Genomic DNA, 54,598 nt, shown 5'->3' on the forward strand with positions numbered 1-54,598 from the left:
CTGAAAGGTGTTCTTGGCCAAATCAAGGCCGATTGTGGTAACTTGCATTGGGTGGCTCCTCTCATAAGCGGTTAACGACAACTGCACTATGGCGCATTGCGACGCCCGTTGAAGCAGGGGCCATCCACCCCATCCCGCATCCGAAACAACAGAACCTGACCAATCGCCATCTCACCCTCAGCGCGTCGCATGTGACGCGAGGCCGCTGCCAACAGTCTTTCATCACCCTGCGGCTCAGACCAGTCGGCGGTGTAGGCCGGCACCTTCTCCGGCTCTTCGCCGAAAACCTCGCGCCACACCCCTCTGATCAGCCCCAGGCAATCGCAACCAACGCCCTTCATCGACGCCTGATGCAGATAGGGCGTACCAATCCATGATCTGGCTAATTGAACGAAGACTTCGCTCATCTGGTCAGGCTTCCGCCAGAATTGCCACCGTCAGAGCGAGGGACATTGACCAGCCAGTCATCGCCCGGAGTGTCAGGGAAACCCTGAAAGTTGATCAGGTTGGAAAACTTCTCTCGACACGTTTCGGCACGCTTGTCACACCCGGCTATCAAGCGCACCTGATCACCGACGCCAACGCTGGCCTGGATAGGCTGCCAAAGCGTGATGGCCCGCATGTCTTGGCCGGCCTGATCCAGCTTGATGACGCCATTCAGACCCTTGGCGGCACCAGACAGGACCTCCAGCATGCCGCCCTCGAACCAGCGATCATTGAACAACCCGAGATCGGCAAACTGAAACACCTGCGCTTCTGCGACCGCATCAACGGCAATCTCAACAGAAAACGCAGGATCGGTCAGATCAAAGCGGCAGCGCGCATCACCCAACACTGCACTACACCCGGTCAGATACGAGCGGCCTTGCGGCTGGTTCAACGCATCTGTCAAACCCCGAAGCTCGGCCTGAAAGCCGCCAGAATTGCGTGTGATCTCACCCAGTGTGCCGGCAAACCGGACCTGTCGCGCATCGGGATTGTCCCACTGAACAAGCCATGTCGTGACCTGCGCCCCATCATACCGGCCCGCTTCAATATCCGCCTCTGTGATCGCATCAGACTGCAGCACACCCAATGCCTCGGTATTGTTAACCGAAAGGCCGGTTGTGCTTGCCAGCGCGCGGGCAGAAAGACCACGTTCCGGCATGAATTCCATGCCCTCAAACCGAATGGGCCGGTCATGATCGGTAAATCCAAATGTTACGCCGTCACGCCGCACCAAAGCCCAGCAATGGCAGACATGCGTGGCGCCAGTGGCCAGATGAGCCTGCAGATCACCAGCACTCATACCCTGATCTCCACTACTGGTACATTCGGTGCTTCACCGGCCTGAAAGTTCGATAGCGACGTCAGGATGACATCGCTATCGAAACGCACCGGCACATCGAACTCAAAACCGGCTCGCACTTCAGCCGCCAGATCAGGCGGATGATCGAACGAAATGGCCCCGGTCTCATGATCGACGGTGTAATCCACATCCTCCTGCAAAGGATCGCCACCAACCGAGACGCGCACTGAACCGACAACAGGTTTCGATATGGGGCGATCATACGTTGTCTCACCGGACCGATAGGTCTTGATCAGCTGAAAGCGATCCGTCACTTCATCGCCAAAAGCAATCAGCTGATCTAACGCGCCGACGTCCTGCGAGGGCGGGCAGGATTTGTAGTCACTCCAATCCTTCCAGCGAAAGCCGATCAACTGGCCCTGACGCGCCTCGAAGAACGCGATCAGCGCTTCGACATCATCCGGTGACCGCAAGCCAAACCCGGCATCGTACCGTCTGCGCGAGTGCGCCCAGGGTGTGTTCCGCTCCTCAAACCCGTTCGCCAAAGTTACAATATCCGTGCGCCGCTCCGGTCCCCCGACCGAGCCGAAGCTCAGTGAAGCAGGAAATCTTACCTCGTGAAATGCCATCTGCCGCTCCCTTACCGATTACGCTGACTGCGGCCCAAGGCGCGCGCCATCTGTGTGGCTATCTGCCCCTGACTGCGCTGAAATCCCTGAGCATCCGGGGTTGATATATTCATGTTGACCGTGACCGATCCGCTGCCTTGGGTGCGTACACCCAGACGCCCGTCAGCCCCGCGCGACAACGGCATGATCGCCTCGGGTCCCGCCTCGCCCATCAGCCCCGTGCCGCCTTGCATCGGAAATGTCATCGGACCGCTGACAACACCGCCCTTGGCAAAGGGCATGACACGCCCTTGCGAAAATGGGGCACCATCAGCAAAGGGCATCATGCTCGACACAGCAGCATTCAAACCATCGGCCAGCACACCGCCAAAATGATCCATAACGGGTCGGGTTGCGGCAGAGTAGGCAGTGTCGATCATGGATGTGGCCAGACCGCTCAACACGTCCGACAGGTTCTTGCCATCAAGCAGCAGACCATCGAAGGCGCGACGCAGGCCGTTCGAAAATCCACGTTCCAGATTACCCAGATCGCGCGTTGTTTCACTCAGCGCGCCCTGCATCCCGCGCAACTGGTCGTCGAAGGCAGCCGTCATGGCCGCCGTATCTCCCAGCGTCCGCTCCAACGCGCTGACATCGCTTTCCAGCGCATCAAGCTTGTCCAAATCATCCATTCTTCACATCCTTTGGTGTGTCAGGGAATCGCGCCTGCAATTCATCAAGACGGCTACGGCCCATGGCGACTTGCGCCTTGCTCAGGCCCAGCATCAGTTGCAGTTCAGCAGGGGTCAGCGCCCAGAACTCGGCGGGGGTCAGACGCAGGCCATACAACCCGGCCCGCATCAGACCCGGCCAATCCAAACCGATCATGATGGCGGGGCAAACGCACGGGCCAGCAAGGTCGCAGCAGCCTTGGCCGCGCCCACAGGCCCGCCTTCGATCTCGGCTGCAATCAAATCTGACGCTGTCCCAATCCAGCCACCACCTCGCAAACCGGCGACAATGACCGCCATTACATCGCGCCCCGAAAATGCACCCCCCTCAAAACGACGGATCAGATCGACAAGGGAGCCTTCGCCGAGGCTGCCTTCCAACTCGGCAAGCGCACCCAACGTCAGCTTGCAGACGCATGGCTTGCCATCAATCTGCACCGTCACCTCGCCCGTCCAGGGGTTCGCCATCAGATCAACGCCGTGAACGTCAACGCACCCGCCGACGCCAACGCCAGCTCATACGTGGCCTCGCCATTATGCGAACCCGCATATTCAATCGATGTGATCTGGAAAGGTCCCTCAACAGTCCCGAAATCCGGTATGATGACCTGAAAGTCCGGCACTTCGCCGTCGAAGAATATCTGGCGCGCCCGCTCATCAGTGGATTCGTCCTTGAACACACCAGAGCCCGAGATTGAGGCCGTCTTGACACCGGCACCACCCAGCAATTCACGCCAGCCGCCAGAGCTTTCCAGACTGGTCACATCCACGCTTTCCGCATTGAAACTGATGCGGGTTGCACGTAGCCCTGCCGCCGTTTCAAATAGTCCGTCACCTGTCATATCAATTTTGATCAGCAGGTCTTTTCCGTTCTGGGCCACCATCGGCGTTACTCCTTCAAAGGTCTCGGTTACGTGTCATCCGCCACGCGGGCACGAAAAATCAGGTTGATCTGGCGGACATCACCCGTGCCAACGCGGGCGGCCTTCGCCTTGTAGAAATTCAGGGACACCAGCGCGCCGCGCGACAACACCAGGTCGGCGTTGACAAGCGCGTCCGACACCGCCGCAGCAGCCACCTTGGCCGAGGCGAAACCGGCACTCTCCGTCACAATTGTGACGGTGAACTCGTGCAAGGCACCACCGCCGGTTTTGTCTGATGCATCTCGCGCATCCTCGGACCCCAATACAATGTAAAGGGGCGGCAAGGTGCCGGATGGCAGGGCGTCAAAGATCGACGTGCCCACCAAGGCGGCCAAGCCAGGATCAGTGGACAGCGTTTGATAAATCGCGGTCTGCAATGCCGCCGCAACGCCATAGCTCATGACGCCACCTCCTCTTCAGCAAAGCAGATCAGATAGCGGGCATGCGCGTCCTTCTCCGCCACAGCATTGATATGATACAGGCGGTCGCCCTCGCGAAACCGCTGCCCGGCTACCGGACGTGACGGGGTGCCATAGGGTGCGGCCCTCACGATGATCTTCAGTGGCACGCGGGAAACCGTCGCGGCAAAGGCGGCTGCCTCCTTGCCCGATCCCGGCTTGACCTGCGCCCACAACACACCAAGCGGCTGCCAATCGCGTGTAAAGCCGCCAGCGCCGTCTGATAGGCGCATCGGCGCCTCCAAAACCAGCGATCTGTTCAGATGCGGGCTGCTCATACCCGGCCACCCATGAACAACCGCACCGTACGGTAGCGCTCGATCAGCGACGAAACACCAAAGGGCATAGCGGGGGTGCCATGCGATACATCATGGCGATACTCATAATAGTGGGCGGCCAGCATCATCACAGCCTGGCCAAGATCTGCAGGCAGATCACCCCATTCAGGGCCAAACCCCGCCAGCATCCCGATACGGACCGAGCCGTTCACCGGCACTGCTGGCAAACAGGCTGACGTGGCCTTGAAAGCGGGGCGCTGACTGTCCGGCTCCAAATACCACGCATCACCATCCGCAAAGGTCTCGTCACCATTCATGTCGATCAGCATCACCGCTGTAATCGCATTCACCGGCGCGACCGGCAGCGGCTGACGGCGATCATCGCGCCAGGCGGTCAATGTCCAGCTGAACTCACGTTCGATCAGGATCTTTCCGGTCCGCGCCTCGATCGCCGCCATGCTCGCGCGCAGATAGCTTTCCAGAACCGGATCTTGCACTCCATCATCGGCGAAGCCCGAACCAAGGCGCATATGGTCTTTGAATTGTGCGACCGGCAGCGCCAATTGCGGCACGGTGGTCTCTTCGACTAACATCATGGAATTACTCCGAAAATCACTGTTCGTCCTTGGGTTCCCCGGGCGCAAAACGCCCCCCGCATTGCTCGGACGGAAGGGAGCAGCTAGACAATGCGGGGATTGCCTGACATGCGCCCGGGGTCGGACCACCGGTCAAGGTGGTCCCATCACGGTCAGGGTTAGCTGACCGCGAATTTCAACAGCTTGATCGCAGCAAAGTCACTCACCGCACCGCCGACACGTTTGGTGGCATAGAACAGCACATGCGGCTTGGCCGAGAACGGATCGCGCAGGACACGCAGATCAGGGCGTTCGGCAACGGTGTAGCCGGCGGTAAAATCACCAAAGGCAATGCCCATCGTATCGGTGTCGATATCCGGCATGTCTTCGGAAATCAGAACGCGATAGCCCATCAGACGGGCCGGTTCACCAACGGCCAGGCCATCGACCCAGACAAAGCGACCGTCATTGTCCTTCAGCTTGCGGACATGACCGGCGGTCTTGGAATTCATCACAAATGTGGCGTTGGCGCGGTATTCAGCACCCAGCGCATAGACCAGATCAACAATCGCATCAGCGCGCGTGATACCGCCCGCGGTCCCCGACGGCACATACCCAAGACTGCCCCAGGCCCAGCTTTCGTCATCCACCGTGGGGTAAGTCAGAATACCGGTCGGCTTATCAACGCCATCACCATTGATGAACGCATTGGCCTCAGAGCGCGCGAACTTGTCCGCGATCCGGCCAGCCAACCAACCCTCGATGTCAAAGGCGCTGTCATCCAGCAGCCGCTGCGACGCTTTGGGCAAGGCCGACAGCTCATGCAGCGGGATCGAAATCCGCTCGATCTGCGGGGTATCTGTTTCAGCAACAGCACTCGCCTCGGTGGCCCAACCAGCACCCAGCTCGGAATGATCAACCAACACGTCAAAGGATGTCGCATCAACATTTACCACATTGGCAATCGCACGGATCGACGCGGTCGAACTCAGCGTGCTCTGGATGCGGTCCGCTGTCTGCGGATCCACCAGATAACCGCCATCCGCGGCAACAGCCGTGCTCAGCGCCTTGCCTTCCAGATCAAGGCCACGCAGCGCATCGTCATCGCCTGACCGCAGATAGGCAGCAAAGGCCTTCTGATGTGGCGCGTCCTCAGCGGCGGCAGCGGCCAGCGCAGGGCGGGCATTCATCATCGTCTTTCGATCCAGCTTATTCATCCGGTCATCCTGTTTTTGAAGTTTGGCATTCACGCCGTGGGAAAAGTCTTTGAATTCACTCATGAACCCGGCTATCGCAGCGCTCAGTTCCTGGGCAGGAGACACATCTTCCCCGGCCCGAGACTTGGTCTCAGTCTTGGTCATCAATCGATCCTTTGATTGTGGTCTGGCGGGGTTAGTCCCGTGCCATCATCAGGCGTGCATTCTCGAATGCAGCGGCCAAGTCGCGCATCGTGGTCTCCGCCGGGTCATCCCCCTTGGCTCCCACACGCGCATCAGGAAGCATCGGAAACGTCACCAGCGACACTTCCCAAAGCTCCAGTTCCGACAAAAGGCGTCCGCCCTTGTCGTCCTTGCGGGCCTTCACCGTGCGGTAACCAATGGACAAGCCATCAATCGCCCCTGCCCCGATCAGCGATGCCGCCTCGCGGCCCTTGGCGACATCGGTCAGCAACCGGCCCTTGACCCACAGGCCCTTGGCATCCTCACGCACCTCATCCCAAACACCAATCGGCTGGGCCGGATCATGCTGCCAAAGCATTTTGACCTGACGGCCCTTGGCCAGCGACGCTTCATAGGCACCGGGCTCCACGATATCACCGCCTTGGTCTGACTTGCCGAACAGTGATGCATAACCACTGATGATCGTGCCATCCGTCACCGTGACATCCGCACCGAGCTGGCAAAACTTGTGTTCCAAATTCATAGGGGTCTCCCGCTTAGCGCTTTGACAATCTCGAAAACCAACAGGCCGGCGCAGCCACAAACGATGAGCCAAATCTGCCATTCCAACCGCGACACCATGAACTCGATCCGTCCCAATCGCACATCCACCTGGGCAAACCAGAAATCAGACACCGGGGGTTGCGTCGGTTGACGCGGCTGGCCCTTCAAATCAACAACCTTGTTATCCATCGCCAACCTCCAGCGCGGGCAGGCCCAGCAAACTGCGCTTCTCAGCATCAGTCAGGAACGACGCCTCACTCACGCGCCGCCATTGGGCATCACGTTCAGCCGACAGTGCAGGGATCTGATCCAGATCAGGCCGCAACTCAATGCGTTCACCGCTGAAATCCGACAGCCAGTCGGCCAATGCACTCATCACCCGTGTGGCCAGTGGCAAAACAGTCAGGCGATAAAAGGCACGGTTTGCCTCTTGATAATTCGCGTAGGTGGCATCACCCGGAATACCCAGCAGCATCGGCGGGACACCAAAAGCAATGGCAATCTCACGCGCCGCCGCCTCTTTGGTCTTCTGAAACTCCATGTCAGAGGGTGAAAAGCCCATCGGCTTCCAATCCAATCCCCCTTCCAGCAACATCGGGCGGCCTGCATTCCGGGCGCCTTGGTGCTGGGTCTCCATCTCGCCCAGCAGCCGGTCATACTGATCGGCACTCAGCGAAGCCTGGCCATCCACCCCGCGATAGACAATCGCACCAGACGGACGGGCGGCGTTATCCAGCAACGCCTTTGACCACCGCGATGCGGCATTGTGGACGTCAATTGCACTTGCTGCCGCCTGCAACGCCGAAAACCCGTAATGATCGTCCTGCGGATGAAAACTCTTGATATGGCAAATCGGGCTCAACCCATCCGCCACGGCAAACCGATGTTTGCGGCCATTGACATGATACTCGTAACCCACAGGCCAACCATCAGGACCGGGCACAACCTGCATCCGATCTGACCGCAAAACATGCATTTCAACCGGCAGCGCATCATCGGCAACAGCCTCAACATAGCCATTGCCGGTCAGCAGAACCTGACCGAACAGGGCTTCCAGCAGTTCCGCCCGGCCCTGTCCTCCGTTCGGGCGTGCCAACAATGCCTGCACCGGATGGGTGTCATAGCGCCGCTCGGCATCCTGCAAAACAACCGGCAACGCGGCGGCCGCTTCGGCAATCAACTTGACGGCGCGAAATCCAATCGGATTGCCGATGAATCCGGCCCGGGTCAGCGACACCACATCACGCGGGGACCAGGCCACACGACCGGCACCGGACATCGCCAGCACGCGACCCGTGGCCGAGGCTTTCACCTCGGTCGGCGCCTCGTCCGGCTTCGCACGGCTCAAAAATTCAAACATCCAAAACTCCTCGGTGCCAGTCGCTTGGGCCAGTCGGTCATGACCGTCTGCGATCCATGAAAAACAATTTGCATCCGAATGATTACGAAGCCGGAACAGCACCGCACGGTGCCCTCCGCAACACCGTCAAAGCCCGCGTATACTGGGGTTGCGCCATTTCACAGCCGGTTCAATCATCAGATCATGCAACGCCCAGACCAATGCATCGACGCGGTCTGGTGAACCTTTTCCATCGAATCCTCGGGTGGTCATCTGGCACATCTGGTCCTCCAGCGCGCCCAATCCACGCGCGTGGAAAACGCGACCTTGCTCATAAAGGGCTGCAATGGGTTCAGCCCGCGCCGACTTCCCCTTTGAGGCATGAACAGATCGATAGGACACCAGCGGATCAATCTGCCTGACGACAGCCTCCACCATATCGCCACCCTGGTTCACCTCCGCGACCAATCGGTCGGCATCATAATGGTCCATGGCATCAATGGCAGCTTGCGCCCAGTCGGTCGGGCTGGCTGCGCTGCGTGTCAGATCTGCCAGAACATAGGCGCGCCAGTCCTGAACAGGACCCGCCATTGTAACACCCGCCACAACGATACCGCAATCATCGGAACCCGCATGAGATGTCCCGGGTGGATCAATGGCGACAACCACGCGATCAAGGGTCGGAAAGCCCGCCAACTGACAATCCGCCAATTGTCGCGCCCGCCACAACGCACCTTCGACATCCTCAATCAAAGCACCCTCAATCTCCTGACGACCAAGCGAGGTACCGCCGTAACGTGCCTCGATCTCTGTCAGAAAGCTTTCTGCCAAATTGGCACGATTGGCCTGGGTCGGGGCATGGGTCACCACCGTAGATGGCCGCGCCAACACATCACGCAAGGCCCCATTGCGGCGGGGTGTTGTGGTCACGCAAGCGCGCGGGTCATCCCCCAGGCGCAGTCCAAACTGCAGCATATCCCATGTCTCTGCCCCCCGACGCCACTTGGCCAACTCATCAACCCAGGCAGCGTCAAATTGCGGACCACGCAGGCTTTCCGGCTCATGCGCCGAAAACAACTGCGCGGTCGCACCATTGGGCCAGATCAACATCCGGCGGCCCGGCACCCATTCAGGCTGCCGATCCGGCGGCGACACGGCCATGATGCCACTTTCGCCAAACACCATGACTTCGCGGGCCTGCTCAATCGTCTCGGCGATCAGCGCGACACGGTGCGCCGCACCGGGGACCGCCGGACGTGGTCCCTCAACCATGGTCCGCACCCACTCTGCCCCGGCACGGGTCTTACCAGCACCACGCCCACCCAGGATCACCCATGTACGCCAGTCGCCCTCAGGTGGCACCTGATGCGGCATCGCCCAGAAATCAAACAAATATGGCAGCGCGGCAAGCTGCTCAGAGGTCAGCGTCGCCAGAAAGCTTTTCTGCCTCGATGGCTGCGCGGAGGCGATCAAGCTGGCCCCCGATCTCAGCGCGAACTGCTTCGAAATCAGTGTCATCGACGCCGACAGGTTTTCCTTGGTAAGCATGAATTGTCTCCTCAATCGCCACCACCCTGCGATGCGCAGCCTCTAATTCATTCAATTTGGCAATAACGGCCTGCGAATTCTCGCCGCCCGAAGCTTCAAAAGTCGCAATCGTCTGATCAAGGGCACCGTGAATACTGGCAAACAACCGGGAAATCTCAGTCAAACGCTCAAGCGTCTCATCTGGGCCTTCAACAGCCCGTACGTTCAATTCATTCATGATTTAGTGGCCTGTAAGGATGCTTCCGTTACAGTCGAGAGCCGTAGCCGCAAAAGCCTGCAAAACCACGTCTTCTAGCCGGGCGAAACTACGACTTCGCCACATATAAAGTCAATCAATCTGGGGTTGTGAGCGCGACGGTGACTTCAGAAACTGTTAACTTTTACAGAAACTTAACCATCGCTTGCGCGTTCAGCCTCGATCTCGCGCCAGCGGGCAACATTGCGATTGTGATCGTCAAGATTGGTCGCAAACGCATGGCCACCGGTCCCGTCGGCAACAAAGAAAATGTAATCCGTTGTGTCGGGATTCAGGGCCGCCTCAATGCTGGCCCGGCCCGGGTTGGCAATCGGCGTTGGCGGCAAGCCTTCGATCACATAGGTATTCCAAGGTGTCGCAGCGCGCAGCTCACTCTGGCGCAATCCGCGCCCCAGAACACCTTCGCCTTGGGTAATGCCATAGATCACCGTTGGGTCCGTCTGCAGCCGCATCCCGCGGTTCAGGCGGTTTACAAAGACACTTGCCACCTGACGGCGCTCCTCGGCGACACCGGTCTCCTTTTCAACAATACTGGCAAGGATCAGCGCCTCTTCCGGTGTCGAAATTGGTAGATTATCGGCGCGCGATGCCCATGTTTCCGCCAGAATCTCTTCCTGCGCGGACTGCATCTGATCAAGGATTGACGAAACCGCCTCACCTTCACGCAAGTCATAACTGCCAGGGGCCAGGAAACCTTCCGGCGGGGTCTCGGTGACATCGGTGCGCAGAACATCCAACTCGCCCAAGGCATAGGCCACCTGCCAACTCGTCACGCCTTCCGCCACAGTCACACGATAGGTCGTATCGGCAGATTGGCGTATCTCTGCATATTCCGCAGGCACTTCCAGATCTTCCGCGTTAAAGCTCACAATCTCGACAAAGCGGTTTGTGGCAGGATCCAACTCGCGGACATCCACCAGCGTCCGGTTCACACCAACCCGGTAAATTACTTCCGTCCCGCAGGTATTGCGCCCACCCTTGGTGACGATATCGACAATATCTTCCATAGAGGCATTTTCAGGAACTCGAAAACTCCCAGCCTTCAACAAACGGGATTTGTCGGAGTAATCCGCACCCATCCGAAATATCACGGGCGAGGTAACTGCGCCCTTCTCCTCCAACTGCGCGGCAAGCGACCGCATATTCGACCCGGATGGCACCTGCAGGCACATCGCCTGCTCCAACGGCCCGGCGCTACGATATTGGCTTGTGCCCCAACTGACGGCCCCGACCAACAGAAACAGGGCGACAATCAGAAAGGTCAACGCGTTGGCCGCGATATGGCGCCACATCAGTCAACTTTCCCAAAGACGACGCTGGCATTCGTGCCACCAAAGCCAAAGGAATTTGACAAGGCGACATCAATCCGGCGCTCACGCTTGGCATTGGCGCATAGATCAACCTCGGTCTCGACATCAGGATTATCCAGATTGATTGTTGGCGGGGCAACTTGATCGCGAATAGCGAGGATCGAAAATATTGCCTCAATCGCGCCCGCAGCGCCCAACAGATGACCCGTGGCCGATTTCGTCGAAGACATTGTCAGTTTTGCGGCGGCCTCGGGTCCGACCAGCCGTTCAACAGCGCCCAACTCAATGGTGTCAGCCATGGTCGATGTACCATGGGCATTTACGTAATCAATCTGGCTCGGCTCGATACCGGCGTTGCGGCAGGCGGCACGCATAGCGCGCTCAGCGCCTTCATGATCAGGGGGCGGTGCGGTGATGTGATATGCGTCACCGCTCAGCCCGTAACCCAGCACCTCGGCATAAATCCGGGCACCGCGCGCCTTGGCGTGTTCATATTCCTCCAGCACAACAATGCCAGCCCCCTCACCCATGACAAACCCGTCACGGTCCTTGTCCCAGGGGCGGCTGGCCTTGGTCGGATCATCGTTATGTTCCGTGCTCAGCGCCTTGCAGGCGTTGAACCCGGCAATCCCGATCTCGCAAATGGCAGCTTCCGCACCCCCGGCGATCATCACATCTGCATCGCCATGCTGGATCAACCGGGACGCATCGCCAATCGCATGGGCACCGGTCGAACAGGCGGTGACAACAGCGTGGTTGGGGCCACGAAACCCGTACTTGATCGACACCTGACCGGAAATCAGGTTGATCAGCGCGCCCGGCACAAAGAACGGGGAAACACGGCGCGGGCCCTTCTCTGCCATCATCACGGCGGTATTGGCGATAGAATTCAAACCACCGATACCCGACCCGATCATGACCCCCGTCCGCTCAAGGCTCTCACGGTCCTCAGGGGCCCAACCCGCATCAGTAATCGCCTGCTCTGCAGCGGCCATGCCGAACAGGATAAAGGTATCAACCTTACGCTGCTCCTTGGGCTCCAGATACTTATCAGCATTAAAGGTGCCGTTGGTTCCGTCGCCCAAAGGCACCTCGCAGGCATATTCTGTTGTCAGACGGCTGGGATCGAATCCCGTGATACGCCCTGCCCCGGACTGCCCGTCCAGTATCCGCTCCCAACTCGCGTCCACCCCATCCGCAAGGGGTGTCACCAGTCCAAGGCCTGTTACTACTACGCGACGCATATTCTGCCCTCACCTCTTGGCGTATTTGGCACCACTGATACCCCAGCCTGCGGCTCAGGGGCAAGGGCGGGCGGATCATTCCAGCCAGTCACCGCCTGCAGCGTTTCACCGGCCATTAACGCTTGGCGTTTAACTCGGAAACCAATACCGGCCCGGAGACGACGATGCGATCACTAACCGCCGTTCTGACTGTTGTGATATGCCTGTGCAGCATGGCGAACATGGCACGGGCGAACTGCGCCGTCATTGATGCGGTCGATAATCTACACGCAGTCCAAACCAGGCTTGCACGCGATACACTCTCTCCAATGTACGTGTCTGACATACGCTTCTTGCGCGCCCAACTCGGTGTGATTGCCGACCAGCAGGTGCAAACCGCAATAGGGGCAGGTCCGCTGACTGGCAAGGGAGCGACATTCGCCCGATTCATGCGAAACACAAGGGAACTGGTGCAGCGCGCGAGCATTGATGACCCATTGCAGGCCCGAGTCTTCTTCAGCAACCCGGAGGTGCAGGCGGACTTGCAGGCGGTCGGAAGATTCCTTGGCGATATGCGCTGCACTGAAAGCCAGATCGCAGCCGATGCCGCAACGGCACGGCCAGACAGCGATGATAGTGCGGCAGAGGTTCTGCGCAACGCCGCGAAAGAGGTTCTGGACCCAACCAATATCCTTATAGTCTCGACCATCATCATAGCTGGCATCGCCGGGACCAAGGTGATTTCGGCATGGATTGCGCTGCGACGCCGCCGGACCAAGCGGCATCCAGCGAAATTCGAAACGAAGTATTTGATCAACGATCAAACAAAATACGGCGTGCTCCACGACATCAGCGGATATGGGGCCAAGCTTGCACAAGACACCGCGACACCGCTTACAGAAAAAAGCGCGATCAGCATTCTGATATTTGATGAATGGATTGCAGGAACCGTACAGTGGAGCAATTCACACTATTCCGGCATCAATTTCAAAACCACATTGCGGCAAGGCGTCGTGCGCAAGGTCTCAAAGAATGTCACCGCGCGCGAAACCGGCAAGACACAAAAAAACGGCGCCCGCAGGGGACGCCGCTCTGAAACGATCGTCTAGCGCTTACTGGGCGCCGTTGATGAACTTCACCGCATCACCAAATGTCTGGATGGTCTCGGCGGCATCATCAGGGATTTCAATGCCGAATTCTTCTTCAAAGGCCATGACCAGTTCGACTGTGTCCAGGCTGTCAGCACCAAGATCATCAATGAAGGACGCAGATTCCGTCACTTTGTCTTCTTCAACACCAAGATGTTCTACAACGATCTTGCGCACGCGGTCAGCAACGTCGCTCATGTCAATTCCTCTTGTCTTTCTGGGTTTGCACCCGTTTTTACCTTTGGGCGTCAGCCCGTCTTCGTGCCCCACAAGGGGCTTCACCAATCTGCGCATTCACTGACTGACGTGAGATACATGCACCTTTCGGCAAATCTGCGTGGCCTATATCAGAGAATTCCGCTCAGGCAAACGGTTTCGCGCCGCCCGGTCAGAACATGGCCATGCCACCGTTCACATGCAAGGTGGTACCGGTGACATAAGCTGCTTCAGGGCTTGAAAGATACAGTACGGCAGCCGCAATCTCGTCGGCGTCACCCATCCGTCCAGCGGGAACTTGCGTAAGAATTCCGGACTTCTGATCGTCAGTCAACTTGTCGGTCATGGCCGTTGTAATAAACCCCGGTGCCACACAATTGACGGTAATACCCCGGCTGGCGACCTCATAGGCGATGGATTTCGACATTCCCACCATACCCGCCTTGGACGCAGCATAATTCGCCTGCCCCGGATTGCCTGTGGCACCTACAACGGACGAAATATTCACGATCCGGCCCCAACGCGACTTCATCATGCCGCGGATCACACCCTTGCATAGGCGCATAGTCGAGGTCAGGTTGACCTCCAGCACCGATGCCCATTCCTCATCCGACATGCGCATGAAGATATTGTCGCGTGTGATGCCTGCATTATTCACCAGAATATCGACGGAGCCCATCGCATCGGCGGCCTGTTTCGGCAGGGCATTTACAGCTTCGGCATCGCTCAGGTTGCACGGCAACACATGGGCGCGCTCGCCCAATTCTGCGGCCAGCGCCTCTAGCGGATCAACCCGCGTACCAGACAGCGCGACCGTGGCGCCAGCAGCGTGCAGGCCTTTCGCAATGGCTGCACCGATACCGCCCGACGCACCGGTGACTAGCGCATTCTTTCCTGTCAACTCAAACATATATGACCCCTTCTTTATGCATTTATGGCGGCGACTGCGGCGACAACATCTTCCGGCGTGCCAACCGCGCTTACCGTGACGGCGCGATCAATCCGCTTTACCATCCCGGAAAGCGCCTTGCCTGCTCCAATCTCGTAAATCTCAGTCACACCTTTCGCAGCCATGTAGGCCACACTCTCACGCCAGCGCACCGAACCCGTGACCTGTTTGATCAGCAGCGTCCGGATTTCTGCCGGATCGGTCACCGCTTCAGCGGATACATTGGCCACCAGCGGCACCTGCGGGGCGACGATCTGCACGTCTTCCAATGCTTGCGACATCACGTCAGCAGCCGGGGCCATCAGGCTACAATGGAAAGGTGCGCTGACCGGCAGCAGAACCGCGCGCCTGGCCCCCTTCTCCTTGGCAATCTCAACGGCACGTTCCACCGCCGCCTTGTGACCGGATACAACCACCTGCGCGGGATCATTGTCGTTGGCCGCCTCACACACCTCACCCTGTCCAGCCTCTTCGGCCACGGCGCGGGCTGTCTCAAAATCCAGGCCCAGCAGAGCAGCCATAGCCCCAACACCCACCGGAACAGCCTCTTGCATGGCTGTTCCGCGGGTCCGCAACAGTTTGGCGGTGTCCGCCACACTCAACGCGCCGGCAGCGGCAAGGGCGGAATACTCACCCAGCGAATGACCGGCCACAAAGGATGCTGCTGTATTCGAAACGCCCTCAGAATCTAGCGCGCGCATCGCCGCCAATGAGGTCGCCATCAACGCGGGCTGGGCATTGCGTGTCAGGGTCAGGTCGGCAATATCGCCTTCCCAGATCATGCCGGACAAATCTTCGCCCAGCGCGTCATCAACTTCATCAAACACGGCCCTGGCCGCAGGATAGGCATCAGCCAACGCCTTGCCCATGCCAATCGCCTGCGCTCCCTGGCCCGGAAATACAAATGCCCGCATGGGCCCCCCTCCTGTCATTCTTGTTTCTTGTCCTTGGCTTACCCTGCTCGCGACCGCCGCACAAGCGAACTGCAAACTGATCAGCGGCGCACAGGCCATGCGCAAAACAGGGTACTAGGCCCGCCACAACGACAGTGTTAGCGTCCGGTCAACCAGTACGGGAGAAAACGATGCCAGCGACAAACAGCCAAACGACCTATGGAACCGTGACCAAGATATTCCATTGGCTGACGGCCTTGCTGATTCTGACGGTGATCCCGCTTGGTGCGATTGCCAACCGGCTGCCTTATGAAACAAACGAACAACTCGCGCTGAAGGCGCAGCTCTTTTCCTTTCACAAAACGCTTGGGGTGATCATCTTCGTTGTGGCGCTTGGCCGGATCCTTTGGGCGCTGACCCAAACCAAACCCGGCGGGCTGCATCCGGATCGCAAAGGCGAAACAATGCTGGCCGAACTGGTCCACTGGCTGCTTTACCTCTCACTCGTGGCCGTTCCGCTGACCGGCTGGATACACCACGCCGCGACCAGCGGATTCGCCCCGATCCTGCTGCCCATCGGTCAGGATTTACCGCTGGTCCCGAAAAGCGAAGGCGTGTCGGAACTCTTTGCATCACTGCACTGGATCTGGAGCAAGATCATGGTCGCCGCGGTCCTGCTGCATATAGCGGGCGCCCTCAAACACCAGATCGTTGATAAGGACGCCACGCTGCGCCGCATGTGGTTCGGGCAAAGGGAAACACCAGCCGTACAGGCGCATGCGGGCAGCCTGTTTGCGCCCATCACCGCCATCGTCATTTTCGGCCTCGCAACAGGCGCAGGGGCCGCCGCCGGCCTATTCACTCATGAGGAAGGCAGCACCGGCCCCGAGCTGGCAGAGGTTACCTCTGAATGGACCGTGACAGACGGCACCCTGGCAATCACCGTAACGCAACTGGGAAGCGCGGTTCAGGGCAGTTTCGGCGACTGGACCGCAGCGATCAGCTTTGATCCGGATGGCACCGGCGTTCTGGGCGATGTGACCACAACCGTCGCAATTACGTCCCTGACCCTCGGCTCGGTCACCAATCAGGCGATGGGCGCTGACTTCTTCAACGCGGAAAGCTTTCCGACTGCAACGTTTCAGGCCGATATCACAGCGGCCGAAACGGACTATGTGGCCGATGGGACGCTGACGATCAAAGACAACACTGTACCCGTCACCCTGCCCTTCACGCTGGATATCGCTGACGATACCGCCACGATGACAGGCCAACTCGCCCTCGACCGAAGTGACTTCGGCATCGGGCAAAGCATGAACGATGAAACCAATCTGGGCTTCCCGGTAATGGTCGATATCAACCTGACGGCCACCCGGGGTGCCGAATAAAGAAAGGCCGCGCAGTATAACCTGCGCGGCCTCTGGTGTTCTATTCGTGAGGGGTTATTCGGCTTTCATCGCCTCAACCGAAATCATCACCTCGACCTCGTCGCTGACGAAGGGGGCGAAACTTCCCACCTCGAAATCGGACCGGACCAGCGTAGTGGTTGCATCAAAACCGGCCCATTCTTTTTCCGCCATCGGGTGCATGCCGGTCTGGTTTAACTTGGCATCCAGAACGACTGATTTGGTGATCCCGTTCAGCGTCAGATCACCTGTGATCATGGCAGTGTCATCGCCGGTCACTTCGATATTGGTGGATGTGAATGTGACCATCTCGTCTTCACCGGCGCCAAAGAAATCCTCGCCCATGAAATGGTCAAACCGTGCTTCCCAGCCGGTGAACATGCTGCGCACGGGGAACGATACGCTGACAGAAGAAGCGCTAGGGTCTTCCTGATCGAACGAAATGGTACCCTCAAACCCCGAGAACATGCCCCAGGTCGTTGAATAGCCAAGGTGATCATAGCTGAACAGGATCTGGCTGTGGCTGGCATCCAGCACATAATCCTCAGCAGAGGCAAAAGCCGGGGCGGCAAAGCTGGTTGCAAAAAGTGTCGCGGCAGTGAGCATCGTTTTCATCGCATATCTCCAAAGGTGAGCGTTATGACCCTTAGAGATAGCGTTGCCTGCGACAAGGCAATCCTGCAATTTCGAACAAATTGTGTTCGGCAGACCGTATCAGGCTGCCATTTCGCGCAGTGTCTGCGGAACGACCATCAGATCATGCCCCAAACGGTCGCGCAGGCCGATCAGTTGCGCCTCGCTTCCTTCGGCCACGGGGACAGTCTGGGTGGTGTTACGATAGCGCAGCACCAGATTGCTCATGCCTGTATCTTCGTTGTAGTCCAGAAACACGCCGCCGATGCTGTCAAAACCATAGCATCCAACGGTCGTCGGGTTGCCTGCCCGGTTGCAGATCACCTCGCGGATTTCACCAACGCTATTGTCGACATGCAGTTCCGTCCGGGTGCCACGGCTGGCAAACCACAAAAGATAGGCGGCAACAGCACCAAACAAGGTCGCCGTGCCAACGCGAAACACGCCGAGGTCGCCGTCAAACATCATTGTTGGCATGATCAGAATACCGAAACCGGCCGTCAGAAAACAGGCGCCGAAAAAGAATGACAGGACTTGCGACAGCATCACGCCCAAGGACGGACCACGACCGGATCGCACGATATATCCCCAATAGGTGTCTTCGACTTCGAAGGTCGACGGCCGTGCCAGCCGCTGGTGTTTTTTCTGTACTGAGACGTTCGTATTGCTCATCTCGGCGCTCCTTGCCCGCTTCCAGACTATTTGATGGTCGGCAATCACGGCCATAAATGGGCAAGGTCAAGGCATCGTTAAGAAATCTGCGATTGTTACCGCAACGCCACGAATACAAGGGTTGCATGGCCGAAAATGGGCTGTATAAGGCCGCATCCTTCTGCGAACGTTATGAACTGCGCAGTCTCTCGTGGGTGGGGTGCAGAAGGTTTCACTGCCCCTCTCTTTGAAATGCGCCGATATATGAACTGGAGTAAGCATGCCGCTATACGAGCATGTCATGATTGCGCGTCAGGATCTTTCCAACACGCAAGCTGAAAGCCTCATCGAACATTTCGGAACCGTTCTTGCCGACAACGGCGGCAAGTTGCTGGAGAACGAATATTGGGGCGTCAAGACGATGGCCTACAAGATCAACAAGAACCGCAAGGGGCATTATGCCTTTCTGCGCACCGATGCACCTGCCCCTGCCGTGCAGGAAATGGAACGCCTGATGCGCCTGCATGAAGACGTCATGCGCGTCCTGACCATCAAGGTCGACGCCCACGAAGAAGGCCCCTCGGTACAGATGCAAAAGCGCGAAGAACGTGGCGACCGCCGCGAACGCCGCTGATCAGGAAAGGACCATAAATCATGGCAACAAAACCATTTTTCCGCCGTCGCAAGTCTGATCCGTTCGAGGGTGATAACGCCCCCAAGATCGACTACAAGGACACACGCCTGCTGCAGCGCTACATCTCCGAGCGCGGCAAGATCGTGCCCGCCCGTATCACCGCTGTCGGTGCCAAGAACCAGCGTCGTTTGGCCCAGGCCATCAAGCGTGCGCGTTTCCTGGCCCTGCTGCCCTACGCCGTAAAGTAAGGAACGCATCATGGAAATCATTCTACTTGAGCGCGTCGCCAAGCTTGGCCAGATGGGCGAAGTTGTGTCCGTCAAGGAAGGCTATGCGCGCAACTACCTTCTGCCGCAGGGCAAGGCGCTGCGCGTGAATGCCGCCAACATGGCCCGGTTCGAGGCTGAAAAGGCCCAGATGGAAGCCCGCAACCTCGAAACCAAGAAAGAGGCCGATGCGTTGGCCGCAAAGCTGGACGGACAGAAGTTCATCGTCATCCGCTCTGCATCCGACGCTGGTTCGCTTTATGGCTCTGTCACCACCCGTGACGCCGCCGAAGCCGCGACCGAGGCTGGTTTCAGCATCGACAAGAAACAGGTCGTGCTGTCCGGTGCGATCAAGGAACTGGGCCTGCATGACGTGGTCGTCCACCTGCACCCGGAAGTCGAGGCGACAATCACTCTGAACGTGGCCCGGTCTCCGGAAGAGGCTGAACTGCAGGAAGCCGGCAAATCTATCGCGGAACTCGCTGCCGAAGAAGAAGCCGCTGCCGAGTTCGAAATTCAGGAACTGTTCGACGATATCGGTGCCGCAGCATCTGACGACGAAGAACTGGCTGAAACTGCCGGCGTCGAGACTGAGGCACCGGCTGAAGAGACAGACGAAGACTAGACAATCGTCACGGATTAAAGAGAAAGGCCGCTTGGTAAGAGGCGGCCTTTTTTGCATCCGTCGTCTGGATTTTCCGATCATAATCCCTCATTTTTTGCACGAAAGCTCAGTTCCCTTCAGAGCTTCAAGTCCGCTGTGTTCTAAGTGACACCTGTCGGCACAAAACCGCAAACCCTGTATTCACGCATTTTTTATCGTACACACGGACTGTATACGTCGGTGCACTAAAACATTGAAAACTGCGGACGAAATATTGGCCAGTGCAGCCTGTAATTAGGGTGCTTAACGAACGAAGAACCGCTCAGCACTAAGGAACTATAATGAAGAATATCGCTAAATACGCTGGCCTAGTTAGCATAAGCGCACTGACAGCCTGTGGATCATCGGGATCGGGTACTGACACCACCGTCCCTGTTGCTCAGGCATCGACCGGTTTTGCGATGGCCGGTCAAACGGAAAGGGGCGGAGTAACATTCACAAAAAGAGGTATGGCTTCGTATTTCGAGACAGGGGATTTTTCCGGTTTGGTTGCCGCTGGGCCATTCAGCGAAGAGGAAATAGACTATACAGTCGATAGTTTTGCACTCGCATCACATGACATTACCGTCGCTATCAGTGACGATGAAGAAGAAGTCATTTTCACAATTGACGGCACAACTTACACGCTGGCGCGCTATATTGACCCGGAAGAGCCCGATGAAATCCTCTATCTCTTTACCGATGACAACGGCTATGCTGGAATTCAATTCATAGCCATCAGTGATTTTGTAGATATCTTCGTCGCCGACGTGACGCTGACTGATGAAACAACCTTCATCCTTGATGTCATGGGCTTTGATACCGATCCTTCAATTATCGCGGCAGAAAGCGGCACCGCAACGTATCTCGGAGAGGTCAGCATCATTGGCGAGCGCCTTAGCACGGTAGACCCCAACAGCCCAGATGAAGGCGGATTTGACGAGATTTCCGGTGAACTGACACTGACCGCCGATTTTGGAGCCAGCAATATCTCAGGCAGCGCAATCTTGGAAAATGGTGCCGACGACATGCCACTGGTCGAGACGGTTACCTTTGAAAACGCGGCCATCGATGGCAATGGCTTCTCTGGCAGCGTAACGTCCGATGATGAATTCTTCATGCCAGGGCAAAGCCTTGGAGACGTAACATATAGTGGCAATTTCTATGGTCCAAATGGTGAAACCGTCGCCGGTTCGATTACCGGTGAAATGCTGATCGATGGCGAAGATCCCCTGCTCTTGCTTGGCTATTTTGGCGCAGACGAACAGCCAGCTAGTCCCTGATACCGCAGGGACGGATACTGAAAATGTATTGCGCATCAATATCATCGAAGCAGTAACGTTTGTACGAAGAAGGCCGCTCTCGAAGGGAGCGGCCTTTATCTTGAGTGTATTTGTTTGATGGAATTCGCTCACAAGGCCAGCGATCTCAACGCCAGCAACGACGAGCAGTCGTATGAGCAAAAGATTGCAACATGCCCTTGTGACACGGCGCTCCCAGATGTCTACTGACAACAATCAAAGCAACTGGGGGTTATCATGTCACTACGTCTAAACCGTCGTCATTTCATCGCCGGATCGGCAGGTCTGATCGCGATGCATCCGTTTTCCGTCAATGCCGCCACAGGTCAGGCGCATCTACGCCTGATGGAAACGACTGACCTGCATGTCCATGTTTTTCCTTACGATTATTACGCCGACCGGCAGGTCGATACTGTCGGGCTGAGCCGCACGGCGAGCATCATTGAAGGGGTGCGCGCGGAGTCGACCAACTCCATGCTGCTCGACAACGGCGACTTTCTGCAGGGCAACCCGATGGGCGATTACATCGCCTATGAAAGGGGCATGAAGGAAGGCGACATGCACCCTGTCATCACCGCGATGAACACGTTGGGGTTCGATGTCTCGACCCTTGGCAACCATGAGTTTAACTATGGCATCTCGTTCCTGATGAAATCGGTATCTGGCGCCGCCTTCCCCATCATTTCTGCCAATGTTATCAAGGAGATGGGGGCGTCACCCACCGCAGACACGACGCTGGTCCCGCCCTACGTGATCCTTGACCGTGAAATTACGGATGGCGACGGCAACACCCACCCGATCAAAATCGGCCTGATCGGGTTCGTCCCACCGCAGATCATGAACTGGGATCGCAAGCATCTGGAAGGCAATGTGCAGGCCCGCGATATCATCGACAGCGCGCGTGCCTATGTGCCACAGATGAAGGAGCAAGGTGCTGATATCATTGTCGCTTTGGCCCATTCGGGGATTGGTGCTGCCGATCACGAGGACGGGATGGAAAACGCCGCGATCCCGCTCGCTGCAGTGGACGGGATCGATGCGATCATGACCGGGCACAGCCATCTGGTGTTCCCGTCCTCCAACTATGACGACTGGGCTGGCGTTGATGTCGGCGCAGGGACCATCGGCGGCAAACCCGGTGTCATGGGCGGGTTCTGGGGCAGCCATATGGGGCTGGTCGACCTGCTGCTGGAACGCGACGGCGACAGCTGGCGCATCCTGTCCCACACGTCAGAGGCTCGCCCCATTTCCCGCCGCGAAGAGGATCGCAGCATCACAGCGCTGGTCGATGATTATCAGCCGGTTCTGGACTCGATCCGGGATATCCATGAAGAAACATTGACTTACGTGCGCACTGCGGTGGGTAAAACCGCGGCCCCTCTGCACTCCTATTTCGCGTTGGTGGCGGATGACCCATCGGTTCAGATCGTGTCCAACGCCCAACGCTGGTATATCAAAGAACAGATGGTCGGCACCGCATATGAGGGTCTGCCGATCCTGTCCGCCGCCGCCCCGTTCAAGGCCGGTGGTCGCGGCGGGCCGGAATATTTCACCGATGTTCCCGTCGGCGATGTGGCGATCAAGAATGTCGCGGATCTGTATCTATATCCCAATACTGTACGGGCGGTTAAGGTCACGGGCGCGCAGGTCAAGGATTGGCTGGAACGCAGCGCGGGCATGTTCAATCAGGTGGATGCGGGCGCGCAGGATGCCGTCCTGCTGAACCCGGATTTCCCCAGCTACAATTTCGATGTGATGGACGGGGTGACCTATCAGATCGACCTGACCCAGCCATCGAAATTCGACCGCGAGGGGGCGGTGATCAACCCTGATGCCAACCGGATCGTGAACCTGCAGTTCAATGGCGAACCCATTGATCCCGATCAGGAATTCATCATTGCCACCAACAATTACCGCGCTTCTGGCGGCGGCAGTTTCCCCGGCACAGGCGACACGATCATCTTTGAAGGGCCCGACACGAACCGCGATGTGATCGTGCGCTACATCGTCGATCAGGGCACGATCGATCCCAAGGCCGATGCCAACTGGTCGTTCAAACCGATGCCGGGCACCACGCTGATGTTCGAAACCGGCCCGGCAGGGGCGGCCTATGCCGATGATGTGGCGGGCATGAAAATCGCGCCCGCTGGCACGTCTGACACCGGCTTTGCCCTGTTCCGGATCGAGATGTGACGCAACGCGCGGTGGGTGCTGCGCGTGGACGCAACACCCACCGCACCCCATTCTTGCGAATCACCCGTTAACACAGGGGTTTTTGCCGAAATGGCCGGTCGGCATCGCGTCGGCAAAACGTCGGATTTGCGTCGGACCCTAATCACCGAAACCCCCGAATTAACGCAGCGCCCGGTCGAATTCTGAACCGCCCGTTAAGGTTTCGCCACAACCCGCCCCGATCAAATGACTTGCCAAGTCACCCCTGCCCCGGACAGTATCCGGGGATTATCAGGCCGCCGGTCCGTGGTACATTTTGATGCGCCCAACTGTTTTTGATGTTGCCGTTGTTGATTGTTTCACACATTGCGCGCCTGTTTTTCCGCTCGTCACGGGCGGCACTTACGCGAGGGGGGAAATCGCATGAATTTGAGACCTGATCCAACATTCCATCCAACGGCCCGCATGGCCATGGAGGCCCCGGTTGAAACACTGGCCTTCACCCTGATGCTCAGCCCCGATGGTAGTCAGCCTGACGGCCTGGCCGTGGTGGATGTTGATCCAAGCTCCAAAACATATGGCCAGATCGTGCACAGCCTGTTCATGCCCAACAAGGGCGATGAATTTCACCATTTTGGCTGGAACGCCTGTTCATCGGCCCTGTCACCGCTGACCGGCCACGCCTTTCTGGAACGCCGCTATCTGATCATTCCCGGCATCCGGTCCAGCCGCATTTATGTGATTGATGTTAAAGAGCCGCTAAAGGCGAAGATTCATAAGATCATCGAACCGGAAGAGCTGTTCGCCAAAACCGGTTATTCCCGCCCCCACACGATCCATTGCGGACCGGAAGGCATCTATGTCTCCACCCTTGGTGGCGGCGGCAAGGATGGCACTGACGGACCGCCCGGCATCTTCATCATGGATTGCGAAACCTTCGAGATTCTGGGCCGGTACGAGATGGACCGGGGCATTCAGGACAAGCATTACGATTTCTGGTGGAACCTGCCCCGCGACTACATGGTCAGTTCCGAATGGGGCCTGCCGCCGCAATTCGAAAACGGGATCGTAGCAGAGGATCTGCTGTCGAACAAATACGGTCATACGATCCATTTCTGGGACCTGCGCGCCCGAAAATGCGTGCAAAGCATCGATTTGGGTGAAAACCATCAGATGGCGCTGGAGATCCGACCCGCCCACGACCCGGCCAAACAATACGGGTTCTGTGGGGTCGTTGTGGATACAACCAATCTGCAAGGCGCGATCTTTACCTGGTGGCGCAAAGATGACGGCACGTTCGAGGCCAAGAAGACCATCACGATTGATCCCGTTCCCGCCGATGCGGACGACCTGCCCGATCTGCTGAAAGGCTTTGGCGCCTGCCCGCCGCTGGTCACCGATATCGACCTGAGCCTTGACGACAAATACCTCTATGTCGCCTGCTGGGGCTTGGGTGAAATGCATCAGTACGATGTGTCCGACCCGATGAATCCGACGCTCGCGGGCAAGGTGGAAATCGGCGGGATCGTCAAGAAAACCAAGCACCCCAATGGCAAGGAGTTCGGCTATGGCCCGCAAATGGTCGAGATCAGCCGCGATGGCAAACGGGTCTACTGGACCAATTCGCTTTATTCCACCTGGGATGATCAGTTCTATCCGGGTGATCGCGGGGCCGCCATGGTCATGGCCGATGTGGGCGAAAACGGGGGGCTGACGCTCAACAGCGATTTCTGGGTCGATTTCCCGGACGGGTATCGCAGCCACCAGATCAGGCTGGAAGGGGGCGACTGTTCCACCGACAGTTTCTGCTATCCCAACGTCTAGACCTTGGAAGAGGCGCTATCGGTAACGGCCCTGTGGTGGGCTGTTATCGTTTCAGGCATTTATCACGGGGTAAATCCCGGCATGGGCTGGCCGCTGGCGGTCTCGGCGGCGCTGTTTGCACAGAAACGCGCAGCGCTTTGGCCCGCGCTTGGCGCACTGGCGCTGGGGCATTTTCTGGCCATGACCGCGATCCTGTTGCCGTTTTCGATGATGATCACACTTGTGGCATGGGAACGCGAAATCCGGATCGGTGCGGGCCTGCTCGTGATCGCGCTGGGGCTTTATCTGCTGATCACCCGCCGCCATCCGCGGTTTCTGGCGCGGGTCAAGCCCACGCAACTGGTCCTGTGGTCGTTTCTGGCGGCGATTGCCCATGGGGCCGGGCTGATGCTGGTCCCGATCTATCTGGGGCTGTGCGCCCCGTCGGACCTTGATGCTGGCCATCAGGCGGCAGGTGCGCTGATGGCCAGCAATATCGGCACCGCCTTTGCCGTGGCCACCGCCCATACCGCCGCAATGACGCTGGCGGGCGGCGCGCTGGCGGTGGGCATGTATCTGTGGCTGGGTCTGAATTTCCTGCGGAAATCCTGGTTCAACCTCAATGTGGTCTGGGCGCTCAGCCTGATCCTTGTCGGCGGGATCGGGGTGTGGTTAGCGCTTTAGCGGTCAAAGGTTTCCATCTGCAACGTAGCATCACAATATTCGCCATCATAGGTGCCGACCCAGATGTCGATGCGCCCGTCGATCGGCCGGGTCAGAACGATCCGCGGGTCCAGATTGCCGTTGTCGTCATCATCATAATACCAGTTGGTAGAGGCCGTGTTGATCAGCAGCGCGGCATCACATTCGCTGTCGAGACTGATGACCAGCTGATAGGGGCTCATCTTGGTCAGCTGAAATGAAAAGTCAGGCGCGGATGGAAAATACCCCGCACCGGTATCGGTCCCCGGACGGACATTCCGGCAATTCCAGATGTAATTGTCACCCCCGGCGATCACATCGAAACTGGCCGCAGCGTAAAGCTGCGGACCGGTCGCGCGATACGCCTCAGCCGGGGACAGATCGTAATCCGGGCAGGCGAATGCCCCGGTGGACAGCCCAAACAACGCCAAGGCGGCAAGACAGGGGGTTTTCATGACAAATCCTTTCACACACACACACAACAACCCCGACCCGCCTGCCCAGCCTGCCCGCAAAGAATGAAGATTTTGTGGCGCTGTTCAGGCGCTATTGCGCGCTGCGCCCATCAAAGATCACGGTGCAGGCCGCCTCGTCCCGGCGCAGCATGGTATCTTCGGCCCATGGATGCTGTCCGGCGGTATAGTTGCGCGCCATCCGGTCCAGATAGGCGGATGAGATATCTTTCATGGCCGCAAACGTGTCGTCCAGTGCTGCATCCATGGTGATACCCTGCGCGGCCGCATTGATGACAGCGTCACCATGAATGAAATAGCGCACCTTGCTGTCGATGATGGCAAAATCTTCCTCGCTGAACCCGTCAGGCCCGTAGAACTCGATTTGACTGCGGAAATATGCGGCACACCGGCGCAAGAGATAGCTTTGATCCATACCGTCATTCATCATCATCTGGGTCAGATCGGTCAGGGTCTCTGTCGCCTCGGCCGCGACGATGGCCACATCCAGCTTGACCTCAAGCGCGACCCGCTTTTCAGCCGGGCGGGTCCTGTCCAGAAAAACAAAGCCGACGTCATACTCCCCCACATCCGACACACGCGCACTGACAGTGAAGCGGTCGCTGAAGTAGTCATCCTGCAGCGGATCATCCAGCCGCCTGACACCGCGGAATGTGTGAGCAAGCGGGGCCTGATAGACGATATTGCCCGCCTTGTCGCGGATGTTGATGGAAAGCTCCATCTCTTGCGGGTTGTCGGGCTGGCCCGGATTGTGCTTGCCCACATTCGCCAGATAGATCACCGCGTCGATCTGTTCGCCGACCCGGTAGGTATTGCTGTCGCGGGTGCCCCAGCCGCCGCGTGCGTTGCGGGGACCTTCCTTGTCGACCAGATAAGCCTCAATCAGGCGGATCGGGTCCATGGCATCCTGTGCTTCCTGCAGGGTCATACCGCTCTCCTCAACACTAGTGGTCTGATCGCCAATCTCAATCGTCTGGGCGTTGTTCTGACTGGCGAGGGTCAGGGCTAGGATCGTCACCGCTTTCAGGGTGATGGACCGTTTGCTGAACATGGGATTAGCTCCTTTGTTGTGCGGTGTATCTATTCTGATAGTCTTGAACGATGTTCAAATATTGCATAAAGCCGCCCAGCGGTCAACAAAAATGAACGTCGTTCAATTATGTACAGCAAGCACAAAAAAGGGGCACCCCACCGGGCGCCCCTTATCGCTACTCTGATCAGAGCTGCGTTTATTCTTCTTCCAGCTTTTCAACGGCCTTTTGCAGGTCGTCCTTGCTGACTTCTTTGTCCTTCACGGCGGCCTGTTCAAAGATGTGGTCAACGACCTTGTCCTCGAACAATGGTGCCTGCAATTGCTGGCGGAACTGGGCGTTCTGCTGCACGAATTCAAAGAACTGGCGTTCCTGACCGGGATATTGACGCGCCTGGTTCATGATCGCCTGGGTCATTTCCTGATCGGTGACCTTGACCTCGGCCTTTTGACCGATATCGGCGAGCAACAGCCCCAGTTTCACCCGGCGCTCGGCCAGTTTGACATGCTCCTTGGTTGGCTCGATTTCGGGGTGATCATGGCCCTCAACGTCAGGATTTTCCTCATGCCACAGCTGGTGGGCGATCTGGCCTGCCTCGGCTTCGACCAGTGATGCGGGCAGGTCGAACTTGACCTTCTTATCCAGCGCATCCAGCAGGGCACGCTTGGCCACAGCACGGGAGGCACCGGTATATTCAGCCTCTAGCCGCTCGGTGATCTGCGCTTTCAGTGCGTCGAGATCTTCGGCCTGGAACTTCTTGGCCAGTTCGTCATCGATCTTGGGCTTCTTGGGACCGCGCACCTCTTTGATTGTGCAGGTGAAAACCGCCTTCTTGCCGGCAAGGTTTTCGGCCTGATAATCCTCAGGGAAGGTCACCTCGACATCTTTTTCGTCGCCAGCCTTGACCTTCAGCAACCCGTCTTCAAAGCCGGGGATGAAGGAGTTGGAGCCGAGAACCAGCGGATAATCCTCTGCCGCGCCGCCTTCGAATGGTTCGCCATCGACCTTGCCCACGAAATCCAGCACGACCTGATCGTCTTTCTTGGCCTGGGTTTTCTTGGCCTCATAGGTCACGGCCTGCGGGCTTTCGGCGAGGTTGTCGAGCGCCTCTTTCACCGAATCCTTGTCGGCCTTGACCACCAGACGTTCCAGCTTGATCTTGGAAAAATCGACCTCTTCAATCTCGGGCAGCTTTTCATAAGAGACCTCGACATTGACGTCGTCGCCTTCTTTCCAGTCCTCGTTGGTCATCTTCATTTCGGGCTGGGCGGCGGGACGGTCACCAGTTTCTTCCAGATGCTTGGTCAGGGCACCATCAATGCTTTCCTGCATCGATTCGCCCATCAGGCGCTGGCCAAATTGCTTGCGCAGCAGCGCCATTGGCACCTTGCCCTTGCGAAACCCCTTCATTTCCACAGAGGGCTGTGCCTCTTTCAGCTTTTCCTCGACTTTGGCGTCAAGTTCAGCTGCGGTGACCGTGATCGCGTAACCGCGCTTGAGGCCTTCGTTCAGGGTCTCGGTGACCTGCATCATATATCCTTCTTCATTCAACTATGGTGCGGGTGGAGGGACTTGAACCCCCACGCCTTGCGGCGCCAGAACCTAAATCTGGTGCGTCTACCAATTTCGCCACACCCGCATGATCTAAAAGGGGCAAGCCTGCGCCTGCCCCATGTTTGCGCGCTGTCTAGCAAAGGTCCGCGACGGATGCGAGAGGAAAAATCACCATGAAAAAAGCAGTTCCTTAACGTTTTCTCGCCATGTTTGGGGGCGCATATGGCGGCACGACCACTGCCCAGGATATCACGATGCGTTCGACGCCCCAAAATCACAGCGATCCGTTTCAGCCCGTTCTATCATCCGACATCGGGATCTGTGCCGGTACGTTGATCATGACGCTGGATGGCGAGTTGCCGGTGGAACATCTGGTTCCCGGCGACCGGGTGGTCACCCGTGACGGCGGCGTTTGTGTGCTGAAGAATGTCACCGCCCGCCGCGCCAAGGTGCGTCCGTTGGTGATCAAGGGCGGTTCGCTGGGCCATACCCGCCCCGGTCTTGATATGGTCGTGACACCGGCCACCCGCATTCATATCCGCGACTGGCGCGCGCCGGTTCTGTTCGGTGCCGAAAGCGCCGATGTCGAAGCAAGCCGCCTTGCCGATGGTGAATTCGTCGCCCAGCAGAAATGGCAGGTCATGCAGGTCTTTGATCTGGAATTTGCCAGTGATCACATCATCTATGCCAACGGGGTCGAGATTGTGGTGCAGGCGGCCTGACGGCAGAGGCCCCGGATCAGGTCCGGGGCGGTTATATTGCAAGCAACCACCTATAATCCGAGGGCGCGAAAGACCTTTGGCAACTCCTCTGGCAGATCCTCGGCAATCAATCCCGGCCCGAAGCTGAGCGCGCATTCGGTATGCAGCCACGCCCCGGTTTCGGCGGCCTGCATCGGTTGAAACCCGCGCGCGAGCAGGCCGGTGATGAACCCCGCCAGCACGTCGCCGGAACCCGCTGTCGCAAGCCATGGGGCGGAGCGTTCGTAGACCGACGCATTGATGGAGCAGCGCCCTGACGGGTCGGCGATGACCGTATCGGGCCCCTTGAACAGCACGACGCAGCCCGCCCGCTTGGCCGCCTCGCGGGTGGCGTCGACTTTGGAATAGGCGGGACCTTTGGTGGCGGGGGCGTTCAATTTTTCGGCGATGTCAGGGAAGAGGCGGGCGAATTCGCCGGCATGCGGGGTGAGGATGCAGTTTTTGTGGAGTTTAGTGAAGAGGGTTTCGTCCTTTGCGATCAAGGTCAGCGCATCGGCATCCAACACAAGACGGCGCCCCGGGCCTGACCCGGGGCCTCGCGGCTTGGCCTCTGGTTGAGGTCCCGGGTCAAGCCCGGGACGGGTCTTCTCCAGTGCGGCGTCAAGCAGCTTGGCCTCCCGCGCGCCGGTCCCCAGTCCCGGCCCGAGGCAGAGCGCGTTCATACGGGTGTCCTGCAGGATATCGGCCAAAGCGTTCTCATCTTTGACACCCGTCAACATAATAGCATTCAACTGCACCGCATTCTCAATCAGCGCGGATGGTGGTGCGCCCACCGTTACGGCCCCTGCCCCAATGCGGATGGCACCGCGGGCCGCAAGGCGGGCGGCACCGCCTTTGCCAACACCGCCAGAGAGGATGAGGGCATGACCGTGGGAGTATTTGTGAAGCGACTTGGGATAAGGGTCACTACTGGTCTGATCTTTGCCAAGATAATTTCCCTGGGAATAGGCACTATTACTGTGACGTCTGGTCGGGGCTTCAGTGAGGTAACTATTAGAAGGAACTAGACTGCGAAGACCGATGTCGCAGACATGAATCTTGCTGCGCAATGCAGTTGCTTCATCAAGATAAAGGCCAATCTTCGCGAGATGAAAAGTGACAACCAGATGCGATGGCGCGACGGCGCCAAGTAACCTCCCGCTATCGGAACATATGCCGGTCGGTATATCGACAGATACGATCCGAGGGACGTCCGGTTGTTCTATGCATAGATCTCCATCGGCATGCATTCCAAACAGTGCTTCGGCCAATTCTCCGACAACCAATCGAGACAGGCCGGTCCCGAATATGGCATCGATAATGATGTCAGATTGCCAAAGCACCTGATTTAAGTTGAAGTCGTTCAATATCTGAACATGACCCAGCTCTGCCCACCGCTCATAATTCACCTTCGCATCCGGCGGCAGCTTTTCGGCATCCCCATACAGAAACACCTCAACGTCCCAACCGGCCTCTTTCAGCAACCGTGCCACCACAAACCCGTCGCCGCCATTGTTGCCGGGGCCGCACAACACGACGGCGCGGTGGCCTTGCTGATCATTTTGCGCCAAATGCTCCGGGGGTGAGCCGCGCAGCGGCGAGGGGGTCGAACCCCCTGCCCCGCCCGACGCCAGCGCGGACGGTTTTGGCGCAGCCAATTCCGGCCATTCGGCAAAAATCGCCTCCACCACTCCCCGGCCCGCCCTCTCCATCAGCTCCAGCCCGGTCACCTCTCCGCTGTCGATTGCGGCCTGCTCGATGGCGCGCATTTGGGCAGCGGTTAAGAGTTCGGTCATGGTTTCAGCACCTCAAGTTTTCAGAGCGCCCGATCAGTGGGCGAGTTGCACAAAAAACAGGCAAACGATATGCTTTCCCCTGACCAGCATGGGGTAAGGTTCGACCACGAATTGTCCCTTTGCAAGAGAAATGGTCTGACCACCACTGAAACACCAAACGGGAGTCGCGGGCCATGAAAAAGATCGAAGCGATCATCAAACCATTCAAGCTTGATGAGGTGAAAGAGGCGCTGCAAGAGGTTGGCGTGCAGGGTCTTTCGGTCGTTGAGGTCAAGGGCTTTGGACGCCAGAAAGGCCATACCGAACTCTATCGCGGCGCCGAATATGTGGTCGATTTCCTGCCCAAGGTGAAGATCGAGGTCGTCCTGGCCGACGATCAGGTCGATGGCGCCATCGAGGCGATCATCGGGGCCGCCAAGACCGACAAGATCGGCGACGGCAAGATCTTTGTGTCGTCCATTGAACAGGCCATTCGCATTCGTACCGGTGAAACCGGCGACGACGCGCTTTAATCCGTAATTCTACTACAAAAAGGGACATCATAGATGGACAACAAAGCTGTTCTGAAACTGATCAAGGACGAGGATGTCGATTATGTCGATATCCGCTTCACCGATCCGCGCGGCAAGCTGCAACACGTAACCGTGGTGGCCGATCTGGTGGATGAGGATTTCCTCGAAGAGGGCTTCATGTTTGACGGCTCTTCCATTGCTGGCTGGAAATCCATTGATCAGTCCGACATGAAACTGATGCCGCAGGCCGAAAGTGCCTATCTGGATCCGTTTTACGCGGAAAAGACGCTCTGCATTCACTGCAACATCGTCGAGCCCGACACGGGCGAAGCATACTCCCGCGACCCGCGCGGCACCGCCGTCAAGGCAGAGGCCTATCTGAAAGCATCCGGCATTGGTGACACCGCCTATTTCGGCCCCGAGGCTGAATTCTTTGTCTTTGACGATGTGCGTTTCAGCGTATCGATGAACAAGGTGTCCTATCAGGTTGATGCCATCGACGGCGCCTGGAACACCGACACCGAATACGAAATGGGCAATACTGGCCATCGCCCTGGCATCAAGGGTGGCTATTTCCCTGTGAACCCGATTGATGACGCGCAGGAAATGCGCTCTGAAATGCTGTCCACGATGAAGCGGATGGGCATGAAGGTCGACAAGCATCACCACGAGGTTGCATCCTGCCAGCACGAGCTGGGGTTGATCTTTGGCACGCTGACCTCTCAGGCAGACGATCTGCAGAAGTATAAGTATGTGATCCACAACGTGGCACAGGCCTACGGGAAATCCGCCACCTTTATGCCAAAGCCGATTGCGGGCGATAACGGCACCGGCATGCATGTGAATATGTCGATCTGGAAAGACGGCAAGCCGCTCTTTGCAGGTGACAAATACGCAGACCTGTCACAGGAAGCGCTTTACTTCATTGGCGGTATCCTCAAGCACGCCAAGACGCTGAACGCCTTCACCAACCCATCAACCAACAGCTACAAGCGCCTGATCCCCGGCTTTGAGGCCCCCGTGCTGCGTGCCTATTCCGCCCGTAACCGGTCGGGCTGCGTGCGTATCCCATGGGCCGAAAGCCCCAAGGCCAAGCGTGTCGAGGCCCGTTTCCCCGATCCGGCGGCGAACCCTTACCTGTGCTTCTCGGCCTTGCTGATGGCCGGCCTTGACGGGATCAAGAACAAGATCGATCCGGGTCCGTCCTCTGACAAAGACCTCTACGATCTGCCGCCCGAAGAACTGGCCGAAATCCCGACCGTTTGCGCATCCTTGCGTGAAGCGCTGGAGTCGCTGGAAGCAGATCATGACTTCCTGTTGGCCGGTGACGTGTTCACCAAGGACCAGTTGGAAGGCTACATGGAGCTGAAATGGGAAGAAGTGTACGCCTATGAGCACACACCACACCCCGTGGAATACAAGCTTTACTACAGCTGCTGAGGTCGGGCGGGTCCGGCCCGCCACCTGATGAAATTCATGGGCGCCCTGTCGGGGCGCCCATTTGCGTTTTGACACCCTCTCACTTCTTCACCCTATTGCAAGGAAATCCGCCTAGACTTTTGTTCAGGGTCGAAATCGTTGAAAGCGCCCCCTTACTCATCTACAACCGGCCAAAGTGGTATCAGGTTTGAAATGGAAGAGGCTGTCGATGAACAGGTTTTTGAAATGCACGGGTTTGATTGCGGCGGTCGCTGGGCTGGCAGCCTGCGAGGGTCGGACTGGCGACAGCAATCAGATTCTGGATGGCGGGCTGGATGGCGGCGCGCTGGCTGACGGGCTGGCCAATATCTGGGTCTCTCCGGATGGCTGCCAATACTGGTATATTGACGATGGCCTGGAAGGGTATATGGCCGCCCGCCTGAACCGCGATGGGACGCCGGTCTGCACAACGCCGGAAAACACAAGAACGTCGATGCTGACCAAGGATGGGTCCAGCATCGCGATGGAGCCTGAACCACAGCGCTGATCAGACCGGGCCATCACGGCCCGGCCGCACCTTTTCCAGCGGTTTCAGACCCCTAAGCGCCGTCCATCGCCGCCTTGAGGCTGATCGTGTCGTCGATCAGCTTGACCAGCGCCAGCGTCAGGTTGATCAACGAGGCGACAAGTGCCGCGCCGGCGGTTCCGATGGCCAGCAAGATGGTCGCGGTCAGGGATGCAACTGCCGTCACGATCGCCTTAATCGATGACAGCAGCGCTTTGACGATCCGCTTGATATCGCCCCACATGTCGTTCCACATCTGCTTCATCGCGTGTGCCACAGCCTGGGCGATGTCATTTATCACGTCACGCACCACGGTTTTCTTGGGCTTGTCCTTGTCACGGAACTTGCGCATCGCCCCAGCGAGCCGTTTCAGTAGTTCCTTGGCCAGTTTCTTCATTGGATTGATGCTTTTCTTGGCTGCTTTCCCCATGGCCTCATCAGCCTTGCGGGTCCGCGCGGCCTTGACCGAAGACAAGGCCAGAATCACAAAAATCAGGTCTATGACGACGACAACTGTTGCAGCGGCGACTTTGACATTCTTGTCTTTAGCGCCGCCAAGCCGACCGATCCGCAGCACCTCCTGATTATCAACGATCAGCGTGCTGCCTGTATCAGTGTCGATAAACTGGGCAAATTTCACGCCTTCCTCGGCAAAATGGATCGCTTCGGCGGGCAGTTCACCGCCTTCAAGCACGGGTTTGAGTTGGGCATCCATGTCGGCCAGAACGTCGTCGATATCGATTGGTTCGCCGTCCTGCTGCGCTTCTGCCAGCATATCGGCCAGAAAGCCGTCGGTTTCCATCATCCGTTTCACCTGTTCGCGGGCCTCATCGTAGGTGTCCACCATGGGCAAACCAAAGGTGTCTGTTGCTTCCTCCTGATCCGCCCCCAACGTGTCCGGGGTGAAACTGGTGCGTAATTCCGCGATATCGTCGGCGCTGATGAAGGCCGGATCAAACTGAATATCGGTGTCTTTGAATGTAACAAGGGCCATGCCATACCTTTCATTTACCTTGCGTCAATTTAGTGAAGCCGCGGCAGCTGGCAGTGTGAAATGGCACAATGGGGCGATTTCCGCCCAAGATGTCCCGTTTGAGTAGTGGTTTTGTCGATTTTTGACCGGACCCATGCCCGGAACGCAGGCACCATGGCAGGAGTTGTTACAAGGACCGCTGTCATGAACACCCATTATCGCGACACCCGCAAAATTGACCCCACGCGCGGCGCGACACTGGATGACGGCACCCCCAATGATCAGGACCGGGTCGAGATCGGACCGACCCAACTGGCCTATGCGGAATGGGCCGCAGCCGGGCTCGAATTACCTAACCTGCCCGCCATGCGCGCCTGGCGTCATCGCCGCGTGACCCATGCGGTCAATGCCCGCGATTATGGTGGTATTTTGATGTTTGATCCGCTCAACATCCGCTATGCCACCGACAGCACCAATATGCAGCTATGGAACACGCACAATCCGTTCCGCGCCTGTCTGGTCTGTGCAGACGGCTATATGGTTGTCTGGGACTACAAGAACGGGATGTTTTTGACCAAGTTCAATCCGCTGGTTGCCGAACAACGCACCGGGGCGGACCTGTTCTATTTTGATCGCGGTGACAAGCTGGGCGATGCAGCAAACAGCTTTGCCACCGAGGTGCGCGACCTGATTGCGGAACATGGTGGCGGCAATATGCGCCTTGGCGTCGACAAGCCGATGCTGCACGGGTTGCGGGCATTGGAAGCCGTAGGTTTCGAGGTGTTTCCCGGTGAGGAATTGACCGAAAAGGCGCGCAGCATCAAAGGCCCGGATGAGATTTTGGCGATGCGATGCGCTTCGCATTCCTGCGAGGCGGCCTGTTACGCAATGGAGGATGCCGCCCGTGCCGGTGTGCCACAGGGCCATATGTCAGAGGATGATATCTGGGCCGTCCTGCATGCCGAAAATATCCGCCGCGGGGGCGAGTGGATCGAGACAAGGTTGCTCACCTCCGGCCCGCGCACCAACCCGTGGTTTCAGGAATGTGGCGGGCGCTTCGTGCAGAATAATGAAATCGTGGCGTTCGATACCGATCTGGTGGGTGCCTATGGCATGTGCATCGACATCAGCCGCACCTGGTGGATCGGTGATCAAAAACCCCGCCCTGACATGATAGAGGCGATGCAGATCGGCGTTGAGCATATCGAACAGAATATGCAGATGCTGAAACCCGGTGTGTCGTTTCATGACCTGACACACAACACCCACGTTCTGCCCGACAAGTATCAGAAGTTGAAATACGGTTGCCTGATGCATGGGGTTGGCCTGTGCGATGAATGGCCGCTGATCGCCTATCCTGATCGCTGGGTCACAGGTGCGTTCGATTACGAGGTGCAGCCGGGCATGGTGTTCTGTGTCGAGGCGCTGATCAGCCCCGAGGGCGGCGATTTTTCAATCAAGCTGGAAGATCAGGTGCTGGTCACCGAGGACGGGTTCGAGAACCTGACGAAATACCCGCATGATCCCGCTCTTATGGGGGCCTAGCGTTGGTCTGAACCACACCCTAGGGGGCCAGATGCACCCGGCCATAGATACCGCGATGATCCGATCCCAAAAGGGGTCTGCGTTCGATCATGCCGCCACCCGGCGCCAGAACATGATCCAGCAGCAGTGGCACACCCTTTATCACGAAAGTTGGGCGGGTTGGCCCAGCCAGTCTCGCATTCGCCGCCTGCCCCAGTTGCTGCACGCTGGCGGCCCAGGGGAACATGTTGAAATCACCGGCCAAAACGATAGGGCCGTCCAGCCGCGCCAGAACCTCAAGTGCTGCATCGCGTGATCTTTCCTGACCGTAAGGATATGGCCAGTAGAAATGCACCGAGCCAACCCAGATCTCCTGCCCCTCGCGGATAATCTGAGCGGCGGCGAGCCCGAATTGCTCTGAACAGATCGTGTCGCCCGTGAATGGATGGCGGGACAGGACCGCAATGCCGTTCCATCCGGAAAATGTGCAAAGATGCTGATGAGGATAGGCAGCGGCAAGTGAACCCAGCAGCATGTTGTTGCGCCGCGATACCTCCTGCAGCATCACGACCTCCGCACCGCTGTCGCGGATATCGCGGGCGAGAGCCGCCACAGACGTATTTCCGAACCAGACGTTCTTGCTGTAGATCGTGAATTCTCCCCCCGCCTGCCCTGCTACCAGCGGCGGTACCGTGGTCAGCGCGGCCGCCGTCCCGCAGGCCAGCAGCGCCAGCCGCAGCGCCCGGCGCATTCGGATCAGCGCCCAGATCACACAGGCAATGCCCAGCGGCATCCGCAGCAACGACAGGCTGTCACCCGCCGGATGCAGCCACCCTGCAAAGCCCAGCAAAACCCCGATACACAACAGGGCCGCCACGATTGATGCCAGCAATTTCATCATGGTAACATCTTTCACCTTGCCGCGACTGCGCCCTGTCCGGACTTGTTTGCGTGGCCTGCTCTGGGCATGTCTGCCCCACCAAGAAGGAAAGGTCCAACTGACATGCCGACTGAAAAGCTCACCTTTACCGGCCATGCGGGCGACACGCTTGCGGCACGGCTTGATCTGCCGGGTGGCCCGCATCTGGCCACCGCCCTCTTTGCACATTGCTTTACCTGCTCCAAGGATATTACCGCCGCCCGGCGGATTGCGGCCCGTCTTGCCGCCATGGGTGTTGCTGTTCTGCGGTTCGATTTCACGGGGCTGGGCCATTCCGAGGGTGAGTTCGAGAACACAAATTTCACATCCAACGTGCAGGATCTGCACGCCGCTTGTGCAGCGCTTGAGCAAAAGGGCATGGCCCCGTCCCTGCTGATCGGCCATTCGCTGGGCGGGGCTGCCGTGATCAAGGCCGCGCCTGACATGCCATCGGTCAAGGCGGTTGTGACCATCGGCGCCCCGTTTGATCCCGGCCATGTCACTCACAATTTCGCCGATGCCATCCCCGAAATCGTGGATCAGGGCGTGGCAGAGGTGAACCTGGGCGGGCGTCCTTTCCGGATCGGCAAAAGCTTTGTCGATGATGTGTCAGAGGTCGCCTTGTCCAGCAGTTTGGCCAAACTTGGGGCTGCCTTGCTGGTTCTGCACGCCCCGCGCGATGCGACCGTGGGAATTGAGAACGCCTCTGACATCTTCCTGGCGGCCAAACACCCCAAAAGCTTTGTCACGCTGGATGATGCCGATCATCTGGTCACCCGCCCGGCCGATGCGGAATACGCCGCCGATGTGATCGCCGCATGGTCCAAACGCTATCTCGACCTTGCCCCGCCGGCCAAGCCTGCCGATGTGCCTGAAGGTATCATGCGCGTGACCGAAGCCGACCCCAACGGTTTCCTGCAGGATGTGCAGTCTGGCCCGCATCATGCGCTGGCCGACGAACCGGCCAAATATGGCGGCACCAACAAGGGCCTGACGCCTTATGGTTTTGTATCGGCAGGTCTTGGGGCCTGCACCTCCATGACGATCCGGATGTATGCCCGGCGCAAGGGCTGGCCGCTGGATGGCGTCAGCGTCGATATCGCCCATGCCAAGGAACACGCACAGGACGCCGCCGATCCGGGCGCCAAGGTCGATCACTTTGATCGTACCATTCGCCTGACGGGTGATTTGTCCGATGAACAGCGCGCACGGCTGTTGGAAATTGCGGATAAATGCCCGGTTCACAAGACGCTTGAGCGGTCATCGACCGTCAGAACGGTTCTGGCCTGATTTTTTTTGCGGGAACCAAATGGCTCCATCCGCGTTTGTTAACCAGAGATTGCAGCGAAAGCGGCAATCATTGGAAATGACAAAAAGGAGTTATGTCATGTTGGGTTGGGCCGTTACATTTCTTGTTGTTGCACTGATTGCCGCTGTTTTGGGCTTTGGTGGTATCGCTGGTGCATCCGCCGGGATTGCGCAGATTATTTTCTTCATCTTCCTGGTGCTGTTCGTCGCCTCGCTGATCATGCGGGCCGTGCGCGGGTAGATATCTGACGACATCAAATGAAAAAAGGCGCTGCAAACGCAGCGCCTTTTTTTGCATTTCAGACCCTTTGGTCTCAGCTCCGAGCGTTGCCGATCAGCTTCCACAAGGCTGGCAGAAGCAGTGCCGCCAGACCCAGTTTCAGCGCGTCACCGATCAGGAACGGGGTCAGACCAACGCCGATCACCCAAGCCGCACCCTTGTCGGCGTAAAGGACGCTCAGCCAGGCAAGGCCAAATACATAGATCAGGGCGGTCCCTGCCAGCATGGCCACCGCCATCAACAGCACCGACCGGTCCCAGCCAGCGCGCGCCGCAAAACCCAGCGCCAGCGTGGCAAGGACGTAACCCACCAGATAGCCGCCTGTGCCGCCCATCATATAGCTGATACCGTAGGCTTCGGCCGAGGAACTGGCGAAGACGTCAAAACCAAGGGCACCCACGATCATATAGCCGAGGATCGTGGCCAGCCCCAGACGCGGGCCGTAAGCCGCACCAATCGTCAGAACCGCAAAAGTGCCCATGGTGATCGGTACAGGCCACATGGGGATTTTGATCTTGGCAAAGATCGCCAGCGCCGCAATCCCCAGGATCACCATCGCCGCCTGTTTGACGCGCAAGGCTGTGCCTTCGGACGGACCGAATGCCTCGGTCAGGACTTTGTCATTGAGTGCGAGGGCCATGTGCCGCTCTCCCCTGTTTTGATTTCGTTGCGTGTTTATTGCCTCAGGCACGCGCGGGGCGCAAGCGCGATAGCGATAACGGACAGGCGGCGTAAGATGGGTCTTGACCCATCTTACCGGGTGAATTCGGTGACGGATGTGTAATCCTTGCGCGGCCCGGTCACGACCCAGACCGCCCGCCAGCGCGGCCATGGGATGAAATCATAACGCACCGCATAGGCATCGTCGCCACATTGATGATCCGTGCCGGACACGTAGCTGTGCGGGACAAAACTGTGAAAGGCTGATCCGTCGTCAAACGTCATATCGACCCGGCCATCAGCGAAATGCCAGCGGTAACGGCGCGTCGCTGCCATCTCTGGCCCATCACCCAGCCGCAAACGCCCCCGTTCTTCGTAAAGCAGCGTATCAGGTGCATCATCGGTGAAGGTGGCTGTCCCCTCCAGCCGCCCCGCATTGCCGGTCAACCTGTCTGTGATCTCGCGCGTGATCCGCCATTCGCCTTTGAAATCCGCCAGTGTCAGCATCTATTTCACCAATGTGCTGTCTGCCGGGCACATATTGACCGTGATCTTCATGTCATCTCTCCCTTGAGGCTCCGCTGGCACCTCTTTATGACGCAGGTGCAAACTGCTGCCCACCCCCATATCAAAGGTGCCCATATGATCCCTCGTTACTCTCGTCCGGAAATGACCGCCATTTGGGAACCAGCGACAAAATTCCGCATCTGGTACGAGATCGAGGCCCACGCCTGCGACGCGCAGGCCGCAATTGGTGTGATCCCGAAAGAGAACGCGGAAGCGGTCTGGAAAGCCAAGGATGTTGAATTCGACGTCGCCCGCATTGACGAAATCGAAGCCGTGACGAAACATGATGTCATCGCCTTCCTGACCCATCTGGCCGAACATATCGGGGCCGAGGATGCCCGGTTCGTCCATCAGGGCATGACCTCGTCCGATGTGCTGGACACCACTTTGAATGTGCAACTGGTTCGCGCCGCCGATATCCTGATTGCCGATATGGATCGGGTACTGGCCGCGCTGAAGGCCCGCGCCTTTGAACACAAGATGGATGTACGGATCGGGCGCAGCCACGGTATTCACGCCGAACCGACCACGATGGGCCTGACCTTTGCGCGGTTCTATGCGGAAATGGACCGGGGGCGTGCGCGTCTGATTGCGGCGCGCGCTGAAATCGCGACCGGGGCAATATCAGGTGCAGTCGGGACATTTGCCAATATCGATCCATCGGTCGAGGAACATGTCTGCGCACAGCTTGGCCTGACGCCAGAGCCGATCAGCACACAGGTCATCCCCCGCGACCGGCACGCGATGTTCTTTGCCACGCTGGGCGTCATCGCCAGCAGCATCGAAAACATCGCCACCGAAATCCGGCACATGCAACGGACCGAGGTGCTGGAAGCCGAGGAATTCTTTTCCAAGGGGCAAAAAGGCAGCTCTGCCATGCCCCACAAACGTAACCCGGTGCTGACCGAAAACCTGACCGGGCTGGCGCGTCTGGTGCGCATGTCCGTTGTTCCCGCGATGGAAAATGTCACGCTCTGGCACGAACGCGATATCAGCCATTCATCGGTCGAACGCGCCATCGGGCCGGATACGACCGTGACCCTAGACTTCGCCCTGAACCGGCTGGCCGGGGTGATCGAAAAACTGGTGATTTATCCCGACAATATGCTGGCCAATATGAACAAATTTCGCGGCCTTGTCATGTCACAGCGCGTGTTGCTGGCATTGACCCAGGCAGGTGTCAGCCGCGAGGATGCTTACCGGCTGGTACAGCGCAATGCGATGAGAGTCTGGGAGGAAGGTGCGGATTTCAAAACCGAGTTGCTGGCCGATGATGAGGTAACACAGGCCCTGTCAGCAGATGAAATCGAGGAGAAATTCGATCTTGGGTATCATACCAAGCACGTAGATACGATTTTCAACCGCGTTTTTGGCGCGGATGAGGGGTAAGGTGACCAGCCGTATGTCCCACCCCGGCCGGTCACGTCATTTTCATTAGATCACCGAAGGCGCATGAACCGGCTGCGGCTGCGGCATATGGGTCGCTTTCGGCAGATGCGCGGCAGGGATCGTCTTGGTCTTTTCAGCACCTGCGGCAGCCTTGCTGCGTATCGTTGGCATGCTGATACAGGCATAACGACGTCCGTCCTCTTCGTTGCGGTAGGGTTCGCCGATCCGATGGGCATCATATCCCAGTTTGCGCAACGTCCGCGCCATCGCCAGAGGAGAGAGCGACATCAGTTCAGTTGCACCGTGCTGTTTGGCGATGTCGACAGCGCCATCCAACATCAGCGATAGGCAACTTGACCGGTCCGCTTGTGTGTCCACTTCATCAGCGATCACGGTGCGTGTCACTTCCCAAACATTTTTGGTCGCTTCGGCCTGTGGAATAATGTCCGCAGGAATGCCGATCAACTTTCCGGCGACAGCGTCACGCAACATATAGGTGTGTGATCCCCACTGTGCTGTGGTGGCCATCACGCGGGCCCCGCCCACAACTTTGCCATCACGCAACACCAGCGAATAATACGCGGTTGGGTTGTCATACTGGTCCATCTCAACGTCGTCATCATGCGGGATCTGCCATCCCAACTGGTCTACGAAGAAACGCTTGCGCAAGCCCAAAAACTCGTAAAACGCGGCACCGTACAGATGGAGCTGCGCAAGGTTGAAGGTAACATTTTCCATAACTTTCTTTCTCTCTACTAAGGTTGAGTGACGAGTGGTGCCACCTCAGGTCGGACGTTGCGTGTATTGCAACAACGACAAATTAACTCGAATTGTTCCGAATTGAGAGAAAAAATGGCCCGTGGGCGGAAACTGTCTAACTTCAAAGCCTTGCGGCCAGGAAAAGGTTAAATCAGCCCGTATTGACTGGCCAGTGTCGCCGCCTGCGTGCCGGTTTTTGCGCCCAGTTTCAACTTTGCATTCTTCAGGCGCTGCTTGACCGCGCCTTCGCTGACATTCAACTCATGCGCGATTTCCTTGAGCCGCTTGCCGTCCTTGACCATGCCCAGCGCCTCAAGCTCGGCACGGGTCAGATTGGTGGGCGGTGCCGTTTCATTGTGCCTGCGGGTCAGAAATGCCTTGAGAAGCTTGACCTCCAGATCAGTATACTCGCGGTCAGAGCGAACAAAGGACGCAAATGACCGTTGCGCATCAGGTCCGCTATCGAGGATGGAGATCGTCACCCCGTAGCGCAGCCCGAATGTCTGCGCCTGGGCGATGATCCGCTTGGGATCGTCCAGCGGCAACGCGCTCCACCGGCAGGTTCCCACATTGCTGTAGGCCCATCTAACGACTGGATCAAACAGCATAAAACGGTTGTTGGTGTAGTGTTCGATCCATTCGGGCGGAAGCGCGTTAATCTCTTCCATGGGAAAGGCAAAACCGATACGGAGGGCAATATAATGCCCCGCCGGAGCAAGCTGCTCAATCTCCTTTGGACCCAAAAGTGCCGACATTCACCTACCTCGAGGCCCTCATTTTTTATAAAAGCCTTGTTGCCTCTGCACTGTTATACCTACAATGTCGATACGCAATGCCTTCTAAAGAGTATTTCGAACGTAGATCGTTTGGCAACCGGAAAGCGAGTTAGGGACATGTCATCGACACAGGTAGAGATTAGTGAAGTTCTGGGCGAGTTGAGACAGATGGCACCGGCAGGTTATGCGATCGGGCTTCAGATCCAATATACGACCCCGAAATTCATGTTTCAGACATATAGCAAAGAATGGTTAGACTTCTATTCACAAAGGGGTTTGCTGATGTTGGACCCCACGCTGGCATGGGGGTTCGAGAACACCGGGGCTGTCCGTTGGGACGCGTTGAAAGACAACGACCCCGCTGGTGTTATGAAACTGGCAGACGAGCATGGGATCAAACACGGCATCACCTGTGCACAGGAAACCGAAGGCGCAAAAGATGGGATTCGCAGCATTGGAAGCTTTGCCCGCGAAGACCGCGATTTCACCGACCAGGAGGTCGCAACCATCAGCGCGCGGTTTGATATGCTGCATGCGGCAACGGACGGTCAGGCGCAATTGTCACCCGAGACCGTGCAGCAGTTGAAAAATATGTCGATTATGGTGACCCATCCCGGGTCATAAGCTACAGGCGTCCTAACCATTCCTTTACGGCCCCGGGTGTAAAGGAATTTGATGGAATTTCAGCCAAGTATATCCGGCGGTGATACACTGACCCGCCGCCGCAAGGCCGCGATGATCGTTCAGATGATGATCAGCGATGGCGGCAGCCTGTCCTTGTCCGAACTTCCCGAATCACTGCAAGAGGCGTTGGCCGGCGAATTGGGGGCGATCCGCCTTGTTGACCGGAACACCGTCACCGCCGTGGCCGAGGAATTCGCCAGTGAACTTGAGGCTATTGGCCTTTCCGCCCCCGGCAATCGCGATGGCGCGATCATGGCCATTGCCGATCATCTCAGCCCGCCCTTGGCCGAACGTCTGCGGGCGCAAACCGCCGCCGTGCGCAACGGGGATCACTGGCCGTCGATCGTCAATCTGCCGGTGGAACGTATTGTCAGCATCATGACCGCCGAAAGCATCGAGGTTTGCGCGGTGGCGCTGTCCAAGCTCCCGGTGGCAAAAGCTGCCGAGGTTTTGCAGAAAACCCCGGGTGAACGGGCCCGGCGCATTACCTTTGCCATGTCGCAGACCGCCGATATCACCCCCGATGCCGTGCGGCGCATCGGGGCTGCCTTGGCGCAGGATTATGGCCGCATCAACGAATTGGCCTTTGAAAAGGCACCGGTGCAGCGTCTGGGTGCGATTCTGAACTCCACAGCAACCGACACAAGAGAGGACGTTTTGGAAGGATTGGGCGCCACCGATCCGAATTTTGCCAGCGATGTGCGCAAGGCGATCTTTACCTTCAAGGATATCGCCCCACGGGTCAAACCCACGGATATTCCCAATTGCATCCGGTCGGTGGATGGTGCGGTTCTGACAACGGCCATTGCCGCCGGACTTGCTGGCGACGAACCTCTGGTCAAATCCGCAGAATTTATCTTGGGCAGCGTGTCGCAACGCATGGCGACCCAGATACGCGAGGATGCCGCTGAACTGGGCAAGGTGAAAAAGGACGATGCCGAAAAGGCGATGGCCGAAATCACCGCCGCCATTCGCGAAATGGTCGATGGCGGGATCATCAAACTGATCGACCCTGACGAGGAGCAGGACGACGAGGCCGCCTGACAAACCGGCACCGGCCCTTCTATCTGACCGATGGACAGTTCTGCATGAACTGATCTAACCTTTGGGCATGACACAAAACCCCGATCCGTTTGATGGCAAACGTTGGCACGATATGGGCGGCGACGCCGCGGGCGCTGTGCCGACCGAACAGCATGACTTTTCCCTTTGGGAAAAACGCGTGGACGCCCTCATGGTGATCTGCTCATCCAAGGGACATTTCACCGTTGATGGTCTGCGCCGCGTGCTCGAAGATATGGGGCCCGAGGCATTCGAAACGATGACCTATTACGAACGCTGGATCGCGTCGGTCAATCAGAACCTGATCGAAGCCCGGGTCTATACCACCGCCGAGCTGGCACAGCGGATGACCGAGGTCGCCGCACGCGGCCCCACCTATGGCGAGGCCAGCGGTGGCTGAGCGGACCTATATGCGCGTCCGGCCCGATATGCCCCCCGGCCATGTGCGCACCCCCGCTTATCTGCGCGGCAAAACCGGCTGGGTCGAACGCACCCTTGGCTCCTTCCCCAACCCAGAACAGCTGGCCTACGGCCATGAGGGCAACCGGCTGCCGGTGATGCGCGTGCGCTTTACCATGGCCGAGGTCTGGGGTGCAGGGGCCGAAACGCCTGACGACACGATTGACGCGGAAATCTATGCGCACTGGCTGGAAGAAACGGACCCACCCCATGCCTCATGATCATCACGACCATCTGTCTCCGTCGGGTCATCCGTATCGCCCGGACGATGATCATCCGCTGACCTATTGGCAGCAGATGGAGATTGCGATCCGCGAGATCCTGATCGAAAAAGGTGTCACCACCGCCGCCGAAATCAACGCCCAGATCGACGCGATGGACGCGCGCAGCCCCGCCAACGGGGCCGCCGTTGTGGCCCGCGCATGGACTGATCCGGCGTTTCGGGCTGATCTGCTGGCCGATGGCAGTGCGGCCAGTGTGGCCATGGGGTTTGACATCGGGCCGATGAAGCTGATCGCCGTCGAAAACACCGCGGATGTGCATAACATCATCGTCTGTACCTTGTGTTCCTGCTATCCGCGCAACCTTTTGGGCCTGCCGCCTGACTGGTACAAATCCCGCGCCTATCGGTCACGCACGGTGCGCGAACCGCGCAAGGTGCTGGCTGAATTCGGGGTCACCCTGCCCGACAGCACACAGGTCCGCGTCCATGACAGCACGGCCGATATGCGCTATATCGTGATCCCTGCCCGCCCTGCCGGGACCGACGGCTGGTCCGCCGATGATCTGGCCGGGCTTGTCACACGCGACAGCATGATCGGCACCGGGCTGGCACGATCACCCGCCGATCATGCCTGACGCAACAACGGGGCAGGTTGATGGCTGACATTGCGGAGACACCGCCCCCCCAGGGATCACGCGCCGATTGGCTGGCGGATCGCGCTTTGCGTGGTCTGATCAGCACGGTGCTGCGCCTGCCATATGAAACCCGTGTGCCGATGATGGGATCAGCGCTGCGGCGGGCCATCGGGCCACTGGTGGGGTATCGTAAACGGGCCGAAGAAAACCTCGCCCTGATCTATTCCGACATGGATGAGACGGCCCGGCGCGATCTGGCCGAAAGCTGTTGCGACAATTTCGGGCGCACCCTGATCGAGAATTATTCGTGGGAGGAGTTCGGCACGCGTCTGGCCGACACGACCCCGACCGGTGCCGGGCTGGAACCGCTGGCCGAAGCGGCAGCCGCCAAACGACCGGTGATTTTTGTCACCGCGCATTTCGGCAATCACGAGGCCCCGCGCCAGGTGCTCACCCGCATGGGGCACACGATTGGCGGGCTCTATCGCCCGATGCAGAACGCCTATTTCAACGCCCATTACGCCAAGACGATGACATCATGGGGCGGGCCTGTGTTCCAACAGGGGCGGCGCGGCACGATGGGTTTTGCCCGGCATCTGAAGTCCGGTGGCATGGGCACGCTTTTGTTTGACGTGTCGGCCACGGGCCCGAAGCTACCATTTCTTGGAAAGCCCGCCCACACCGCGACCTCTGCCGCCGATATTGCCCTGCGACTGGACGCGCTGGTGATCCCCTATTTCGGGATCAGGCAGCTCGACGGCCTGTCATTCGCGGTCGAGGTCGAGGCGCCGGTGGCCCACACGACACCCAAGGCGATGATGACCGAACTGACCGGGCGGCTTGAGGCGCAGATCGCCCGCAATCCCGCGCAATGGTTCTGGATTCACCGCCGCTGGAAAGCGCGCTAGCGCAGCTCCGCCGCACCCACGATCGGCCCATTGCGGGCCTCTTGAATAAGAACCACAATAGGATCACCGCCAGAAATAGCGACATTCATCCGCAGCGGATCTGCCCCATCCCAGTCGCCAATGACATCCCAGGCGTTGACCACATGAGCATAACTAAGCTCGCGACCTGCGTTTTCGCCCCGGCGGATCGCCACTGTTTCCTGCGGCGTATAGCGGACCAGTTGCACTACATACTCGCCGCGCTGATCGCCTTGAGCATTGATCTGGATGATATCGCCACTGCGGCTCAGCGTCACATCAAAGGGCGATCCCTTGCTGCGATGCGCCGCCACCAGATCCATCACCTGCATCGGACGCGATCCGACAACGTGGTCTTGACCATTGATGATCATCTGCGGGGTATAGACGGTCGTGGCACTGGCCGCCTGGGCATAGGCGTGTTGACGGGCGGTATATTCCGGGCTGGCAAAAATGTCTTTCCAGCCGATGTAGTCCCAGTAATCCACATGCAGTGCCAGCGCGATGATGTCGTCCCGTTTGGCCAGATCATGCAGGAATGCATCAGCAGGCGGGCAAGACGAACAGCCTTGCGAGGTAAACAGCTCTACAACCACAGGGTTATCCGCTGCGGCAGGGTTCGTGGAAAGAATGCCTGTCACAGCGAGGGCGGTCAAAAACTGGCGCATGTGGTGTCCCGAAAACTTAGTGCGACACCGGTGTATTGAGGATCGACTGAAATAGCCAATCAACGAATTGCGAGAAAATCGTCATCAATATTTCAGAGTTTCGATCAATTGTGTGCAATGGTATACAAATCCCTCTTGATCGCGCGCGCCCCTTGAGGCACAAGCCCCTCAAGAACCCATCTAGCACATGCCATGAAAGGGAATCGCAATGACGATCACTGTCGGCAAAGACACTGCCAAAACCCGCAAAACCCTCACCGTTGGCGACCAGTCGGTTGCCTATTATTCGATCCCTGCCGCGCAGGCCGCTGGCCTCGGCGATTTCACCAAACTGCCCGCTGCGCTGAAGGTGGTGCTCGAGAACCTTTTGCGGTTCGAGGATGACGGGTTTTCGGTATCCGTGGACGACATCAAGGCGTTTGGCGAATGGGCCACCAACGGCGGCAAGAATCCCCGCGAAATCGCCTACCGCCCTGCCCGCGTGCTGATGCAGGATTTCACCGGCGTGCCTGCGGTTGTTGACCTTGCGGCGATGCGTGACGGCATTGTCGCCCTTGGTGGTGACGCCCAGCAGATCAATCCGCTGAACCCTGTCGATCTAGTCATCGACCATTCGGTGATGATCGACGAATTCGGAAACCCCCGCGCCTTTCAGATGAACGTGGACCGCGAATATGAACGCAATATGGAACGCTACCAGTTCCTGAAATGGGGTCAGGGTGCCTTCAACAATTTCCGCGTCGTCCCCCCCGGCACGGGCATCTGCCATCAGGTCAACCTGGAGTATCTGGCCCAGACCGTCTGGACCGACAAGGACCAGAATGGTGAGGAGGTCGCATACCCCGACACGCTCGTCGGTACTGACAGCCACACCACCATGGTGAACGGGTTGGCTGTGCTGGGCTGGGGCGTCGGCGGGATCGAGGCTGAGGCCGCGATGCTGGGCCAGCCCGTCTCCATGCTGATCCCCGAGGTTGTCGGGTTTGAGCTGACCGGCCAGATGGTCGAAGGCACCACCGGCACCGACCTTGTACTGAAGGTCGTGGAAATGCTGCGCGAACTTGGTGTTGTCGGCAAGTTCGTGGAATTCTACGGCGCTGGCCTTGACGTGCTGCCGCTCGCCGACCGGGCGACCATCGCCAACATGGCGCCGGAATACGGGGCCACCTGTGGCTTCTTCCCGATCGATGGCGAAACCCTGCGCTACCTGCGCAACACAGGCCGTGACGAAGACCGGATCGCCCTGGTCGAAGCCTATGCCAAGGAAAACGGGTTCTGGCGCGATGAAAACTACGCCCCCGTCTACACCGACACCCTGCATCTGGACATGGGCACCATCGTGCCTGCGATCTCCGGCCCGAAACGGCCACAGGATTACATCGCGCTGACCGATGCATCATCGGCCTTCGGCAAATACATCACCGGTCAGCGGCCAGAAAAAGCTGCACCAGCGGATGAAAAGGCTGAAATGGCAGCCGAGGGTGGTCCAGTTGCGCCTCATCATATCCCCGGCGACGAAGGGCATCATAAAAGCCAGGCGGTCGAGGGCGAAGATTACAAACTGCATGACGGGTCCATCGTGATCGCCTCGATTACGTCCTGCACCAACACATCCAACCCCTACGTCATGATCGGGGCCGGTCTGGTGGCGCGCAAGGCCGCCGCATTGGGTCTGAACCGCAAGCCTTGGGTGAAAACCTCGCTTGCGCCCGGCAGCCAGGTCGTCAGCGAATATCTTGAAGCCGCAGGGCTGCAGGAAGACCTTGACAAGATCGGGTTCAACCTTGTCGGCTATGGCTGCACCACCTGCATCGGTAACTCCGGCCCGATCCAGAAGGAACTGTCCGACGCCATCGCCAAGGGCGACCTGATCGCAACATCTGTGTTGTCAGGCAATCGCAACTTCGAAGGGCGGATTTCGCCAGACGTGCGCGCCAACTACCTGGCCTCGCCGCCACTGGTCGTGGCCTACGCGCTGGCCGGCGATATGAATATCGACATCACCAAGGACCCGCTTGGGCAGGATCAGGACGGCAATGATGTCTTCCTGAAAGACATCTGGCCCACATCTGCCGAGATCAACGAACTGGTCGAAAAGACCGTGACCCGCGAAGCCTTCATCAGCAAATATGCCGATGTCTTTAAAGGTGACGAAAAATGGCAGGCGGTCGAAACATCCTCCGGCGAAACCTATGACTGGCCGCCAACCTCAACCTATGTGCAGAACCCGCCCTATTTCCAGGGCATGTCCAAGGATCCGGGCGAGATCAACGATGTGGTCAATGCCAAGGTCCTCGCAGTCCTGGGCGACATGGTCACCACCGACCACATCAGCCCTGCCGGGTCGTTCAAGGATACAACGCCAGCCGGCAAATACCTGATCGAACGGCAGGTGCCCGTGCGCGAATTCAACAGCTACGGCTCGCGGCGCGGCAATCACGAGGTCATGATGCGCGGCACATTCGCCAATATCCGCATCAAGAACGAGATGCTGGATGGGGTCGAAGGCGGCTACACAAAGGGTCCCGAGGGCAACCAGACCTCGATCTTCGAGGCCGCGATGGCACATCAGGCCGAAGGCACGCCATTGGTCGTGTTCGCTGGCGAACAATACGGTGCAGGCTCATCGCGCGACTGGGCAGCCAAGGGCACGGCCCTGCTGGGCGTCAAGGCCGTCATCGCCGAGAATTTCGAACGCATCCACCGCTCCAACCTTGTGGGCATGGGGGTCGTCCCTTTCGAATTCACCGGCGGCGACACCCGCAAATCGCTCGGGCTGACAGGCGAGGAAACGGTGACCATCGCCGGGCTGGCTGACGTGAAACCGCTGCAAGAGGTGACAGCGAACATCACCTTCGCGGATGGGTCGACCAAAGACATCACCCTGAAATGCCGGATCGATACAGCAGTCGAAATCGACTACATCAAGTCAGGCGGCGTGCTGCACTACGTGCTGCAAAATTTGGCGAAGGCCGCTTGATCGCCAAATACACAGATAGAAGGGGCATATATAAGCGTCCCTTCTTCCAAAGGTTACTTGGGAATTCGCATGCGAATAAGCGCTCTTATTGCCGCTCTTTTGATTGCAGCTAGCGCCTCGGCGCAAGAAGCAGCGGAACTCACATGTTTCGATAGTGATGCCGTGGCGCAACCTGCAGAAACGATAACGGCCTGCAGCACATTGATTGACGAACCAGAGATCGATCAAGACCTGCTTCTGCTGGCCCTGCATCGCCGTGGTGTGGCCAAGCGGCAAGCGGGTGACATGGATGGCAGTATCACGGATTTTGAGAGAATTCTTGAGGTGGAGCCTGACAATGCGGCTACGCTTCGCATGCTCGCCTGGACCTACCGGGAACAAGGACGGACAGTCGAAGCCGAAGCGTTGTATACCAGCATTCTCGAAAAGGATGATCACTGGCAAGGCTGGCTTTCGCGTTGCGCAGTCCGGACAGATTTAGGGCGCTACAGCCTCGCCATCAGTGACTGCGCCAAGGTCGAGGAGCGTGTCAATCAAGACCCGGATGCTGATCAAGAACTGCGTGAGTCTGTCATGCAGGATGCCCGGTATTTTTGGGCGTTATCGCTTAACCAGATGAACCGACCGGCGGAAGCCGCTCGCATTGCACGGCAAGGCTTGGAGATGCCCGACGTTAACGGACGCCTCTACTTCATGACGCTGGTCGGTCTCTGGAACAGCAACCAAACACAAGAAATCGATCATCTGCTGTTCCTGGGGCTGCAAAAGTATCCTGACGACCCTGATTTGTTGTATTTTCTCGGCGAATGGAAAAACCGTTAACGCATGCTGCGATGTGTTTGGATCTGAAACAAACGAGGTATAAAAGTCGCCGAAACACCATCGAGCATCAGACAATCAAGCTCCACAAAGTAGACACTCGACCCTCACGCCACTACCTTCACCAATTCCGGCAAAAACCGCTTAGCGCAATCTACCTGCCCTCGACAATCGCCTCCAGCAATGTCCCGTCGTCCCAGTTACCATAGGCCTCGGCGGCGCGCAGGGCTGGCAGGAACGTCGCCTCCAGCCGGTCGCGGCTGAGGCCGCCATAGTGTTTGTTCAATACCGTTCCGTCGCCCGCCACGATATAGGTCACCGGTATCGCGATTGATCCCCAGCGCCGCGCGACCTCCCGCGTCGGGTCCGACACGGTCGCGAAAAACGGATTGCCGTGTTTTTCGAGATATGTAACCGCGTCCCGTTGATGATCGCGCATATTGACTCCGGCAACCCGGTAGCCGTCCTGCTGCAATTGCAACAGGATCGGATGTTCCCGGCGGCACGGCCCGCACCAACTGGCCCAGAAATTCACGATGGTGACTTCGCCAGCCCGCAGATCAGCGTCGGTCAGCAGGCGCGTATCACCAACCGGTTCCGCCCTTAGCGCGGCGGCTTGATGCGGCTTGTAAGGTGGAGGATTTTCCCTGGCCTCTCGGGTTGAAAATATACCCACGATAACAGCCAGACAAACACAGGCAAACAGCCCGGGACTCATCAGATCATCCATGAAATACGTCCTCCGCGCCAAAACGTTAACGTATTCATTAACCGCTACTGCAACGTCTCTTCAAGGGCAGGCAAGAACCGCTGCTCATAATCCGACCCAACCAGCGGCCCCACATAGCGAAACAGCACCGTCCCGTCCCCGTCCACGATGAACGTCTCGGGCGGGGCCGTCACGCCCCAGTCGATGGCCACTCTGCCCCGCAGATCGAACCCCGTGGCAAAAAACGGGTCCTCGTAATCAGCCAGATAGCGTGACGCCTGATCCTGCGTATCGCGGAAATTGATGCCTGCGACGCGGTAGCCTTCGGCCTCCAGATCCAGCAGGTTCGGATGCTCTGCCCGGCAGGGCGGGCACCAGCTGGCCCAGAAATTCACGATTGTCACCTCGCCCGACCGCAGATCATCATCGGTCAGTTGCACGGTGCCCTGCACAGCCTCCACCGGGACAGCCGGGGCCTGCTGGCCCACAAAAGTCGATGGCAGCTCATCGCGGTTTTCCGTCACCATCCCGGCCACGAACAAACCCGCAAGGGCCGCGAAAATCACCGGCGGCAGGATCATCAGGGGCGACACCCTAGCCATTCTTCTCCACCCTCTCCAACGCCGCGCGGACGCGCACGTAGCGCCGCCAGCTTAGCACCACGATGGCCAGCAGCAAGGCCACGCTGACCGCATAGGCCGACAGCACCTCGACGGCGTATTGTCCCAGATCAGGCACGTTGCACCCTCGCTTCCAAGGCGCGCATCCGGCGGGCGCGAATTTCAGTCCGGGTGCGCATCAGAACCAGCGCGATGAACAGCAGAACAAACCCCGCGATGCACACCAGCAGCGGAAACCAAAACACATCGGCCACGTTTTCCTCTTTATCCAGCGACAGCGACGCGCCCTGATGCAGCCCCTGGCTCCAAAACAACACCGCATAGCGCGACAGGATCGCGAAGATCGAACCGACCATGCACAGCACGCTGGTCAGGTCGGCGGCAGTGTCCGGATCCTCGATCGCTTCCCACAGGGCGATATAGCCCAGATAGAACAGAAACAGGATCAGAAAGGATGTCAGGCGCGGGTCCCAGGCCCAATATGTGCCCCACATCGGCTGACCCCAGATCGCCCCGGTAAACAGCGCGATCAGCGTCATGGTGACCCCCACAGGGGCCGCCGCACGCGCGGCAAGGGCTGAGACATGATGCCGCCGCACCACCCAGATCAGCGAGGCGACCAGCATCATGATCCAGGCATTGATCGCCATCAGGGCGGCGGGGACGTGCAGATAGATGATCTTGACCGTCGAGCCTTGACGGAAGTCATCGGGGGTAAAGAAGAACCCCCAAACCAGCCCGACAACCAGACAGACCCCCGCCAACGCAAAGGTCCACGGCAGCAGCGGCCGGGTCCAGCCCATGAACCGTTTCGGATTGGCATATTCCCACATCGACATGTTTGCTATCTATCCCGCCCTCTCATGGCTCTCAATCCCCGATCACCGCAGGTTGATGCGCAATGTCGCCGCAGTGGCGAAGGGCAGCAAGGCAAAGGTGCCGGCGGTGATCCCGCCCAACAGCAACAGCGCCCCGGTCGCATCCAGCCCGTCCGCGCCACGCCGCACCGCCTCTGCCCCGAAGATCAGCGTCGGCACATAAAGCGGCAGCACCAGGAGCGATAACAGCAGGCCCCCACGGCGCAGCCCCACGGTCAGCGCGGCCCCGAATGTGCCGATCATCGACAGGGCCGGGGTGCCGATCAGCAGTGACAACAGCAGATAGGCGTATGCCTCTGGCGCAAGGCTCAGCAGGAACCCCAAGGCGGGGGCCGCAATGGTCAGCGGCAGGCCGGTCGTAATCCAATGGGCCAGCGCCTTGATCAAGCCGACCCCTTCCAGCGGCAAAGGCGACGTCGCCAACAGCGCCAGCGATCCGTCCTCGTAGTCCAGCGCGAATATCCGGTCGAGCGACAAGAGGGCCGCCAGAAGTGAGGCCACCCACAGGATACCAGGGGCAATCCGGCTGAGCAGTTCGGTTTCCGGCCCAACACCAAACGGGACCAGCACCACAACAATCAGGAAAAACGCAAGGCCAAGGCCAAAGCCGCCCCCGGCCCTGACGGCCAGTTTCAGGTCGCGGCACAACAGCGCGATCACAGGAATGCCTCATCACTGCCGCCACCAGCGGCCAGATCGGCCTTGAACGGGGTCAGGTCCAGTTCCGGCGCATCAAGGCCCAGATCGATATGGGTCGCGATGACGGCACAGCCCTTATGCGCCAGATGCTGGT

General features: G+C 58.3%; 64 protein-coding genes, 1 tRNA gene and 1 pseudogene (1 of these 66 cut by a window edge). 25 read left to right on the forward strand and 41 right to left on the reverse strand.

Annotated features, from left to right (window positions below):
- Nucleotides 1-128 precede the first annotated feature (128 nt).
- The 18 genes and pseudogenes from ACFWW2_RS03695 to ACFWW2_RS03780 all read right to left on the reverse strand — a co-directional run.
- A pseudogene (locus ACFWW2_RS03695) lies at nt 129-407 on the reverse strand (peptidase); the annotation flags it as partial.
- On the reverse strand, nt 404-1,288 hold the full coding sequence (locus tag ACFWW2_RS03700; protein WP_393926291.1) for a DUF2163 domain-containing protein: 885 nt from the start codon (nt 1,286-1,288) through the stop codon (nt 404-406). The pseudogene ACFWW2_RS03695 and the gene ACFWW2_RS03700, both read right to left, overlap by 4 nt.
- Entirely contained in the window at nt 1,285-1,917 is a 633-nt protein-coding gene (locus ACFWW2_RS03705) for a TIGR02217 family protein (RefSeq protein WP_393926293.1), read from the reverse strand. The genes ACFWW2_RS03700 and ACFWW2_RS03705 overlap by 4 nt, the downstream gene beginning before the upstream one ends.
- Nucleotides 1,918-1,928: 11 nt before the next feature.
- On the reverse strand, nt 1,929-2,588 hold the full coding sequence (locus tag ACFWW2_RS03710) for a phage tail tape measure protein (RefSeq protein WP_393926295.1): 660 nt from the start codon (nt 2,586-2,588) through the stop codon (nt 1,929-1,931).
- Nucleotides 2,581-2,784 carry a rcc01693 family protein gene (locus ACFWW2_RS03715; RefSeq protein WP_393926297.1) on the reverse strand — a complete coding sequence of 68 codons (204 nt, stop codon included), beginning with the start codon at nt 2,782-2,784 and terminating at the stop codon, nt 2,581-2,583. The genes ACFWW2_RS03710 and ACFWW2_RS03715 overlap by 8 nt, the downstream gene beginning before the upstream one ends.
- Nucleotides 2,781-3,095 carry a gene transfer agent family protein gene (locus ACFWW2_RS03720; RefSeq protein ID WP_393926299.1) on the reverse strand — a complete coding sequence of 105 codons (315 nt, stop codon included), beginning with the start codon at nt 3,093-3,095 and terminating at the stop codon, nt 2,781-2,783. The genes ACFWW2_RS03715 and ACFWW2_RS03720 overlap by 4 nt, the downstream gene beginning before the upstream one ends.
- Nucleotides 3,095-3,511, reverse strand: a complete 417-nt coding sequence (locus ACFWW2_RS03725) for a phage major tail protein, TP901-1 family (RefSeq protein WP_393926300.1) — start codon at nt 3,509-3,511, stop codon at nt 3,095-3,097. The genes ACFWW2_RS03720 and ACFWW2_RS03725 overlap by 1 nt, the downstream gene beginning before the upstream one ends.
- Nucleotides 3,512-3,537: 26 nt before the next feature.
- Nucleotides 3,538-3,951, reverse strand: a complete 414-nt coding sequence (locus tag ACFWW2_RS03730; RefSeq protein WP_393926302.1) for a DUF3168 domain-containing protein — start codon at nt 3,949-3,951, stop codon at nt 3,538-3,540.
- Entirely contained in the window at nt 3,948-4,286 is a 339-nt protein-coding gene (locus ACFWW2_RS03735; RefSeq protein ID WP_393926304.1) for a phage head closure protein, read from the reverse strand. The genes ACFWW2_RS03730 and ACFWW2_RS03735 overlap by 4 nt, the downstream gene beginning before the upstream one ends.
- Nucleotides 4,283-4,882, reverse strand: coding sequence for a head-tail connector protein (locus ACFWW2_RS03740; RefSeq protein ID WP_393926306.1), 600 nt, complete (start codon nt 4,880-4,882; stop codon nt 4,283-4,285). Before ACFWW2_RS03740 ends, ACFWW2_RS03735 begins: the two co-directional genes overlap by 4 nt.
- Before the next feature lie 158 nt (nt 4,883-5,040).
- Nucleotides 5,041-6,222 carry a phage major capsid protein gene (locus ACFWW2_RS03745; protein WP_393926308.1) on the reverse strand — a complete coding sequence of 394 codons (1,182 nt, stop codon included), beginning with the start codon at nt 6,220-6,222 and terminating at the stop codon, nt 5,041-5,043.
- Nucleotides 6,223-6,253: 31 nt separating this feature from the next.
- A complete protein-coding gene (locus tag ACFWW2_RS03750; RefSeq protein ID WP_393926310.1) occupies nt 6,254-6,784 on the reverse strand; it encodes an HK97 family phage prohead protease in 531 nt (176 codons plus the stop codon).
- A 201-nt stretch (nt 6,785-6,985) separates the two neighbouring features.
- The gene (locus ACFWW2_RS03755; RefSeq protein WP_393926312.1) at nt 6,986-8,164 is read right to left on the reverse strand and encodes a phage portal protein; all 1,179 of its coding nucleotides are present in this window, start codon (nt 8,162-8,164) and stop codon (nt 6,986-6,988) included.
- Between the two features lie 126 nt (nt 8,165-8,290).
- Nucleotides 8,291-9,661, reverse strand: coding sequence for a DNA-packaging protein (locus ACFWW2_RS03760; protein ID WP_393926573.1), 1,371 nt, complete (start codon nt 9,659-9,661; stop codon nt 8,291-8,293).
- Entirely contained in the window at nt 9,558-9,908 is a 351-nt protein-coding gene (locus ACFWW2_RS03765; RefSeq protein WP_393926314.1) for a hypothetical protein, read from the reverse strand. The genes ACFWW2_RS03760 and ACFWW2_RS03765 overlap by 104 nt, the downstream gene beginning before the upstream one ends.
- A gap of 173 nt (nt 9,909-10,081) precedes the next feature.
- Nucleotides 10,082-11,239: an endolytic transglycosylase MltG gene (gene mltG, locus ACFWW2_RS03770; protein WP_393926316.1), complete on the reverse strand. Its 1,158-nt coding sequence runs from the start codon at nt 11,237-11,239 to the stop codon at nt 10,082-10,084.
- Entirely contained in the window at nt 11,239-12,501 is a 1,263-nt protein-coding gene (fabF, locus tag ACFWW2_RS03775; RefSeq protein ID WP_393926318.1) for a beta-ketoacyl-ACP synthase II, read from the reverse strand. Before fabF ends, mltG begins: the two co-directional genes overlap by 1 nt.
- Nucleotides 12,502-12,616: 115 nt before the next feature.
- The gene (locus ACFWW2_RS03780; protein WP_393926320.1) at nt 12,617-12,748 is read right to left on the reverse strand and encodes a hypothetical protein; all 132 of its coding nucleotides are present in this window, start codon (nt 12,746-12,748) and stop codon (nt 12,617-12,619) included.
- Between the two features lie 67 nt (nt 12,749-12,815).
- On the opposite strand from ACFWW2_RS03780, the gene ACFWW2_RS03785 reads away from it, so the two are divergent.
- A complete protein-coding gene (locus ACFWW2_RS03785; protein ID WP_393926322.1) occupies nt 12,816-13,589 on the forward strand; it encodes a hypothetical protein in 774 nt (257 codons plus the stop codon).
- 3 nt (nt 13,590-13,592) lie between these two features.
- Here ACFWW2_RS03785 and ACFWW2_RS03790 read toward each other — a convergent pair whose 3' ends face one another.
- The 3 genes from ACFWW2_RS03790 to fabD form a co-directional block, all read right to left on the reverse strand.
- On the reverse strand, nt 13,593-13,826 hold the full coding sequence (locus ACFWW2_RS03790) for an acyl carrier protein (RefSeq protein WP_393926324.1): 234 nt from the start codon (nt 13,824-13,826) through the stop codon (nt 13,593-13,595).
- A 190-nt stretch (nt 13,827-14,016) separates the two neighbouring features.
- On the reverse strand, nt 14,017-14,754 hold the full coding sequence (gene fabG, locus ACFWW2_RS03795; RefSeq protein ID WP_393926326.1) for a 3-oxoacyl-[acyl-carrier-protein] reductase: 738 nt from the start codon (nt 14,752-14,754) through the stop codon (nt 14,017-14,019).
- Nucleotides 14,755-14,768: 14 nt separating this feature from the next.
- Nucleotides 14,769-15,707: an ACP S-malonyltransferase gene (gene fabD, locus ACFWW2_RS03800; protein ID WP_393926328.1), complete on the reverse strand. Its 939-nt coding sequence runs from the start codon at nt 15,705-15,707 to the stop codon at nt 14,769-14,771.
- Between the two features lie 170 nt (nt 15,708-15,877).
- Between fabD and ACFWW2_RS03805 the strand changes: the two genes are divergently transcribed.
- Entirely contained in the window at nt 15,878-17,074 is a 1,197-nt protein-coding gene (locus ACFWW2_RS03805) for a cytochrome b/b6 domain-containing protein (protein ID WP_393926329.1), read from the forward strand.
- A 54-nt stretch (nt 17,075-17,128) separates the two neighbouring features.
- Here the strand turns inward: ACFWW2_RS03805 and ACFWW2_RS03810 are convergent, their stop codons facing one another.
- A complete protein-coding gene (locus ACFWW2_RS03810; RefSeq protein WP_393926330.1) occupies nt 17,129-17,707 on the reverse strand; it encodes a YceI family protein in 579 nt (192 codons plus the stop codon).
- Nucleotides 17,708-17,806: 99 nt separating this feature from the next.
- Nucleotides 17,807-18,397: a hypothetical protein gene (locus tag ACFWW2_RS03815; protein WP_393926332.1), complete on the reverse strand. Its 591-nt coding sequence runs from the start codon at nt 18,395-18,397 to the stop codon at nt 17,807-17,809.
- Between the two features lie 259 nt (nt 18,398-18,656).
- Here ACFWW2_RS03815 and rpsF point away from each other — a divergent pair, with 259 nt between their 5' ends.
- From rpsF to ACFWW2_RS03850, 7 genes are all read left to right on the forward strand, one after another.
- On the forward strand, nt 18,657-19,010 hold the full coding sequence (gene rpsF / locus ACFWW2_RS03820) for a 30S ribosomal protein S6 (RefSeq protein ID WP_108387027.1): 354 nt from the start codon (nt 18,657-18,659) through the stop codon (nt 19,008-19,010).
- Nucleotides 19,011-19,030: 20 nt separating this feature from the next.
- A complete protein-coding gene (rpsR, locus tag ACFWW2_RS03825) occupies nt 19,031-19,258 on the forward strand; it encodes a 30S ribosomal protein S18 (protein ID WP_393926335.1) in 228 nt (75 codons plus the stop codon).
- A 10-nt stretch (nt 19,259-19,268) separates the two neighbouring features.
- Complete coding sequence (gene rplI, locus ACFWW2_RS03830; RefSeq protein WP_393926337.1) at nt 19,269-19,901, forward strand: 50S ribosomal protein L9; 633 nt, start codon at nt 19,269-19,271, stop codon at nt 19,899-19,901.
- Between the two features lie 320 nt (nt 19,902-20,221).
- On the forward strand, nt 20,222-21,202 hold the full coding sequence (locus ACFWW2_RS03835) for a transferrin-binding protein-like solute binding protein (protein WP_393926339.1): 981 nt from the start codon (nt 20,222-20,224) through the stop codon (nt 21,200-21,202).
- A 255-nt stretch (nt 21,203-21,457) separates the two neighbouring features.
- On the forward strand, nt 21,458-23,413 hold the full coding sequence (locus ACFWW2_RS03840) for a bifunctional 2',3'-cyclic-nucleotide 2'-phosphodiesterase/3'-nucleotidase (RefSeq protein ID WP_393926341.1): 1,956 nt from the start codon (nt 21,458-21,460) through the stop codon (nt 23,411-23,413).
- Between the two features lie 402 nt (nt 23,414-23,815).
- Nucleotides 23,816-25,216 carry a selenium-binding protein SBP56-related protein gene (locus ACFWW2_RS03845; RefSeq protein ID WP_393926343.1) on the forward strand — a complete coding sequence of 467 codons (1,401 nt, stop codon included), beginning with the start codon at nt 23,816-23,818 and terminating at the stop codon, nt 25,214-25,216.
- A gap of 3 nt (nt 25,217-25,219) precedes the next feature.
- Nucleotides 25,220-25,879, forward strand: coding sequence for a hypothetical protein (locus tag ACFWW2_RS03850; RefSeq protein ID WP_393926345.1), 660 nt, complete (start codon nt 25,220-25,222; stop codon nt 25,877-25,879).
- Here the strand turns inward: ACFWW2_RS03850 and ACFWW2_RS03855 are convergent.
- The 4 genes from ACFWW2_RS03855 to ACFWW2_RS03870 form a co-directional block, all read right to left on the reverse strand.
- Nucleotides 25,876-26,352 carry a hypothetical protein gene (locus ACFWW2_RS03855; protein WP_393926347.1) on the reverse strand — a complete coding sequence of 159 codons (477 nt, stop codon included), beginning with the start codon at nt 26,350-26,352 and terminating at the stop codon, nt 25,876-25,878. The genes ACFWW2_RS03850 and ACFWW2_RS03855 overlap by 4 nt on opposite strands.
- Before the next feature lie 91 nt (nt 26,353-26,443).
- Nucleotides 26,444-27,421 carry a hypothetical protein gene (locus ACFWW2_RS03860; protein ID WP_393926349.1) on the reverse strand — a complete coding sequence of 326 codons (978 nt, stop codon included), beginning with the start codon at nt 27,419-27,421 and terminating at the stop codon, nt 26,444-26,446.
- Between the two features lie 178 nt (nt 27,422-27,599).
- Nucleotides 27,600-28,931: a trigger factor gene (gene tig, locus ACFWW2_RS03865; RefSeq protein WP_393926351.1), complete on the reverse strand. Its 1,332-nt coding sequence runs from the start codon at nt 28,929-28,931 to the stop codon at nt 27,600-27,602.
- Between the two features lie 24 nt (nt 28,932-28,955).
- Nucleotides 28,956-29,040: transfer RNA gene (locus ACFWW2_RS03870), tRNA-Leu, on the reverse strand.
- A gap of 169 nt (nt 29,041-29,209) precedes the next feature.
- Between ACFWW2_RS03870 and ACFWW2_RS03875 the strand changes: the two genes are divergently transcribed.
- A complete protein-coding gene (locus ACFWW2_RS03875; RefSeq protein ID WP_393926353.1) occupies nt 29,210-29,677 on the forward strand; it encodes a Hint domain-containing protein in 468 nt (155 codons plus the stop codon).
- Nucleotides 29,678-29,727: 50 nt separating this feature from the next.
- Here ACFWW2_RS03875 and ACFWW2_RS03880 read toward each other — a convergent pair whose 3' ends face one another.
- Nucleotides 29,728-31,491, reverse strand: a complete 1,764-nt coding sequence (locus tag ACFWW2_RS03880) for an NAD(P)H-hydrate dehydratase (protein ID WP_393926355.1) — start codon at nt 31,489-31,491, stop codon at nt 29,728-29,730.
- 173 nt (nt 31,492-31,664) lie between these two features.
- Here ACFWW2_RS03880 and ACFWW2_RS03885 point away from each other — a divergent pair, with 173 nt between their 5' ends.
- The 3 genes from ACFWW2_RS03885 (at nt 31,665) to ACFWW2_RS03895 (ending at nt 33,969) form a co-directional block, all read left to right on the forward strand.
- Nucleotides 31,665-32,003 carry a P-II family nitrogen regulator gene (locus ACFWW2_RS03885; RefSeq protein WP_393926357.1) on the forward strand — a complete coding sequence of 113 codons (339 nt, stop codon included), beginning with the start codon at nt 31,665-31,667 and terminating at the stop codon, nt 32,001-32,003.
- A gap of 33 nt (nt 32,004-32,036) precedes the next feature.
- The gene (gene glnA, locus ACFWW2_RS03890; protein ID WP_393926359.1) at nt 32,037-33,443 is read left to right on the forward strand and encodes a type I glutamate--ammonia ligase; all 1,407 of its coding nucleotides are present in this window, start codon (nt 32,037-32,039) and stop codon (nt 33,441-33,443) included.
- Nucleotides 33,444-33,651: 208 nt separating this feature from the next.
- The gene (locus ACFWW2_RS03895) at nt 33,652-33,969 is read left to right on the forward strand and encodes a hypothetical protein (protein ID WP_393926361.1); all 318 of its coding nucleotides are present in this window, start codon (nt 33,652-33,654) and stop codon (nt 33,967-33,969) included.
- 52 nt (nt 33,970-34,021) lie between these two features.
- On the opposite strand, the gene ACFWW2_RS03900 is transcribed toward ACFWW2_RS03895, so the two are convergent.
- The gene (locus ACFWW2_RS03900) at nt 34,022-34,981 is read right to left on the reverse strand and encodes a hypothetical protein (RefSeq protein ID WP_393926363.1); all 960 of its coding nucleotides are present in this window, start codon (nt 34,979-34,981) and stop codon (nt 34,022-34,024) included.
- Nucleotides 34,982-35,164: 183 nt separating this feature from the next.
- Between ACFWW2_RS03900 and dddP the strand changes: the two genes are divergently transcribed.
- Nucleotides 35,165-36,505: a dimethylsulfonioproprionate lyase DddP gene (gene dddP, locus ACFWW2_RS03905; RefSeq protein WP_393926365.1), complete on the forward strand. Its 1,341-nt coding sequence runs from the start codon at nt 35,165-35,167 to the stop codon at nt 36,503-36,505.
- Between the two features lie 19 nt (nt 36,506-36,524).
- Here dddP and ACFWW2_RS03910 read toward each other — a convergent pair whose 3' ends face one another.
- The gene (locus tag ACFWW2_RS03910) at nt 36,525-37,385 is read right to left on the reverse strand and encodes an endonuclease/exonuclease/phosphatase family protein (RefSeq protein WP_393926367.1); all 861 of its coding nucleotides are present in this window, start codon (nt 37,383-37,385) and stop codon (nt 36,525-36,527) included.
- A 102-nt stretch (nt 37,386-37,487) separates the two neighbouring features.
- Here ACFWW2_RS03910 and ACFWW2_RS03915 point away from each other — a divergent pair, with 102 nt between their 5' ends.
- Nucleotides 37,488-38,693: an alpha/beta fold hydrolase gene (locus tag ACFWW2_RS03915; RefSeq protein WP_393926369.1), complete on the forward strand. Its 1,206-nt coding sequence runs from the start codon at nt 37,488-37,490 to the stop codon at nt 38,691-38,693.
- A gap of 97 nt (nt 38,694-38,790) precedes the next feature.
- Nucleotides 38,791-38,952 carry a DUF1328 domain-containing protein gene (locus tag ACFWW2_RS03920; RefSeq protein WP_393926371.1) on the forward strand — a complete coding sequence of 54 codons (162 nt, stop codon included), beginning with the start codon at nt 38,791-38,793 and terminating at the stop codon, nt 38,950-38,952.
- Nucleotides 38,953-39,025: 73 nt separating this feature from the next.
- On the opposite strand, the gene ACFWW2_RS03925 is transcribed toward ACFWW2_RS03920, so the two are convergent.
- Both ACFWW2_RS03925 and ACFWW2_RS03930 read right to left on the reverse strand, forming a co-directional pair.
- Nucleotides 39,026-39,631 carry a biotin transporter BioY gene (locus ACFWW2_RS03925; RefSeq protein ID WP_393926373.1) on the reverse strand — a complete coding sequence of 202 codons (606 nt, stop codon included), beginning with the start codon at nt 39,629-39,631 and terminating at the stop codon, nt 39,026-39,028.
- A gap of 113 nt (nt 39,632-39,744) precedes the next feature.
- Nucleotides 39,745-40,158 carry a DUF6314 family protein gene (locus ACFWW2_RS03930; RefSeq protein ID WP_393926374.1) on the reverse strand — a complete coding sequence of 138 codons (414 nt, stop codon included), beginning with the start codon at nt 40,156-40,158 and terminating at the stop codon, nt 39,745-39,747.
- A 135-nt stretch (nt 40,159-40,293) separates the two neighbouring features.
- On the opposite strand from ACFWW2_RS03930, the gene purB reads away from it, so the two are divergent.
- On the forward strand, nt 40,294-41,607 hold the full coding sequence (purB, locus tag ACFWW2_RS03935; protein ID WP_393926376.1) for an adenylosuccinate lyase: 1,314 nt from the start codon (nt 40,294-40,296) through the stop codon (nt 41,605-41,607).
- A 45-nt stretch (nt 41,608-41,652) separates the two neighbouring features.
- Here the strand turns inward: purB and ACFWW2_RS03940 are convergent, their stop codons facing one another.
- Both ACFWW2_RS03940 and ACFWW2_RS03945 read right to left on the reverse strand, forming a co-directional pair.
- Complete coding sequence (locus ACFWW2_RS03940; protein ID WP_393926378.1) at nt 41,653-42,345, reverse strand: acyl-homoserine-lactone synthase; 693 nt, start codon at nt 42,343-42,345, stop codon at nt 41,653-41,655.
- Nucleotides 42,346-42,512: 167 nt separating this feature from the next.
- Nucleotides 42,513-43,121 (reverse strand): helix-turn-helix transcriptional regulator, encoded by a 609-nt coding sequence (locus tag ACFWW2_RS03945; RefSeq protein WP_393926380.1) that lies wholly within the window; start codon nt 43,119-43,121, stop codon nt 42,513-42,515.
- A 246-nt stretch (nt 43,122-43,367) separates the two neighbouring features.
- Between ACFWW2_RS03945 and ACFWW2_RS03950 the strand changes: the two genes are divergently transcribed.
- The 6 genes from ACFWW2_RS03950 (at nt 43,368) to ACFWW2_RS03975 (ending at nt 47,113) form a co-directional block, all read left to right on the forward strand.
- Nucleotides 43,368-43,766: an autoinducer binding domain-containing protein gene (locus tag ACFWW2_RS03950; RefSeq protein WP_393926574.1), complete on the forward strand. Its 399-nt coding sequence runs from the start codon at nt 43,368-43,370 to the stop codon at nt 43,764-43,766.
- A gap of 51 nt (nt 43,767-43,817) precedes the next feature.
- Complete coding sequence (locus ACFWW2_RS03955; protein ID WP_393926382.1) at nt 43,818-44,870, forward strand: FliG C-terminal domain-containing protein; 1,053 nt, start codon at nt 43,818-43,820, stop codon at nt 44,868-44,870.
- Between the two features lie 67 nt (nt 44,871-44,937).
- Nucleotides 44,938-45,288: a ScnB-like protein gene (locus ACFWW2_RS03960; protein ID WP_393926383.1), complete on the forward strand. Its 351-nt coding sequence runs from the start codon at nt 44,938-44,940 to the stop codon at nt 45,286-45,288.
- Complete coding sequence (locus tag ACFWW2_RS03965; RefSeq protein WP_393926384.1) at nt 45,266-45,568, forward strand: SH3-like domain-containing protein; 303 nt, start codon at nt 45,266-45,268, stop codon at nt 45,566-45,568. The genes ACFWW2_RS03960 and ACFWW2_RS03965 overlap by 23 nt, the downstream gene beginning before the upstream one ends.
- Nucleotides 45,558-46,205, forward strand: a complete 648-nt coding sequence (gene nthA / locus ACFWW2_RS03970) for a nitrile hydratase subunit alpha (RefSeq protein ID WP_393926386.1) — start codon at nt 45,558-45,560, stop codon at nt 46,203-46,205. Before ACFWW2_RS03965 ends, nthA begins: the two co-directional genes overlap by 11 nt.
- Nucleotides 46,206-46,225: 20 nt before the next feature.
- Nucleotides 46,226-47,113 (forward strand): lysophospholipid acyltransferase family protein, encoded by an 888-nt coding sequence (locus ACFWW2_RS03975; RefSeq protein ID WP_393926388.1) that lies wholly within the window; start codon nt 46,226-46,228, stop codon nt 47,111-47,113.
- Here ACFWW2_RS03975 and ACFWW2_RS03980 read toward each other — a convergent pair.
- The gene (locus ACFWW2_RS03980; RefSeq protein WP_393926390.1) at nt 47,110-47,799 is read right to left on the reverse strand and encodes a DUF1223 domain-containing protein; all 690 of its coding nucleotides are present in this window, start codon (nt 47,797-47,799) and stop codon (nt 47,110-47,112) included. The genes ACFWW2_RS03975 and ACFWW2_RS03980 overlap by 4 nt on opposite strands.
- A gap of 208 nt (nt 47,800-48,007) precedes the next feature.
- On the opposite strand from ACFWW2_RS03980, the gene acnA reads away from it, so the two are divergent.
- Nucleotides 48,008-50,779: an aconitate hydratase AcnA gene (gene acnA, locus ACFWW2_RS03985; protein WP_393926391.1), complete on the forward strand. Its 2,772-nt coding sequence runs from the start codon at nt 48,008-48,010 to the stop codon at nt 50,777-50,779.
- Between the two features lie 69 nt (nt 50,780-50,848).
- Nucleotides 50,849-51,601, forward strand: a complete 753-nt coding sequence (locus ACFWW2_RS03990) for a tetratricopeptide repeat protein (protein WP_393926393.1) — start codon at nt 50,849-50,851, stop codon at nt 51,599-51,601.
- Nucleotides 51,602-51,752: 151 nt separating this feature from the next.
- Here the strand turns inward: ACFWW2_RS03990 and ACFWW2_RS03995 are convergent, their stop codons facing one another.
- The 6 genes in view from ACFWW2_RS03995 to ccmA are tightly spaced (at most 44 nt apart) and all read right to left on the reverse strand, a layout consistent with a single transcriptional unit that may run on beyond the window.
- Complete coding sequence (locus ACFWW2_RS03995) at nt 51,753-52,328, reverse strand: DsbE family thiol:disulfide interchange protein (protein ID WP_393926395.1); 576 nt, start codon at nt 52,326-52,328, stop codon at nt 51,753-51,755.
- Between the two features lie 44 nt (nt 52,329-52,372).
- Complete coding sequence (locus ACFWW2_RS04000; RefSeq protein ID WP_393926397.1) at nt 52,373-52,909, reverse strand: DsbE family thiol:disulfide interchange protein; 537 nt, start codon at nt 52,907-52,909, stop codon at nt 52,373-52,375.
- Complete coding sequence (ccmD, locus tag ACFWW2_RS04005) at nt 52,902-53,045, reverse strand: heme exporter protein CcmD (protein WP_393926399.1); 144 nt, start codon at nt 53,043-53,045, stop codon at nt 52,902-52,904. Before ccmD ends, ACFWW2_RS04000 begins: the two co-directional genes overlap by 8 nt.
- Entirely contained in the window at nt 53,038-53,766 is a 729-nt protein-coding gene (locus ACFWW2_RS04010; RefSeq protein WP_393926400.1) for a heme ABC transporter permease, read from the reverse strand. Before ACFWW2_RS04010 ends, ccmD begins: the two co-directional genes overlap by 8 nt.
- Before the next feature lie 42 nt (nt 53,767-53,808).
- The gene (gene ccmB / locus ACFWW2_RS04015; protein ID WP_393926402.1) at nt 53,809-54,465 is read right to left on the reverse strand and encodes a heme exporter protein CcmB; all 657 of its coding nucleotides are present in this window, start codon (nt 54,463-54,465) and stop codon (nt 53,809-53,811) included.
- On the reverse strand, nt 54,462-54,598 hold the 3' end of the coding sequence (gene ccmA / locus ACFWW2_RS04020; RefSeq protein WP_393926404.1) for a heme ABC exporter ATP-binding protein CcmA. 484 nt of this gene lie beyond the right edge of the window; only the last 137 of its 621 coding nucleotides appear in the window; the start codon falls outside the window, past its right edge — the gene reads right to left on this strand; its stop codon occupies nt 54,462-54,464. Before ccmA ends, ccmB begins: the two co-directional genes overlap by 4 nt.

This window comes from Yoonia sp. R2-816 (assembly GCF_046762905.1).
Taxonomy (GTDB): Bacteria; Pseudomonadota; Alphaproteobacteria; order Rhodobacterales; family Rhodobacteraceae; genus Yoonia.

Coding starts and splice junctions, on each gene's coding strand:
- ACFWW2_RS03860 (WP_393926349.1), bottom strand. CDS start 27,421: ATGTTCAGCAAACGGTCCATCACCCTGAAAGCGGTGACGATCCTAGCC.
- ACFWW2_RS03735 (WP_393926304.1), bottom strand. CDS start 4,286: ATGAGCAGCCCGCATCTGAACAGATCGCTGGTTTTGGAGGCGCCGATG.
- ACFWW2_RS03810 (WP_393926330.1), bottom strand. CDS start 17,707: ATGAAAACGATGCTCACTGCCGCGACACTTTTTGCAACCAGCTTTGCC.
- ACFWW2_RS03725 (WP_393926300.1), bottom strand. CDS start 3,511: ATGGTGGCCCAGAACGGAAAAGACCTGCTGATCAAAATTGATATGACA.
- ACFWW2_RS03950 (WP_393926574.1), top strand. CDS start 43,368: ATGTTTCAGACATATAGCAAAGAATGGTTAGACTTCTATTCACAAAGG.
- ACFWW2_RS03840 (WP_393926341.1), top strand. CDS start 21,458: ATGTCACTACGTCTAAACCGTCGTCATTTCATCGCCGGATCGGCAGGT.
- ACFWW2_RS03745 (WP_393926308.1), bottom strand. CDS start 6,222: ATGACCAAGACTGAGACCAAGTCTCGGGCCGGGGAAGATGTGTCTCCT.
- ACFWW2_RS03965 (WP_393926384.1), top strand. CDS start 45,266: ATGGCGAGGCCAGCGGTGGCTGAGCGGACCTATATGCGCGTCCGGCCC.
- ACFWW2_RS03990 (WP_393926393.1), top strand. CDS start 50,849: ATGCGAATAAGCGCTCTTATTGCCGCTCTTTTGATTGCAGCTAGCGCC.
- ACFWW2_RS03805 (WP_393926329.1), top strand. CDS start 15,878: ATGCCAGCGACAAACAGCCAAACGACCTATGGAACCGTGACCAAGATA.
- ACFWW2_RS03960 (WP_393926383.1), top strand. CDS start 44,938: ATGACACAAAACCCCGATCCGTTTGATGGCAAACGTTGGCACGATATG.
- ACFWW2_RS03750 (WP_393926310.1), bottom strand. CDS start 6,784: ATGAATTTGGAACACAAGTTTTGCCAGCTCGGTGCGGATGTCACGGTG.
- ACFWW2_RS03945 (WP_393926380.1), bottom strand. CDS start 43,121: ATGTCGGCACTTTTGGGTCCAAAGGAGATTGAGCAGCTTGCTCCGGCG.
- ACFWW2_RS04000 (WP_393926397.1), bottom strand. CDS start 52,909: ATGGCTAGGGTGTCGCCCCTGATGATCCTGCCGCCGGTGATTTTCGCG.
- ACFWW2_RS03995 (WP_393926395.1), bottom strand. CDS start 52,328: ATGGATGATCTGATGAGTCCCGGGCTGTTTGCCTGTGTTTGTCTGGCT.
- ACFWW2_RS03895 (WP_393926361.1), top strand. CDS start 33,652: ATGAACAGGTTTTTGAAATGCACGGGTTTGATTGCGGCGGTCGCTGGG.
- ACFWW2_RS03910 (WP_393926367.1), bottom strand. CDS start 37,385: ATGATGAAATTGCTGGCATCAATCGTGGCGGCCCTGTTGTGTATCGGG.
- ACFWW2_RS03920 (WP_393926371.1), top strand. CDS start 38,791: ATGTTGGGTTGGGCCGTTACATTTCTTGTTGTTGCACTGATTGCCGCT.
- ACFWW2_RS03815 (WP_393926332.1), bottom strand. CDS start 18,397: ATGAGCAATACGAACGTCTCAGTACAGAAAAAACACCAGCGGCTGGCA.
- purB (WP_393926376.1), top strand. CDS start 40,294: ATGATCCCTCGTTACTCTCGTCCGGAAATGACCGCCATTTGGGAACCA.
- rplI (WP_393926337.1), top strand. CDS start 19,269: ATGGAAATCATTCTACTTGAGCGCGTCGCCAAGCTTGGCCAGATGGGC.
- ACFWW2_RS03730 (WP_393926302.1), bottom strand. CDS start 3,951: ATGAGCTATGGCGTTGCGGCGGCATTGCAGACCGCGATTTATCAAACG.
- rpsR (WP_393926335.1), top strand. CDS start 19,031: ATGGCAACAAAACCATTTTTCCGCCGTCGCAAGTCTGATCCGTTCGAG.
- ACFWW2_RS03740 (WP_393926306.1), bottom strand. CDS start 4,882: ATGATGTTAGTCGAAGAGACCACCGTGCCGCAATTGGCGCTGCCGGTC.
- ACFWW2_RS03975 (WP_393926388.1), top strand. CDS start 46,226: ATGGCTGACATTGCGGAGACACCGCCCCCCCAGGGATCACGCGCCGAT.
- ACFWW2_RS03835 (WP_393926339.1), top strand. CDS start 20,222: ATGAAGAATATCGCTAAATACGCTGGCCTAGTTAGCATAAGCGCACTG.
- ACFWW2_RS03790 (WP_393926324.1), bottom strand. CDS start 13,826: ATGAGCGACGTTGCTGACCGCGTGCGCAAGATCGTTGTAGAACATCTT.
- glnA (WP_393926359.1), top strand. CDS start 32,037: ATGGACAACAAAGCTGTTCTGAAACTGATCAAGGACGAGGATGTCGAT.
- ACFWW2_RS03875 (WP_393926353.1), top strand. CDS start 29,210: ATGCGTTCGACGCCCCAAAATCACAGCGATCCGTTTCAGCCCGTTCTA.
- ACFWW2_RS03940 (WP_393926378.1), bottom strand. CDS start 42,345: ATGGAAAATGTTACCTTCAACCTTGCGCAGCTCCATCTGTACGGTGCC.
- ACFWW2_RS03930 (WP_393926374.1), bottom strand. CDS start 40,158: ATGCTGACACTGGCGGATTTCAAAGGCGAATGGCGGATCACGCGCGAG.
- ACFWW2_RS03845 (WP_393926343.1), top strand. CDS start 23,816: ATGAATTTGAGACCTGATCCAACATTCCATCCAACGGCCCGCATGGCC.
- fabG (WP_393926326.1), bottom strand. CDS start 14,754: ATGTTTGAGTTGACAGGAAAGAATGCGCTAGTCACCGGTGCGTCGGGC.
- ACFWW2_RS03715 (WP_393926297.1), bottom strand. CDS start 2,784: ATGATCGGTTTGGATTGGCCGGGTCTGATGCGGGCCGGGTTGTATGGC.
- ACFWW2_RS04010 (WP_393926400.1), bottom strand. CDS start 53,766: ATGTCGATGTGGGAATATGCCAATCCGAAACGGTTCATGGGCTGGACC.
- dddP (WP_393926365.1), top strand. CDS start 35,165: ATGAACACCCATTATCGCGACACCCGCAAAATTGACCCCACGCGCGGC.
- tig (WP_393926351.1), bottom strand. CDS start 28,931: ATGCAGGTCACCGAGACCCTGAACGAAGGCCTCAAGCGCGGTTACGCG.
- ACFWW2_RS03915 (WP_393926369.1), top strand. CDS start 37,488: ATGCCGACTGAAAAGCTCACCTTTACCGGCCATGCGGGCGACACGCTT.
- ACFWW2_RS03700 (WP_393926291.1), bottom strand. CDS start 1,288: ATGAGTGCTGGTGATCTGCAGGCTCATCTGGCCACTGGCGCCACGCAT.
- ACFWW2_RS03980 (WP_393926390.1), bottom strand. CDS start 47,799: ATGCGCCAGTTTTTGACCGCCCTCGCTGTGACAGGCATTCTTTCCACG.
- ACFWW2_RS03955 (WP_393926382.1), top strand. CDS start 43,818: ATGGAATTTCAGCCAAGTATATCCGGCGGTGATACACTGACCCGCCGC.
- fabD (WP_393926328.1), bottom strand. CDS start 15,707: ATGCGGGCATTTGTATTTCCGGGCCAGGGAGCGCAGGCGATTGGCATG.
- ACFWW2_RS03710 (WP_393926295.1), bottom strand. CDS start 2,588: ATGGATGATTTGGACAAGCTTGATGCGCTGGAAAGCGATGTCAGCGCG.
- ACFWW2_RS03885 (WP_393926357.1), top strand. CDS start 31,665: ATGAAAAAGATCGAAGCGATCATCAAACCATTCAAGCTTGATGAGGTG.
- ACFWW2_RS03900 (WP_393926363.1), bottom strand. CDS start 34,981: ATGGCCCTTGTTACATTCAAAGACACCGATATTCAGTTTGATCCGGCC.
- acnA (WP_393926391.1), top strand. CDS start 48,008: ATGACGATCACTGTCGGCAAAGACACTGCCAAAACCCGCAAAACCCTC.
- ACFWW2_RS03755 (WP_393926312.1), bottom strand. CDS start 8,164: ATGTTTGAATTTTTGAGCCGTGCGAAGCCGGACGAGGCGCCGACCGAG.
- ACFWW2_RS03720 (WP_393926299.1), bottom strand. CDS start 3,095: ATGGCGAACCCCTGGACGGGCGAGGTGACGGTGCAGATTGATGGCAAG.
- ACFWW2_RS03925 (WP_393926373.1), bottom strand. CDS start 39,631: ATGGCCCTCGCACTCAATGACAAAGTCCTGACCGAGGCATTCGGTCCG.
- ACFWW2_RS03855 (WP_393926347.1), bottom strand. CDS start 26,352: ATGAAAACCCCCTGTCTTGCCGCCTTGGCGTTGTTTGGGCTGTCCACC.
- mltG (WP_393926316.1), bottom strand. CDS start 11,239: ATGTGGCGCCATATCGCGGCCAACGCGTTGACCTTTCTGATTGTCGCC.
- fabF (WP_393926318.1), bottom strand. CDS start 12,501: ATGCGTCGCGTAGTAGTAACAGGCCTTGGACTGGTGACACCCCTTGCG.
- ACFWW2_RS03765 (WP_393926314.1), bottom strand. CDS start 9,908: ATGAATGAATTGAACGTACGGGCTGTTGAAGGCCCAGATGAGACGCTT.
- rpsF (WP_108387027.1), top strand. CDS start 18,657: ATGCCGCTATACGAGCATGTCATGATTGCGCGTCAGGATCTTTCCAAC.
- ACFWW2_RS03705 (WP_393926293.1), bottom strand. CDS start 1,917: ATGGCATTTCACGAGGTAAGATTTCCTGCTTCACTGAGCTTCGGCTCG.
- ACFWW2_RS03760 (WP_393926573.1), bottom strand. CDS start 9,661: ATGACACTGATTTCGAAGCAGTTCGCGCTGAGATCGGGGGCCAGCTTG.
- ACFWW2_RS03780 (WP_393926320.1), bottom strand. CDS start 12,748: ATGACGGCGCAGTTCGCCCGTGCCATGTTCGCCATGCTGCACAGGCAT.
- nthA (WP_393926386.1), top strand. CDS start 45,558: ATGCCTCATGATCATCACGACCATCTGTCTCCGTCGGGTCATCCGTAT.
- ACFWW2_RS03880 (WP_393926355.1), bottom strand. CDS start 31,491: ATGACCGAACTCTTAACCGCTGCCCAAATGCGCGCCATCGAGCAGGCC.